Here is a 57,671-nt window from a genome sequence, read left to right on the forward strand (position 1 = left end):
GATCTTATCAATTAAATTATCTATAGATTGTGCTGTGGGTTCTTTTAAACTCTTAGAAGCAGCTTCTGCAGCATCACACATCATTAAAATTGCCGTTTCTTTTGAAAAAGGGATTGGTCCTTGATATTGAAACTTCTTTATATCAACCTCAGTATTTGGGTTGTTCTCTAATTCCTTTTTATAAAAATAGTAAGTTACATTCGTTCCATGATGTGTACGGATAAAATCTATTATTCTATCTGGTAAGTTATTTTTCTTCGCTATCTCTATTCCTTTAATCACATGATCTAAAATAATGCGAGCACTATCTTTTGCTGATAAATCATTGTGCGGGTTCACTCCTGTTGATTGGTTTTCAGTAAAATACATTGGATTTACCATTTTACCAATATCATGATACAAAGCCCCTGTTCTTACCAACATAGAGTTCGCTCCTATTTCATTCGCAGCAGCTTCTGCTAAATTAGCCACCTGCATCGAGTGCTGAAATGTTCCTGGTGCTTTTTCATTTAACTCTCTTAATAATTTAGAATTGGTATTTGATAACTCTAATAAAGTTACATCAGAAACTAACCCAAAAACCTTCTCGTAAAAATAAATAAAGAATACAGCTAAAAATGACAACAATCCGTTGGCAGCAAATAATCCGAAATACAATACACTTATTTTATCAGCATTCCCTTCTTTTATAATTGAAAAAGCAAAATACGTGAGCATGTAAATAAGTGTTATTTGCCCTATAGATATAAATAAGTTTGCCCTTTTATATAGTTCAGAAACCGTTAAAATTGTTACAATCCCTGCTATAATATGTAAGTAAATAAACTCAAAACTATTAGGAACGATAAAACCTAATAACAAAACGGTTAATACATGTGTAAATAAGCCCAATCTTGCATCAAAAAAAGCTTTTAATACAATGGGAAGGATACTCAATGGAACAACGTATAAATAATCTGAATTTGTTTTTACAACCATTGTTTGAACTAAAATCATAATAAAAACATTGAAAAAAATAAAGGTTACTTTATTATTATCATTGTAAATATCATTACGGTATCGCAACAAAAACAATAATAGCATTAACAAGGCTAATGACACTAAAACAGCATATCCAAAAACAATCCAATTGTAATTAGATTTTGACCAAATTGTAGATTGAGATGCTAACTGATATGATTTTAACACATTGTACCTCTTCCCTTCTACAATATCTCCTTTTAAAATTATCAATGCTCCTTTTGATACTTTTCCTTTTGTATACGATATATTTTTTAGTGCTTCTTCTTTTCCTTTATTTGTAAACTTCTCATCAAATGAAACATTAGGTCGCACTACGTTCGCAATTACACTTAGTATTAGTTGTTGCTTAAATTGGCTTAAATCTTGAATTTTACTATTAATTGTTGGCAATACTTCTTTCGATTCAATAAATTTAGAAAACAATACATCTTCAATAGAATTTCCTTTTCTTAATACAATAATTTCATCGCTATTACTGGCGTATTTCACAATGCTTCCACTGTCAATAAATCCGTATTGGTAAATTAAGTTTATAATTGATCTTCCTCTTTTTGCTATTACAACCACATCATCTATTACTAAAGAGTCAGAGGGTTTTATTTTTTTTAACTGTTCTTTAAACTCTAAAGCAACTTCTTGTTTTATAGCTTCATCATAAACAAAATACTTTTTTGCCTCATTTAATAACACTTCTTTTTCTACTTCAATTTCCTTTTCACTTTTATGAATAGCAAAATCAAACGGAGCATATAAATTATCATACTGCCAAGGTTTACCTGAAGAAAAATCGTATTTAAACTGCCCTCCTTTAGGAAATAAATATATGATGGCAGTAGCTGTAATTAAAAACAATAATACCTTATAAATAATAGCATTGTTTTTATATAATTTGTTAATGATTTTATTCATTTTTTTGATTTAAAATGTAAAGATAACCTTTCTGTATTATTTGAGTACTTGCTATAAAATGGTTATTTTCGCAAGACAAAATTTAACGTAAATATACATTCAAGATATGAAAGAAGTAGTAATCGCATCTGTTGCAAGAACTCCAATAGGAAGCTTTTTAGGAACTTTATCTAAAATACCTGCCACTAAACTAGGGGCTGTAGCTATAAAAGGGGCTTTAGATAAAATTAACTTGAAACCTGAATTGGTTGAAGAGGTTTTTATGGGAAATGTGGTTTCTGCTGGATTGGGTCAAGCTCCTGCTCGTCAAGCTGCAATTTTTGCTGGAATACCTGATACTGTACCTTGTACTACTGTAAACAAAGTATGTTCTTCTGGAATGAAATCTATTATGTTAGCTGCTCAATCAATTGCTTTAGGTGATGCTAGTATCATTGTTGCTGGAGGAATGGAAAACATGAGTATGATACCTCACTACCAACATGCTAGAAGTGGTTCAAAATTTGGACCAATCAAGATGGAAGATGGTATGCAAAAAGATGGTTTAGTTGATACACATGAACAAGTTCCTATGGGAAATCTTGCAGATGAATGTGCTACTAAATATAGTTTTTCAAGAGAGGATCAAGATGCTTTTGCTATAGAATCTTATACTAGATCTGCTAAAGCATGGAGCGAAGGAAAGTTTTCTGATGAAATTGTTCCTGTTGAAGTTCCACAAAGAAGAGGTGAACCTTTAATTTTTTCTGAAGATGAAGAGTATAAAAACGTAAAAATGGAAAAAATTCCTGCATTACGTGCTGCTTTTACAAAAGAAGGAACTGTTACTGCAGCTAATGCTTCAACAATTAATGACGGTGGTGCTGCTTTGGTATTAATGTCTGCTGAAAAAGCAAAAGAATTAGGAATAACTCCTTTAGCAAAAGTAACAGGATATGCAGATGCTGCTCATGAGCCTAAATGGTTTACTACTGCTCCTGCAAAAGCTTTACCAAAGGCCTTAGCAAAAGCTGGAATTTCTATTGATGATGTAGATTATTTTGAATTAAACGAAGCTTTCTCTGTTGTTGGATTAGCAAACATGAAAATCTTAGGATTATCATCTGATAAAGTAAACGTAAATGGTGGTGCTGTTTCTTTAGGACATCCATTAGGTGTTTCTGGAGCAAGAATCATTATAGCATTAACTTCTATTTTAAAACAAAACAATGCAAAAATTGGTGCTGCTGGTATTTGTAATGGTGGTGGTGGTGCTAGTGCAATGGTTATAGAAAGAATTTAATTTTTTAAAAGCACATTTATTAATGTTTGGAATTTGTAACCTTAGTATTGTTCCTTTACGTTTAACTGCTTCTGATACTTCTGAAATGGTAAACCAAGTTTTATTTGGTGAACATTTTACAATATTAGAAAAGCATAAAAAATGGAGTAAAATAAAACTGTTTTTTGACGGTTATGAAGGCTTCATAGACAACAAACAATACAAAGAAATACCTGAAGAGAGTTATCAGTTTCTTTCTGACAGTAAACAGCATTACGCTGGTGAGTTGATTGATTTTATTACAGATAATAAAAACAACTTAACAACAATACCTTTAGGTGCACATCTTCCATTATTCAAAGATAAAAAGTTACAAATAGGTGAGCGAATTTTCACTTATGAAGGCAACGTTTGTTACACAAAACTATCAAAACCTTCAATTATTGAGACTGCTTATTTATTTTTAAATACTCCTTATTTATGGGGTGGTAAATCTCCTTTTGGAATTGACTGTTCAGGTTTTACTCAAACAGTTTATAAACTTTGCGGACATCATCTTTTACGAGATGCTAGAGAACAAGCTACCCAAGGTGAAGTGTTAAGTTTTATAGAAGAAAGTGAACCTGGTGATTTAGCTTTTTTTGATAATAATGAAGGCCATATTACCCATGTTGGTATTATTATGAATGATTATAATATTATTCATGCCCATGGAAAAGTTCGAATTGATAAATTAGACCATAGCGGTATTTACAATGTAGATACGCAGCAACATACTCATAAACTAAGGGTTATTAAACGATTTATATAAAACAAAAAAAAGGGTTGAAAATTTCAACCCTTTTTTTATTCACTTATTTATTTTTATTCATCGTCAAACTCAGTCCTAGTTTCCACAGACTTTTCTCCTTTTTCAATTTTAATAACAAGCTTTTTATCTTTCTCATCTAAATCCATAAAAATAGCATCTCCTTCATCTAATTTAGCACTTACTATTTCTTCAGCTAAAGCATCTTCAATATATTTTTGAATAGCTCTTTTTAATGGTCTAGCTCCATATTGCTTATCAAATCCTTTGTCAGCAATATAATCTTTCGCTTTTTCACTTAATGTTAAATGATACCCTAAATCTGAAATACGGTGTAATAACTTGTCCAACTCGATATCAATAATCTTATGAATATCTTCACGCTCTAAACTATTAAAAATTATTACATCATCAATACGGTTTAAAAACTCAGGTGCAAATGACTTTTTCAAAGCTCCTTCAATAATACTTTTAGCATGAGCATCTTCTTGATCTTTCTTAGAAGAAGTACCAAAACCAACTCCACCACCAAAATCTTTCAACTTACGAGCTCCAATATTTGAAGTCATAATAATAATGGTATTTCTAAAATCAATTTTTCTTCCTAAACTATCAGTAATAAACCCGTCATCTAAAATTTGAAGCATCATATTAAAAACATCAGGATGTGCTTTTTCAATTTCATCTAAAAGTACTACCGAATAAGGTTTTCTTCTAACTTTTTCAGTTAACTGACCACCTTCTTCATATCCAACATATCCTGGAGGCGCACCTATTAAACGAGATATCGCAAACTTCTCCATGTATTCACTCATATCAATTCTAATAAGAGAATCTTCTGAATCAAATAATTCTTTAGAAAGCACTTTAGCTAACTGTGTTTTACCTACCCCAGTTGAACCTAAAAATATAAATGACCCAATTGGCTTGTTTGGATCTTTTAATCCAACTCTGTTACGCTGAATAGCTTTTACCACCTTGGTTACAGCCTCATCTTGACCTATTACCTTTCCTTTTATCAAGTTTGGTAATTCTGCCAATCGACTACTTTCTGCTTCGGCTACTCTATTAACAGGAATACCAGTCATCATAGAAACCACTTCTGCAACATTATCTTCAGTTACAGTTTCACGATGTAATTTAGAGTCTTCTTCCCATTGATTTTGAGCTGAATCTAAAGCTGTTTCCATATTCTTCTCATCATCACGCAACTTAGCAGCTTCTTCATATTTCTGACCACTTACAGCTTTTGTTTTACGATCTCTAATCTCCTCTAACTTAGCTTCTAATTCTAAAATTTGTTGTGGTACTACAATATTTGTTATATGAATACGAGATCCTGCTTCATCTAATGCATCAATAGCTTTGTCTGGCAAGTATCTATCCGTCATATAACGGCTTGTTAACTTAACACACGCCTCAATAGCTTCATCTGTAAAATTCACATGATGATGCGCTTCATATTTACCTTTTATGTTATGTAAAATTTGGATAGTTTCTTCTACAGTAGTTGGATCAACAATTACTTTTTGGAAACGACGTTCTAAAGCTCCATCTTTTTCTATATTAGTACGATATTCATCTAAAGTAGTAGCCCCAATACATTGAATTTCTCCTCTAGCTAATGCTGGCTTTAACATATTTGATGCATCTAAAGAACCCGTTGCTCCTCCTGCTCCAACAATTGTATGAATTTCGTCAATAAATAAAATGATATCATCATTTTTTTCCAACTCATTCATTAACGCTTTCATACGCTCTTCAAATTGTCCTCTGTATTTTGTACCAGCTACTAAACTTGCCAAATCAAGTGAAACAATTCGCTTATCAAATAGAATTCTAGATACTTTTCTATTAACAATTCGTAAAGCTAATCCTTCAGCAATTGCTGATTTACCTACACCTGGTTCACCAATTAGCATTGGATTGTTCTTTTTACGCCTACTTAAAATTTGTGAAACACGCTCAATTTCTTTTAATCGACCAACTACAGGATCTAACTTATCTGCTTCTGCCAAAGATGTTAAATCACGCCCAAAATTATCTAAAACTGGTGTTTTAGATTTTTTCGTCTGCTTTCCTCTAGGTGTTTGCTGCCCAAAAGGATTTGATTTCTCATCAGAAAACTCATCATCTGAAGGAGTTTCAGCTATTGGATCTGAAGAAAAATCTTCAACATGTAGCTCTTTATATAATGCTTTAGCTTGCTCGTAATCGATATCATACTTTTGCAACAACTTGGTTGTTGGATCATTTTCATTGCGTAAAATACACAACAACAAATGAGCCGTATCAATTGCATTACTTTGATATAATTTAGCTTCTAAAAATGTAGTTTTTATAGCTTTCTCTGCTTGTCTAGTAAGATGTAAGCTCTTTTTTTGATTATTTCCTATTGAAGGAGATGAGGGGTTTAGTTTTTCTAGCTTATTACGTACCAAATCTAAATCCACATCAAATGTAGTTAAGATTTCAATACCTTTACCGTCTCCTTTTCTTATTAATCCTAAAAGCAAATGTTCTGTTCCAATAAAGTCGTGCCCTAAACGTAGTGCTTCTTCTTTACTGAAAGTTATCACATCTCTAACTTGTGGTGAAAAATTATCGTCCATAAATTTAATTTGTGTCTGTGTAAAGTTAGTGAGATTTTTTTACAAAAAATTACAAAAAAGGTGCCAATAACATTTTAATGACATTCTGGCTTTACAAAAAGACGCAGATTTTAACAAAAACACATTAAATTATTGTTAAAATTGTTAATAACTATGGTTAAAACAACATTAACAAATTTTGTGTAAAACTTGGCTTTATTGTATCTTGCAATGATTTAGAAAACACATGTTTTTTATAACATGTTCCAAGTGAGTTTTATTTTATGTAAAATTCACTTTTTTATCAAATAACAAGTACTAATATTTTAAAGAAAAATATATGGCAGATGGCGAAAAGTTGATTCCTATCAACATTGAAGAACAAATGAAATCAGCATATATCGACTACTCAATGTCGGTAATTGTATCAAGAGCTTTACCTGATGTTCGAGATGGTCTAAAACCAGTTCATCGTAGAGTTTTATTTGGAATGCATGAATTAGGAATTAAAGCTACAGGAGCATATAAGAAATCAGCAAGAATTGTTGGAGAAGTATTAGGTAAGTATCACCCACATGGAGATACTTCCGTTTATGACTCTATGGTTCGTATGGCTCAAAACTGGAGTGTACGTTACATGATGGTTGATGGTCAAGGAAATTTTGGTTCTGTTGATGGTGATAGCCCAGCAGCAATGCGTTATACTGAGGTACGTATGCAAAAAATATCAGAAGATATGTTAGCTGATATTGAAAAAGATACTGTTGATCATAAATTAAATTTTGATGACACTTTAAAAGAACCTACAGTATTACCTACTCGTATACCTAACTTATTAGTAAACGGGGCTTCTGGTATTGCAGTTGGTATGGCTACAAACATGGCACCTCATAATTTAACCGAGGTTATTAATGGTACCATTGCATACATAGACAATAGAGATATTGAAATTGACGAGCTAATGCAACATGTAAAAGCTCCTGATTTTCCTAGTGGTGGAATTATTTATGGATATGATGGTGTACGTGATGCTTTTCATACTGGTAGAGGTCGTATTGTTATGCGAGCTAAAGCTACTATTGAAGAAGTAAAAGGACGTGAATGTATTATTGTTACAGAAATTCCTTACCAAGTTAACAAAGCAGAAATGATTAAAAAAACTGCTGAGTTAGTAAATGATAAAAAGTTAGAAGGAATCGCTAATATTCGCGATGAATCTGATAGAAAAGGAATGCGAATCGTTTATATTTTAAAGCGTGATGCGATTCCTAATATTGTATTAAATAAGTTATACAAATACACTCAATTGCAAACATCGTTTAGCGTTAATAATATCGCCTTAGTAAACGGTCGTCCTGAGCAATTAAACCTTAAACAATTAATTCATTACTTCGTAGAACATCGTCATGAAGTAATTGTTCGTAGAACAGAATTTGAGCTAAAAAAGGCAGAAGCCCGTGCTCATATTTTAGAAGGTTTAATCATTGCTTCAGATAATATTGATGAAGTTATAGCTATCATTAGAGGGTCTTCTAATGCTGATGAAGCTCGTGAAAAATTAATTGCTCGTTTTGAATTAACTGAAATTCAAGCAAAAGCAATAGTTGAAATGAGATTACGTCAGTTAACAGGACTGGAGCAAGATAAATTACGTGCTGAGTACGATGATATTATGGCTACTATTGTTGATTTAAAAGACATATTAGCAAACGAACCTAGACGTTATAGCATTATAAAAGATGAGTTAATCCATATTAGAGATAAATATGGTGATGATCGTCGTTCAATTATTGAGTATGCTGGAGGTGACATGCGTATTGAAGACATGATTCCTAACTCTAAAGTTGTTGTTACTATTTCAAACGCAGGATACTTAAAAAGGACTAATCTTGATGAATATAAAGTTCAAAATAGAGGTGGTCGTGGACAAAAAGGTGTTGCTACAAGAAATGAAGATTTCTTAGAACATTTATTCGTAGGTACCAATCATCAGTACATGATGTTCTTTACTCAAAAAGGTAAAGTTTTCTGGATGCGTGTTTACGAAATTCCTGAAGGTGGTAAAAACACCAAAGGAAGAGCTATGCAAAACCTTATAAATATTGAGCAAGATGATAAAGTAAAAGCTTTTTTAGTTACTCAAGATTTAAAAGATGAAGATTACATAAATAATCATTATGTAATTATGGCTACTAAAAAAGGACAAGTAAAAAAGACCTCTTTAGAACAATACTCAAGACCAAGAGCAAATGGTATAAACGCTATTACCATTAAGGATGGCGATGAGTTACTTGAAGCAAAATTAACTACTGGTGATAGCCAAGTAATGTTAGCTTTAAAGTCAGGTAAAACGATTCGTTTTGAAGAAGCTAAAACGAGACCTATGGGTAGAACTGCTTCTGGGGTTCGTGGTATTACTTTACAACATGAACAAGATGAAGTAATAGGAATGGTTGCTGTAAACGATATGGAAAGCAATATACTTGTTGTTTCTGAAAAAGGATATGGAAAAAGATCAAAGTTAGAGGATTACAGAATAACTAACCGTGGTGGTAAAGGTGTAAAAACTTTAAACATTTCTGAAAAAACAGGTGAATTAGTTGCTATAAAAAATGTTGATGATTCTAATGATTTAATGATTATTAATAAATCAGGACTTACTATTAGAATGGCTGTAGAAGACCTACGTGTAATGGGACGTGCAACCCAAGGTGTTCGTTTAATCAACATTAAAAATAATGACAGTATAGCAGCAGTTGCTAAAGTTATGCATGAAGAAGAAGAAATAGATGAAGATGAAAATGGCATGGAAATTGAAAATGAAAATGATAATAACGAGAATCAAGAACAACAATAAATAAGAATCTAAAAATGAAAAAACAAATTATAGCACTTTCTTTAGGATTAGTATCATTAGGTACTTTTGCTCAAAAGTCAGAACTTAAAGCTGCTGAGAAGGCCATAAAAAAACAAGAGTTTAATACCGCAATTGTATCTATTGATGCAGCTGAAAAGTTAATTGCAAACGCTGATGATAAATATAAAGCTAAATTTTACTTTTTAAAAGGTAAAGCGTATGCTGCTAAAAAAGATTACAAGGTAGCTGCTGATGCTTTCAAAAACTTATTTGATTTTGAAAAACAAATTGGTAAAGACAGATATTCTTCTGATGCTAAACCTATGTTAGATCAATTAATTCAAGAAGTATCTAATAAAGCTGTTAATTTATACAACAATTTAAAAGATTATAAGAAAGCTTCTGAGAACTTCTACCTAACATACCTATTAAGTCCTAAAGATACTTCTTTTGCTTACAATGCAGCAATATCTGCTACTCAGGCTAAAGAATATGATACTGCTCTTAAATATTATAATGAGTTAAGAAGAATTGGATATACTGGTATAGAAACTAAGTTTGTAGCTACTAGTAAGGAAACTGGTAAAGTGGAAGCTTTTGGTTCTAAATCTCAAAGAGATTTAATGGTAAAATCAAAGCAATACATTAAACCAGAAAACAAGCTTTCTAAGTCTAAATCAGCTACTTTGATAAAAAATATTGCCTTAATATTAAAAGAACAAGGTAAAACTGATGAAGCTATTGCTGCATTATCTGAAGCTCGTAAGCAAGACCCTAAAGATTTAAATTTATTACTTAATGAAGCTGATATGTATGTTAAGCTTAAACAAATGGATAAATTTGGTGAGTTAATGACAGAAGCTGTAGCATTAGATCCTACAAACCCTACATTATACTACAATTTAGGTGTTGTAAACTTTAATCAAGGTAGAGCTGATGACGCAAAAAAATACTATCAAAAAGCTGTTGAGTTAAAACCAGATTATGCTGATGCGTATATGAATTTAGCAGTTGTTGTATTAGATAAAGATAAATCTATTGTTGAAGAGATGAATAAAAACTTATCTAACTTCAAAAAATATGACGAATTAGCTCTAAAACAAAAAGAAGTTTACAAAGAAGCTTTACCTTTTTTAGAAAAAGCTGATAGCTTAAGCAGAAACATTGACACTATTAAAACTTTAATGAATATATATGAAGTTTTAGAAATGGAAGGAAAAGCTAAAGAATACAGAGGAATATACAAATCGATGAGATAAAGACTCTCCATCATATAAAAAAAAGAGATTACCGTTTTGGTAATCTCTTTTTTTTGTTTTTTAAAGTACAGAAATCGATTTATTCTAATTAAGCATTTAGACTTCCCTTAAAAGAACATTGACTTATACTTGGATACTGATTCCCTTTTACTTTTCTAATTATATTAAACAAGTATTGAATACCTTCTAAAGCTATACTTAATTGTTTAGCATTAGCTTACATATTATTCTTAATTTTTGGACATAAAAAAACCTATCAAAAATTTGATAGGTTTTCATTAAAAAATTAACTAGTAATAAAATATATATTATAATACTCTAACGTTTACTGCGTTTAATCCTTTTTTTCCTTCTTGTAATTCGAATTCAACTTCGTCATTCTCACGAATTTCGTCGATTAATCCTGAAACATGTACAAAATGTTCTTTGTTTGATCCTTCTTCTGTGATAAATCCAAATCCTTTTGATTCGTTGAAGAATTTTACGGTACCTTTATTCATTGTAAAAAATTATGTGTTACTTGCTTTAGTGCCAGTAACGTTTATTGAGTTGCAAATCTAATACCAATATTTTAATAATTAGACATTTATTTAACTTATTTTAATACAAGCAACAAAACTGTTATAAAATAAGATAGCCTATCAAAGTTTGATAGGCTATTCTCATTAAAAAATTAACTAGTAATAAAAATATATATTATAATACTCTAACGTTTACTGCGTTTAATCCTTTTTTTCCTTCTTTTAATTCGAATTCAACTTCGTCGTTTTCACGAATTTCATCGATTAATCCTGAAACATGTACAAAATGTTCTTTGTTTGATCCTTCTTCTGTGATAAATCCAAATCCTTTTGATTCGTTGAAGAATTTTACGGTACCTTTATTCATTGTAAAAAATTATATGTTGCTTGCTTTAGTGCTAACAACGTTTATTGTATTGCAAATCTAATGCCAATATTTTAAATGTTAAAAAAAAATATAAATTATTTTAAATTAAGAAGGAATTAAACATAAAAAAAAGCCGTTTAATTTACGGCTTTTATAATTTTAAAAATTTGACAACATCTCAAAAATTAGTCAAAACTTGTATCCATTTTTAAGTAATCTAAAAACTCTCTTTTAGTTTCTTTATCTTTAAACTTACCTCCAAATTCAGCAGTAACAGTACTACTTTCAATGTCTTTAATTCCTCTAGAATTAACACATAAATGCTTTGCATCTATAACACAAGCTACATCATCAGTTCCTAAAGCTTCTTGCATAGCTTGAACAACTTGCATTGTTAAACGTTCTTGTACTTGAGGTCTTTTAGAAAAATACTCAACAATTCTATTCATTTTGGATAAACCAATTACTTTTCCATCAGAAATATAAGCCACATGTGCTCTACCTATAATTGGTAATAAATGGTGTTCACAAGTAGAGTACACGATAATATTTTTTTCTACTAACATTTCACCATAATTATAATTATTGTCAAATGTAGAGGCCTTCGGTTTATTTTTTGGATTTAATCCCATGAATAATTCATTTACAAAAGCTTTTGCAACACGCTTAGGTGTACCTTGTAAACTATCATCTGTTAAATCCATTCCTAAAGTGATTAAAATATCTTTAACACTTTCTTGTATTTTTTCTATCTTTTCTTCATCAGAAATATCAAACGCATCTTTACGTATTGGCGATTCTGCCGACGTTCCTATGTGATTTTCTCCAATTTCTTCTATCCTTTCGTCATTCATTTTGTTGTTGTTCACTTCAAACATTTCTTTCATTTATTAGGGCGCAAATTTACAACTTTGTTATTAATTTACTGTACTTTAGTTATCAATTCATCTAAAGAGCAAGTAGTTTGCTCAGAATTTATCATATTTTTTAGAACAAATGTATCGTTCTCAACATCGGTTACTACAAACTCTATACCTCTATTAGTAACATATTTCCATTGCTTCTTTTGTTGTTTGTTACTAGTTGCGGTATCAGGATATAGCTCAGATTTTATGTTGTTTTCTCTTAAAACTCTAATTGCTTTTACTTTTTCCAAGCTCTCATTCTCATTAAAATTCAAGAACAATACCTTTGGCTTAGGTAACTCAACAGTTTCAAATAAATTGAGTTCTTCCATTACTAAGTAAATCCTATCTAATCCGAAAGATATTCCAACTCCAGATACATCTTTTAAACCAAAGATACCCGTTAAATCATCATACCTTCCACCTCCACCAATAGAGCCCATTTTTACTCCTTTCGGAGCCGAAACTTCATAAATAGCACCCGTATAATAATTTAGTCCACGAGCTAAAGTAACATCTATTTCTAAACTTGCAGAAGTTAACCCTAACTCAGTTATAGAATTATTTATAAAACGTAACTCTTCTACTCCTTTTAAACCTTCGTCAGAACCTTGTAACATTCCTTCTAAAGAGGCTAATTTATCAGTATTAGTGCCAGAGAAATCAAATAATGGATCAACTTTTTTAATTGCTTCTTCGGTGATTCCTTTAGAAAGCATTTCTTTTACAACTCCTTCCTTCCCAATTTTATCTAATTTATCTAAAGCAACTGTAAAATCAATTAACTTATCTTTAGCTCCAATTACCTCAGCAATTCCAGATAAAATTTTACGATTATTGATTTTGATAGTCGTACCACTCAATCCTAACTTACTAAAAACAGTATCGTATAATTGTACAAACTCTACTTCTTGCCATAAAGATTTACTTCCAACAACATCTGCATCGCATTGATAAAATTCGCGAAAACGTCCTTTCTGTGGACGGTCTGCTCTCCAAACTGGCTGAATTTGATAACGTTTAAATGGAAAGGTAATATCATTTTGATGTTGTACTACATACCGTGCAAAAGGCACTGTTAAATCGTATCTTAATGCTTTTTCTGAGATTTTTGATATTAATTTTTGACTATTTTTTTCAGTTAATATATTATCATCAACTTTACTTAAATAATCTCCAGAATTTAAAATCTTAAAAATTAAACGATCCCCTTCTTCTCCATACTTCCCCATTAAGGTAGATGAGTTTTCAAAGCTTGGCGTTTCAATAGGTTGAAATCCAAAATTTTCAAACGAATGTTTTATAGTACTAAATATGTAATTTCTTTTTGCTACTTCGGTTGATGAAAAATCTCTTGTTCCTTTTGGAATACTTGGTTTCATATTTTTTAATTATAAATCACGTCTTTAGTTTAAAAACGTAGTAATTAATTTTTATTTAATAATTGAATAAGCAAATATCTGAATTAATCACGAAAATAAGAAGTTTTATTTTTTCGTTTTAATCGATAAATACTTGCATTTAATTCAAAGCCTAGCAATAATATAATAGCATTCAACCAAACAAACAACATTAATATAAGCAATGTTCCTATTGACCCATATAATTGATTGTATTTAGCAAATTTCACTACATAAATACCAAAAAGATAGAAAGAAAACATTGATACAACTGTTGTTAAAATCGCACCAGGTGAAAAGAAACGAGTTTCTTTCCCTTGTTTGGTTCCGTATCTGAATAACAGTGAAACGATAGTAAAAATCATTAATAAAAATAAAGAGCCTCTTCCGTAATAAAACAAGTCTAAATCACTGGTATTGAACCATCCTTTTTCATCTATTTTAGCTAAAGCAACTTGATACAGAATAACAAAAACTACTGTAATAATTAAAAATAAAGACATTAACAATGATACTGCCAATGAAATCATATATGCTCTTATTATGTTCCTATACTCTTTAACATGATAAGAATATTCAAAGCCTCCAAAAATTGCATTTACTCCGTTAGTCATTAAAAATATAGACGCTAAAAAACCAAAAGAAAGCAACCCTCCATATTGGTTATTTAAGATATCTTTTAAAACACCATCAACAGCATCAAATGTTTTTGGTGGTAACACTTCTTGAATTAATGAAAACAATCCTTCCTGAAAACCTTCAATAGGCATATACGGTATTAAGGTTAGTATAAAAAGAAGAAATGGGAAAATTGCCATAAAAAAAACTAAAAGCAATTCCTCCTGCTCTAGTTGTTAATGCTCCTTTTACAATACCTAAAACATACATTTCCAAAACATCATAAAGTGACATACCTTCTAAGCCTGGAATTTTAATAGTTTTTCCAAACCGAACCAATAAATTTATAATTGGTATTTTTTCTAGTTTATTTTCAATTGGCTTAGTCATTTACTTTTTCTTTTTTACTTTATAATCACTTGATATTTTGTTAGCAATCCTATTATATTTTCTTTAGAAAAAATAGCTCCTTTTACATTATTATTCTCTACATCAATACTAAAGTTAATAGCAGTTTCAAAATTAACTTTTTCTAACTTGGTATTATCAAATATTGATTTGCTCAAATCGCTATTATCGAAATAACTATTTTGTAAATCTGCTTCCGTAAAATCAACTTCATTAATTTGACAATCTACAAATTGAAAATTTTGCATTTTTAATTGATAGAACGAAGAGAAGTTTAATTGACATTTTGAAAAATTGATTCTCAATAAAAATGGATTTAGCTCATAAAAGTCAATCCCAATTAATTTTGAATTACTAAAATGTACTTCTTTAAAACTACTATCTTTTAGTTTTGTATTGCTTAAGTTACAATCTATAAATTCACATTCTAAAAACTCAGAACCATTTATGTGTAACTCTGAAAAGTCGCAATTTTTAAATACACAAGAATCAAAGTCAGTTTTACTTAGTTGCTTACTAGTAAAACTGACTTTATTAAAAGTTTCATTGTTAAAATAATCGTTCATCAATTGAACTTTATTAATAATTATTTTAATCCTCTTGCAGTTAACATTGGTTTTGCCTCTGGGTCACGACCAGCAAATGTTTTATACATCTCAGCATAATCCATAGTATTTCCTTTTGACAAAATTTGTTCACGGAATTTTTGTCCATTTTCACGAGTTAATAAACCATTATTTTTAAACCAATCATATGCATCATGGCTTAACATTTCAGTCCATAAATATGAATAATACCCAGCGGCATAGCCTCCACTAAATATATGGGCAAAATATGTTGAACGATACCTTGGTGGTATTTCTGCTACCTTTAATTTCATTTTTTCTAATGCTGCTTCTTCAAACTTAACAACATCATCAATTTTAGTATCAGACGAAATTGTATGCCATTGCATATCTAAATTAGACGAACATAAATTTTCAATCATAGAATATCCTTGATTAAAAGTTCCTGCATTTTTAATTTTTTGCAGTAATTCAGCTGGTATTACTTCTCCTGTTTTATAGTGTAAAGCATAATTGTTTAATACATCTGGGTGCGTAGACCAATTTTCATTAAACTGTGATGGGAACTCTACGAAATCTCTAGCTACACTTGTACCTGAAATAGAAGCGTATTTTTGATTTCCAAACAACCCATGTAATGCATGTCCAAATTCATGAAACATTGTTTCAACCTCATCAAAACTAATTAATGCTGGTTCTCCATCAGCTGGTTTCTCAGAATTACACACATTATAAATTACAGGTTTTTGATTACGTAACTTAGATTGCTTTACAAATGAACTCATCCATGCTCCTCCTCTTTTACTATCTCTTGCAAAAAAATCTCCAAAATAAAGTCCTAATTTACTTCCATCTTCTTCAAAAAGCTCATAAACCACTACATCAGGATGATAGGTTGGAATATCTGTACGCTTTTTAAAAGTAATACCATACAATTTTGTAGCTGCAAAAAACACTCCTTTTTCTAAAACATTTGTTAATTCGAAATAAGGTTTCACCTCTTCTTCATTTAAATTGTATTTAGATTTACGAACTTTCTCAGCATAATAATTCCAATCATAGGGAGCTAATTTAAAACCTTCTTTACCCTTATTAATCTCAGTTTGAATTTCTTTTATTTCAGAAGATGCTTTTTCTAAAGACCCTGGAATTAATCCGTTAAACATTTCAAAAACTTTTTCTGGTTTAGATGCCATAGTGCCCTGTAAACTCCAACTTGCATAATTATCAAACCCTAAAACTTTTGCTTTTTTAGCACGTAATAACGCCATCTTTTTTACCAAATCACTAGTATCAAAATCTCCACCTTCAGCTCTTAAAATAGATTTTTTAAAAAGCTCTTCCCTTACGCCTCTATTTTCTAAAGTTTGTAACGATGGTTGTTGCGTAGTATTAATTAATTGAATTTCATATTTGCCATCTTTTTCAATAGCTTTTATTTTATCTTCTGAAAACCCTTTTAACTTCTTTTTATCGATAATTGTTACTCCTCCTTTTTTACTTGCATCTAATAGTTTTTTTCCAAAATCATTAGATAAACTAGCTAATTCAGAATTGATTTCTTTCAATTCTTTTTTCTTCTCTTCTGATAAATTAGCTCCAGATTTTACAAAGTTTTTATAATTTTCTTTTACTAAATGAATTGATTCAGCATCGTTTGATTTAATAGTTTCTAGGTTATCATAAACCTTTTTTATTCTTTTAAACAACTCCGTATTTAAAAAAATCTCATCTGAATGTTGTGAAAACTTTGGCGCTAATTCTTTTTGAATATCTTTAATAGTATCATTTGTATGAGCTCCTGCTAAGGCATAAAAAACTGAAGTAACCCTATCCATTACTCTATTACTTTCTTCTAAAGCAAGAATTGTATTTTCAAAAGTAGGCTCATCTTTATTAGCTACAATTTTTGCTATCTCTTCATTTTGAAGTTCCATTCCTTTTAAAATGGCTGGTTTAAAATGACTATTTTTTATTTTAGTAAAATCAGGTGTTCCATATTCTAAATTACTTTTAACAAGTAAAGGATTTTCAGGTGTATCCATTTTAGTTTCTTTTTTTGCTTCTTTTGTATTACATGAAATTGTAAAAACTAAAGTTGCAACTACTATTATATATTTTTTCATTTTTGTATAAATTATAGTTGTATTAGTTAGAAAATATATTTACTCGACAGCTTTAAGGCTTAGATCCAAATTATAAACTGAATGTGTTAATGCTCCAGAGGAAATAAAATCTACACCACACTCTGCATACTCTCGTATAGTTTTTTCATTAATTCCTCCTGAAGATTCTGTTAAACATGTATCACCTATAATTTTTACAGCCTTACGTGTATCTTCATAATTAAAATTATCTATTAAAATTCTATAAACTCCCTCATTAGCTAAAATTTCCTTAATTTCATCTATACTTCTAGCTTCCACAATTATTTTAATGTCAATTTCTTTATCAGCTAAGTATTTTTTTGTTTTTGTAATTGCTTGTGTTATTCCTCCAGCAAAATCAATATGATTGTCTTTAATCATCACCATATCGTACAATGCAAATCTATGGTTTTCTCCTCCTCCAATTTTTACGGCCCATTTTTCTAATGCACGTATTCCTGGAGTTGTTTTACGAGTATCTAAAACTTTGGTTCCAGTTCCATCTAATAAATTAGCAAAAAAACGAGTTTTAGTTGCAATAGCGCTCATACGTTGCATAGCATTTAAAACTAAACGCTCCGCTTGTAAAATAGATTGAGAACGTCCTGAAACATAGAAAACAATATCTCCATATTTTACACTCTCTCCATCTTGAATTAAAGTTTCAACTTCTAAATCTTTATCTACGTATTCAAAAACTTTTTTTGCAAATTCTACTCCTGCTATGGTACCTTCGTCTTTTACTAAAAGTTTAGCTTTTCCTTGGGCTTCAGGCGGAATACAAGATAATGAAGTATGATCTCCATCTCCTATATCTTCTCTAATAGCATTCGTTATAATTAAATCTAACTCTTTATTAAATTGTTCTTTTGAAATCATTGTTCTTTTATTCTTGTTGTAAAAATAGTGTTTTCATCAAGAATTAAAGAATACTATATAAAAAGTTAGCTATGAACCTATGTTTACAGAAAATCTTCTCCGAAATAGAAAATTGTTAAACCAACCAATTGCTTTGCTTTTGAAATTCGATTATTCATTGCATAATAATGCGCCACATTCATCAAAAATTTTACTACATAGCTATTTGGATGTTCTTTTCTCAACTTATATATATAGTAAGCAACACTTAAATCTTCTTTTTTGTATTTAGTTCCTGTATACATTTGTAACATTTCTAAATATTCAAATCCATGCTCTTTCGTTGGCTCTATTTGAGTTCCTTCTCCAAAATCATTCCAAGTAACTACTTGAATAAAATCTGTTGGATATTTTAATGATTCATCAAACGATTCTTTAAACACTTGCATTCCATTATCTGCTAACTCCCAATCGTTATCTGAAGGTAATTTCCAACCACCTTCAATATAAAAATCATTAAATCTTGGATAAGCGACTCCTCCAACAATATTGGTATTAAAATCTATGTTACTTATATAGTATTGAGACAATGTTTGCAAATGATTTTTATCAACCCAAGTATATTCTCCTGAAGAATTACCATCACCTATCATTACCTTTGAATTCCATAATGTTAATAAATTAACGTCTGTTTTTATTGAGTTTAATATAATATTCCAATCTTCGGAACTATCGATATAACTAGGTCCAAACACCATTAATAAAGGATCGTTCTTTATATGAACATAATTATTATTCTTAAAATATTTTCTTTTTATATACTTTAAATCACCTATAGCTTGATTAATTTGAACTTGACTCAAACTTCTTGCCTGTTCTTTAATTACTCGATCTTCATACATTACAGCAAATTCAAGATTTGTTTTTTCTAATTCTGAAACAAAACTTTCCATTCCTTGTTTTATAACTTCAAAATCTAAAACATCTCTTTTTCCATACCAATCAAAAATAACCCCATCAACTCCTGCCAATTTCATTAACAATAAATGATACTGCTGTAAATCTTTATCTTTTGTTGAATAAGGACCTATTAAAGGGTAATAATGAGACGCAATTTCTCTTTTTCCTTCAGAATTAATTAAATTAGGATTTTTATTAGTCATTGTCCAATGTTGCCCCCAAACTCCATCCACTTCAAGTGATTGAAACCAGGGCATGTAATGTACTAAAATTGGTCTTTTGGATTTCTTTTTTTTTCTTTGAATAGTGGTTTTACGATTTAATACATTCATCTCTTCTTCTTTGAGAATTTTGTTTAAATCATAACTTTCTGGCTCTTTTACCCACTCTTTATAATAATTTTTTATTTCCTGATTTACTACACTACTTTTTTTTTCTTCAATCAGGTTGTCATTACTACAAGCCACGACAAATAAAAACATCAAGGCTAGTAGTGTTTTTAATAAACCTACTTTCATTTTTTTCTTTAACTTTTTAATTAACAAACACTTATAGCCTTTATAAATATATTTAAAAAAGTTTTTAAAAACTATAAAAAGCTTATATTTTTTAATATACTTTTATACTTTTTTAAATTTTAGATGAAAATAAAACTACTTGCCATAGGAAAAACAGATAATAAACATCTGATTCAACTTATTGATGAATATCAAAATAGATTAAAGCATTATATTAAATTTACTTTAGAGATAATTCCTGATATAAAAAATGTAAAAAACTTAAGTGAACAACAACAAAAAGAAAAAGAAGGTGATTTAATTTTATCCAAACTTCAACCTACAGACCAACTAATTTTATTAGATGATAAGGGTAAGTATTATACTTCTATTGAGTTTTCTCAATATTTACAAAAGAAAATGAACTCTGGACTTAAACAATTAGTAATAGTTATTGGTGGGCCTTATGGGTTTTCAGATACTGTATATAAAAAAGCTAGCGGAAAAATTTCTTTATCAAAAATGACATTTTCTCATCAAATGATTCGCTTATTTATTGTTGAACAAATTTATCGTGGATTTACCATTCTTAAAAATGAACCATATCACCACGAATAATTTTTTTAATTTATAAAATCTTTCCAAGCATTAGCAAATTGAGAATCTACCAAACAGCTGGCTTTTTTCTTATCACTAGGAAAAGAAGAGTATTCAAAAAAACTATAATTTATATTATCTCCAAGAAAAGTATTTTCTTCTTTAATTTCTTGCAGCTGGTTATTCTTTAACCTTTGTTTCATTACTGATGAAAAAAACGATCTAGCTAAAACATCTGAATCTCCAACACTATGCCCTATATTGGGTTCTTCAGCAAAACAAACAATACTCTTTTTCTCTCTGTGTATTAAAAATGCTTTTTTTACTGTTTCATTTCTTTCTTTTACATCTTTCTCTCCAGTTATTAATAATCCCGGTGGTGAATTTGTACTATAATTACCAATGCTTCCTTTTATATTTACATAAGCTACCGTTCTAGTACTATATATTTGAGCAAAGGTGTAACTAAATCTACCTCCATGAGAAAACCCCCTCAACAAAACTGGTAAATTACTTATATAACTTATCTTGTTTTTTATACTAATTTTATCTAATGCTTTTATCATATTAGAGGAAGCTAATTCTAAATCAGACCTAACATAAACCCCTAAAAGAGCAAGTTTTTCAGCTTTCGCATACACTTGCCATTCTTTAGAATTAACTAAACCAGTTCCATTATTTCCTCCTCCTGGGGCTAGTACTAAAATTGCTTTAGGAGTAACGCCTTCAGGCACCCATAACTTAAAAGCATTCTCATCTGGTTTTCCCATAAAAAACTCATAGGTCCAATCATCAATAAATTGTCCTTGTTCACCTGACTTTGTTGGTTCATCAACAGAACTACACGATACACAAAAAATAACTATTAGCAATCCAATTCTTTTCATCTCAAATATTTATATGTCAACAATATACTACATAAATTCAAAAAAAGATGACTTATTAAAGCTTTAAGATAAAAACACATTTCATATTACTCCTTTATTCTTTAAAGTATAATTCCTTTATTTATAGTACATTCAACCACTATATCCTCACATAATAAATAACAGCATTTCCTCTTAAGAGGATAAAAAATACTACATTTGTTGACAACAAATTTGTATCAAATGAAATTAGTTTTTGCAACTCATAATTTAAATAAGTTAGCCGAAGTTCAAAAAATGTTACCAAACTCAATTGAACTTCTTTCTTTAAAAGATATAAACTGTTTTGAAGACATTGAAGAAACAGCAACTACTCTTGAAGGAAATGCTAAAATTAAAGCTAATTATATTACTGAAAAATTTGGTTATAATTGTTTTGCTGACGATACTGGACTAGAGGTTAAAACCTTAAACGGGGCTCCTGGCGTATATTCTGCAAGATATGCAGGTGAACCAAGTAACTCTGAAAATAATATGCTAAAATTACTTTCAGAATTAAATAAAAAAACTGACAGAGAAGCACAGTTTAGAACGTCTATTTGTTTAAATTTAAATGGAAAACAATTTTTATTTGATGGCATTTGTACTGGTGAAATTTTAACCATAAAACAAGGAGAAAAGGGATTTGGTTATGACCCTATCTTTCAACCAAAAGGTTATAATAATTCCTTTGCTGAAATGTCTTCAGAGGAGAAAAATAAAATCAGTCATAGAGGGTTAGCTATTCAAAAACTAATTGATTTTTTAAAACAACTAAATTAATTGAGTGCTTCTAAAACATACACACAATATTTTGTTATTTTATCAGTACTTCTGATACTTTTTCTCTTTATAAATATCAGCTTAGGCTCTGTAAAAATCCCTTTATCAAATATTTTTGACATTCTAACAGGAGGAAGTACCTCTAAAGATAGTTGGCAAACAATCATTATTAATTATCGATTACCCAAAGCTATTACTGCTATTTTAGTTGGATCCGGGCTATCAATTAGTGGCTTATTAATGCAAACATTGTTCAGAAATCCATTAGCTGGACCTTTTGTTTTAGGTATTTCTTCAGGAGCAAGTTTAGGTGTAGCTTTATTTATATTAGGTTCCGGAATATTTGGGGGTATATTTTCATCATTTATTTTTTCAAATTGGTCATTAGCTTTTGCAGCTAGTTTAGGTTCTTTTTTAGTACTTTCTGCTATTATTATTGCAGCAAATAAAGTACGAAATACAATGTCTATTTTAATTATTGGTTTAATGTTTGGCTCGTTAACTTCAGCAATTATAAGTGTATTAGCTTATTTTAGTGAAGCAGAACAAATTCAGCAATATCAATTTTGGAGTTTTGGTAGTTTAGGAAATTTAACTTGGAATGAAATAATCGTTTTTGCTATCATTTACTTTATAGCTTTAACAAGTACATTTACCGTAATAAAACCTTTAAATAGTTTTTTATTAGGAGAAAATTATGCAACGAGCTTAGGTATAAACATTAAAAGAAGTAGGAATGTTATTTTATTAATAACAAGTTTACTTACTGGTGTTATTACTGCTTTTTCAGGTCCTATTGCATTCGTAGGAATAGCAGTACCTCATGTTGCTAAAATGTTATTTTCAAGCTCAAACCATAAAATATTACTACCTGCATCTGCCCTAATTGGCGCAATAATTTTACTTATTTGTGACAGTATAGCACAATTGCCTACTAGTGCTTTTATACTTCCAATTAATGCTATTACCTCTTTATTTGGAGCTCCTGTAGTTATTTGGCTATTAGTACGAAAAAAGAAAATTTATGTTTAACATTTAAAAAGTTATATAATTACACAAATCACTAAAAATAGCGTCTTAGAAACTGAAAACCTTGCAATTGGTTATAATACCAAAAAGCAACAAAACAGCATTGCCTCGAATATTAATTTAACAATTGAAAGAGGTAAATTTGTAGCTTTATTAGGTAAAAATGGAATTGGAAAATCTACCTTACTTCGTACTTTATCTAAAGTACAAAAACCGCTTAGTGGAGTTATTAGGGTAAATAATAAAAACCTTGAAGAATATTCACATTTAGAGCTGGCTACTTCATTGAGTTTAGTATTAACAGAACGCTTACCTCTTAGTCAATTAACCGTATTTGAATTAGTTTCTTTGGGGCGTCAACCATACACAAATTGGATTGATAAACTTACTCCTAATCATTTAAAAAAAATTCTTTGGGCTATTGATGAAACAGAAATTAGTCATTTAAAAGATAAGCGTTTTCATGAATTGAGTGATGGTCAACTTCAACGTGTCCTTATTGCTCGTGCACTCGCTCAAGATACTGAAATTATTATCTTAGATGAACCTACTGCTCATTTAGATATTCATCATACTTTTAAAGTTTTTTCTCTTTTAAAAAAACTTGTAAAAAACACTCAAAAAACCATTATTATTTCAACGCATGAAGTAAACTTAGCCATTCAATTAGCAGATGAATTTATATTACTCTCTGAAGAAGAAATTTATACAGGTACCTCAAAAGAACTTATTTCTAAGAATGCTTTTGAAACACTTTTCCCTAAAGAACTTATAAGTTTTAACAAAACATTAGAACAATTCGTTATTAAGAAATCCTAAATTTGATGGTTGGTTTTATTTTAATACTTTTAGCATTCAATAAAACCAACCTTACTTAATTAAACTATTGATGAAAAAATTACTTTATATAGCAAGTTCAGCAATTCTTGTAGCGTGTAGCTCAAGTAAAGAAGCCATTGCTATTGATAATGATGATACGACAGATTATGCTGAAAAATTCGCTAAAACAATTACAGCTAAAGATTTAGGACAACACTTATTTGTATATGCTTCAGATGAATTTGAAGGAAGAGATACGGGTGAACCTGGACAAAAAAAAGCTGTAAAATACTTAAAAGATTTTTACATTAGTAAAGGGATTAAATCTCCAATTGGAGGTAATGACTACTTCCAAGAAGTTCCTTCTGCTTATTTAAGTAATAACCGTAGAGGTATGAAACTTAAAGATTCTGAAAACGTTGTTGCTTTCATTAAAGGTACAGAAAAGCCAGATGAAATTGTAATCATTTCTGCTCATTTAGACCACGAAGGTGTTAAAAATGGTGAAATATATAATGGAGCGGATGATGATGGTTCAGGTACTGTAGCTATATTAGAAATTGCAGAAGCTTTTAAAAAAGCTTCAGATGCTGGCAAAGGACCTAAGCGTTCTGTTTTATTTTTACATGTAACCGGTGAAGAAAAAGGTTTATTAGGATCAAAATACTATACTGAAAACCCTATTTTTCCTTTAGCTAATACAGTTACTGATTTAAACATTGACATGGTAGGTAGAGTTGATGAACGTCATAAAGGTACACCTAACTATGTTTACCTTATTGGTTCTGATAAATTAAGTACTGAGCTTCATAATATATCAGAAGCTATGAATAAAAAATACACTAATATTGACATAGATTATAAATATAACGATGAAAACGATCCTAATCGTTTTTACTATCGTTCTGATCATTATAATTTTGCCAAACACAATATTCCTATTATTTTCTACTTTAACGGCACACATGCTGACTATCATAAACCAACTGATACGCCAGATAAAATTAACTACGAACTGTTAGAGAATAGAACACGTTTAGTTTTTCATACTGCGTGGGAAGTAGCTAACCGTGAAAAACGTATTATCGTTGATAAAGCTGAAAAATAATAGTTATTGATTATTTAAGTTACTCGTTTATAAAACTCACCAAAAGGTGAGTTTTTTATTTTATTTCATAAAAACCAACCAATACTTAATATAATGATTTTTAGCATTATTATCATTTCTTTAATTGGATATTTAATCGTAACAGTAAACAATAAAAAACATATACAAATTAACATTTCCAAACTACCTTTTAAAAAGGCATGGGAAATTATTTTAATTAAAAACGTTGCTTTTTACAATGCTCTTTCTAACAATGAAAAAAAAATATTTCAATACAAAATTCAAGAGTTTTTATTAAACTGCAACGTTATAGGTGTTAATACTGTAGTTAATGATGTTGATAAAGTACTTATAGCCTCAAGTGCTATCATTCCTATATTTAACTTTCCTGAATGGAAATATCCTAATATTTCTGAAGTTATTTTATACCCTACAATTTTTAATGAAAATTTTCAAACTAAAGGGCCAAACCGAAACATTTTAGGAATGGTAGGCAATGGGTACTTAGAAGGTAAAATGATATTATCTAAACCTGCTTTGCATCTTGGTTTTCAGAATGAATCTGATAAAAAAAACACAGCCATTCACGAATTTATTCATTTAATTGACAAATTAGATGGAACAATTGATGGCATACCCAAAGTACTTCTAGAAAAACAATATATTATACCTTGGATTGATTTAATGAATAAAAAAATGGGTGAAATATATACTAAAACATCTGATATTAATCCTTATGGTGGCACTAACAGAGCTGAGTTTTTTTCAGTTGCTAGTGAATACTTTTTTGAACGCCCTAAATTATTGGCAAAAAAGCATCCTCAACTATATTACTTATTAGAAAAAATTTTTAAGCAAGATATGGATGACATGAACTTGCATATTAAACAGGACATTATTGTGAAAAGAAATAGTCCTTGTCCTTGTAATAGTGGATTAAAATATAAGAAGTGTTGCATTAGCGCATAATAACAAATAAAAGAGGTAGCACTAATAATATGCCACCTCTTTTCTCTTCTCCCTTACTACTTTTTATAAATCATTTTAGTAACACTCTTCTCTTTTCTTGTTGAGTATATTTTAACTAGATATATTCCTTTTGACAAATTTGAAACATCTAAAATTGAACTTTCTATTTTTTTAAAACGATTTAACTCAGTTCCAAAAACATCAGAAATTACAATCTCAATTTCATCATCAAGTTCATTACTTTTAATCTGTAAATAATCCTCTGCTGGACTTGGAAATAAAGTAACTTTAAACTCATTTGTTTTAACTTCACTCCCAGTGTTTATATTTGAACAAAACGATCCTTTTGAATAAACAGGAATTGAAGTTGTTTTAAAAACTGGAGGGTTCTCATAATATGTTTTTATTTTGTTTGCTAACCATTTATCATCATCGCCATTGGTACCTATAGAGCCAACACCAGTTGTTGAACCTCCACCCCATAAAATTGAAAAAACATTCATATTAGCCAAACGTTGTAAGTTTGATGTACCCCAATCATACCCATTATCATTCATCAAGTGCTCCTCAATAGAACTAGCTTGATAATGCGTTAATGTTAATGGTATATTCCTTAGCTCATCTTTAATTGTATTTATATTTGTTCCAATTCTATCATCTCCTAAAAAATAAGGTGCAGCAGCTGAAGAATGTTGTGCTACGTTATAATTAGTAGTAACCTCACTTTTAGTAGCCATATGACCTCCTGGAATTTGCCATAACATTATAGGCACATTACCTATTCTTTCTGAAATTTCTTTACAAAAAACCAAATACTTATCCCAATGTTTTGCAGTCCAAGCATAATTTTGAATAGCAGCTGGACCAAAACAATCCCTTTCATACCTATCAAAAGCTATAAAATCAGGTTTCCATTCACCTGTATATAATTCCAATTCATTCATAAAAGTAGCTATTTCAATAGCTTCATCAACAGGACTATTAAACTCACCAGCCCCTTCATACACCCACCTAGCAGATCCTCCAGCCCAAACATTTTGTTGGTAACCAAAAGGTATTTTACATTCACCTACATGATAAATTAAAAAGTTAATAGATTGAAAATACCCTTTTAAATTATTGGTGAAAACTGGTATTGATTGAGTACTTAATCCTTCATCTGTAAATGCTTTATTTATTTCTTCATTCACTTTTATTAACATCGTTCTAATATCGTGATCATTTCCAAAAGCTACATCTTGTTGAATTGCTCCTATTAAATCAGGACTTATAACAAATGCTCCAGGGTTTGGGTGTTTATCATCTTCATAAGTCAAAATAACTTTTATTTCTTGTATGAGATTTCTATAATGATAATATAAATTTTGATTTTCTTCCATATCTTTTATAGCTTCTAATGAACCTCCTCCACTAGCATTTGCTGTGTAATGAACCATAACTGGTAGAATAACTCTCCCGCCTTGGCTTGCTTCTAATCTTCTTGCCTGCTCAATTGTATTTTTTGTCGGTGTCATATCAGGTATTTTTCCTCTATCACCAGCACCGTCTAGTCCAGAGTACTTAAAAATGACACTTAAAGGTGAGTTTTTAAAATTATCATCAAATGCTTCTGAAGCATTGGTTATAGTACCATGAGATAAATATTTTGGGAACCCCTTTACTGTAAATTCATGAACAGAAGTTGATTCATAATTAATACTAATCACATTATTTCCTCCTAAAACTATAGCAACAGAAGCAGTATGTTTAGGGGTATATACTAAATTATTAACAGCATCAGAATAGGTTGCTACATTTACTGTATAACTTCCAACTAAAACATCAGGAATATTTACATTTCCATTAACTATTTGTTGGGTCTTATCTACACCTTCAAGTTCATTGTTTTTAAGGGATAACTCTGTTGATATACCACTTGGCAATCCATTAACTATTACTTTTAAACTCGAAGACGCTATCGCTTCTTTTGTAAAAGGAATTACAACAGTATTATTATTCTTTGATGGGATAAAGTTTAATGGAGACTCTTTAGTATATTGACTAACATATTTAGTGGTTCCTTTTGCAAAGTTTTTACTCCATATATTATATTTCTGATCAACTTTTAACGAGTTAGTACTTGATGTTGTTATGATTTCAGTACTTATTTTATTAGTTACCGTATTCTTAAAACTAACTATTACTTCATTAATCTCATTTCCTGAAATAGAAGTTATAACATCTGTAAATAATGAAGGCTCTTCATTTTCAAGAAAAAACTGAACAGTATTGGCAATATTTACATAAGAAGTTGTTACAGTTTTTAAATCTATTCTAAATTTAAAACTTTCATTAACTCCTAAAGTATTATCTACCCAAGATTCATTAGATAACCCAATTGTTAATGTATTAATATATTGGTTCCCATCTGGAATTTGATTTAAAACAGCAGTTGGGTATGAAATTTTTCCATTCGTGAAAAAATTAACCAAACTTGCTTTCATATCTGAAAGAAAAATAACTTTTGAATTTCTAATGTTAAGATTACTTGTTCCTTTGTTAGTGACCTCAACACCTAAATAAACATCACCCCAAGATTGCTCTTGGAATTCCATTTTTAATTGATACGTTGTTGATGCATTACTATAATTACGGACAAAAGTTTGTGAAAAAAGTACGTAACTAAAAAATAAGCATGCTAGTAGAAGCTTGTTTCTCATTTTGTAAAGTATTTTAAATTAAACGGAGTTTACGGGGTGTAGTAGGAAATAAAAAGGTAGATATACATTTTATTCTTTGCAAAGAAATTCCACTAACAACACAAAACAAAATACAGAGGTTATAATTCCATCGATTAAAAACACGTAGACATTTTTTTGAACTCTTTTTTCAACTTAAGAAACATTCATATTTTCTAGCTAAATGAAATCAACATCAATACTCAAAAATCAAACGCTTAAGGTATAAAAAAACATTCTCTATTATTCTTACTATACTTTTAATCTAAGTATTGACTTATAAATTGTCTTTACATTTTTACAAAAACCTAAAAACTACAAACATCATGACTTTTCAATTAAACTTTAATTTTACAGATCAAGATTTAAAACACATCTATGAAACTAATAGTAATGTTGCAATTGCAAAACCTGTTGGAGGTGGCAAGCCGTCTGTTGCATGGCTAATACTTAAACCGTTTCAAAACAACACTCTTGAATTTAAAGAAGAACTAGGTATTTATGTATCTAATACTGAAGTTAAAACTGGCGCTAAAATTACTATGCTATCCAGCACTCCTATTCCTTCTGCACAAAACAAAATGTATACTCTTGAAGACAATGGAACAATTAGTGGCCCAAGCAATGGAGGTTCTCCAAATAGTTATGCACTACAAAATAATTTCAGTAACAATCCTTATATGACTGTTGGTTTATATCAAAATGCCGTAGTAAATGGTCAAGTAATAAATAACAATCCTATTTCTGGAAACTCAGTTCTATTCAGAAGTACCATTACTATGGAACCAGCTAATTCATTATATTTATGGATAGAATCAAATTTACAAACTGCAACTATTGTAAACAACATAACCTCGCCAATGACTAAAATTGATTTTTCAGGAGGAGAGACTCAAATATCATTAAAATATGATGCTACATCTGGTACTTTTATTCCTATAAGCTAAATAGTATTTAATCTTTCAAGAATCTTAGTATTATAAATAATTCAACTCTTAAAACATTAAATATTTGTATTTTTATCAATACTCTACATCCTACAAACAAAATATTATTTGTAGGAACTAAAAAAACAAAATACATGTTTTCAAAAGCTTATGAAATAGCAAGTACTTATACTCAACCTCTTTTAGTTTCTTCTCGTTTATTTAATGGAGAAATTAAAAACAACTTGGGTAGTTTTGTAATCATAAATGACGAAGGTTGGATTATTACTGTTGCTCATATGCTTGACTCTCTAATTGCTTTTAATCAAAACAATAAAGAAATTCAAGACTTTAACACCAAGTTAACTCAAATTGAAAATGACTCTAACCTTAATAAGAAAGAGAAATTAAAAAAAATTAAAAAATTAAGTTCAAAACCTAATTGGGTAATAAATTCATCACATTGGTGGGGTCATGACAGTCATAGAATTAAAAATTTTCATATTCTAAAAGAAAATGATATTGCTATTGGCAAAATAGAAAATTACAACCCAGCATTTTGTAATAATTACCCCATTTTTAAAAACCCTAAAGATTTAAAATATGGTACTAGCCTCTGTAAATTAGGATATCCTTTTTATGATGTTAAATCCACATTTAATGAACAAAACAATTCTTTTACATTTGATTCATCAATATTCCCAATTCCAAGATTCCCAATAGATGGTATTTTCACTCGAAATATTGTTGCAGGAAAATCTTTAGATAATAAATTTGACATCAAATATATAGAGACTTCTACCCCAGGCTTAAGAGGTCAAAGTGGTGGGCCAATTTTTGATACTGATGGAAACATATGGGCAATACAATCACAAACAAGACATTTACCTCTTGGATTTTCTCCTAAAATAAAAAAAGGGAATAAAGATATTGAGGAAAACCAATTTCTTAATGTTGGTTGGGGAGCACATGTAGAAACAATACTTAATTTTCTTGATTTCCATAGTATTAAATATACCAAAACCTAAAAATTACACACCTACAAAACTCAGCTTCTTTAACTACTAAACCTAACAACTTAAAATGAGCAACAAAGAAATAATTAATAGCCTAAAAAAATCAACGCTAACTTTATTAGAATCAACTCTTAATCAAGAGGAAGTTGAAAAAGAACTAAATGACATCCATCTTCATTTTCAAAAACTTACAGAAATAACAGGTTTTGACAATAAAATTGAACATTTAGCTGCAGTTCCTTCTGCAAAAGGAAAAGCTTTAGGTTTAAACCATGCTGCTCAGTGTTTATTGGACTATAAAAGAACTGTAAAATTTTTAAAAGCTGTAGTATTAGCAATTAAAGAAAAGCAAAAAAAACATCCAAAAGAAACTATCCATTTTTTTTATGCAGGTTGTGGCCCATACGCTCCATTTATTAGCCTAATAGCACCTCTTTTTACTCCAGAAGAAATACAATTTACCTTATTAGAAATAAATAAAGCTTCAATTGATTCTGCTAAAAAGCTTATTAAATCATTAGATTTAACTGACTATGTTCAAGAATTCTATTTGGCTGATGCAGTAACATTTAAAGTTCCAGAAGCTAACAAATTTCATATTCTTTTTAGTGAAACCTTAGATGCTTTATTATACAGAGAATCGTACGTACCCATTCTTTACAATTTGCTTCCTCAATTCAATAAAGATGTTACATTAATTCCTGAAAATGTACTCATAAATATGAGCTTATCAAATAACACTAAAGCAAATTCAGATTTATCTGAACATAAAATGGGAAATATTTTAGATGTAAGACAAGTTATAGCTTCACATGAAGGAAAACAGCATACACCTATACAATTACCCGATAAAAAAATAGATTTTACTTCTTTAAACATGAGTGCATATAAAAGTATGTTATTAGATACTCAAGTACATGTTTATAATAATATTTGGCTAAACAGAAATGAATCTTCTTTAACATTGCCATTAGAAATGACCTTAGAACAACCTTTTCTAAATAATGCTATTATTTTCACTTATCAAATTGAACCTGACATAGAATTAAAATGTAAATTAGAATAAGAAATTTTTCATAAAAAATAAATTAATATGAAACTCCCTTTAGATTGTTTAGTTGAATACACCCCAGATTTTTTAACACAAAATGAAGCTGATACTCTTTATGAAATTTTAATAAATGAATATAATTTACACAAAAACCAATTAGTTGTTACAGTAGGAGATAAAGAATTAGTGACCGATAGTTTTAAAATATTATTTGCTACTGAAAGATTAATACAGCTTAATAATCATCCGGAAAGTATTCACGGAAAAGCATTTTTGTGGTCTGGTTTAATGGCTACACTTAAAGAACGTGTAGAAAAATTCACAGGAAATCAATTTGAACTTGCCATGTGTTTATTTTACCCTAATGGAAACTATTTTGCTCCTTATCATTTTGACCAACAAACCTCAGGTTATAAAACTATTTTACCTTCCATTAGTTTAGGTGAAACTCGTCAATTTAGTTTTAAGAAAAACGATACAGAAGAAGTTTATTCTTTAGATTTAGCTAATGGAAGTTTGTTGGTAATGAAAGATTACTCGCAAGAAAGGTACACCCATAGTTTACCTAAAAACCCAGCCTATAAAAACGGTAGAATAAATATTACTTTTAGAGAATCTGGTTTTAAATAATTTAAAAAACACATTCTTGCATCTTTTTGTTCCCTCTTAACGTCTACAAAATAAAACAAAAACGATGCACAAAACACTATCACTTTTAGCAGTACCTTTACTTTTAACATCAACAAGTATTTTTGGTTTTTTAACCTTAAAAAATAATTGGAATTTTGAACTTTCATCCTATAGTATTTTCCTTTTCACTTTAATTTATATTCTATTTTTGGAAAGTTTAATCCCTTTAAAAAAAGAATGGAATCCTACAAAAAAATCTATCTGGATAGACCTTAAACATTTTATTTTTTCAGCAGCTTTATTTGATGCTTTAGGAAAAATGATGACATTGTATATTGTACTAATCTTACAAGAAATATTTTTTTATTCTCTAAATTTATGGGACACAACCCCCCTTATAATTACATATATTATAGCTAATCTAATAGGAGAACTCCTTCCTTATTTATATCATAGAATTAGTCATAAAGGAACTAAAAATTCATATTTAAGTATCTTTTTATGGAAAATTCACTCTATACATCATATACCAACAAAACTAAATTGGTTTAAAACTAACTGGGTACACCCCATCAATATGTTTTTAAACGTTATATTTAAAATGCTCCCTCTTTTGTTATTAGGATTTAACAAAGAAGTAATTTATTTAGTAGGTATTACTCATATAATAGTAGCCTATATTTCTCATGCTAATATTTATACTCAAAAAAGTTTTTGGGATTATGTAATAGTTACCCCACACATTCATCATTTTCATCATAGTAAAAAAATAAAAGAGGCTAAAAACTTTGGTAATACTTTCCCTTTTTGGGATCTATTATTAGGTACATACTACAATAGAATTGGAACAGTTAAAGAGGTAGGTGTTATTGAAGAAATAAATAATAACTACCCTAAAAAGAATAACTATTTAAAACATATAATGTATCCATTTCTGAGCTTTAAAACTTGTTGCAAATAATTATTAAATTAAGAAAACACAAAAGAATATTCAATTGATTATTATACTTCCAGTAATCTTAGATCACTTTTTTGTGTTTTCTTATTTATTTACTAACTTCACAAAAAACTATAATTCAACTAAATAAGTTCATTTTTTATCAATCTCAATTTCATACAAAAATTATGAAAAAAATAACAATACCAAAATGGTTCTGGGGACTTGCTCTTTTTTTACTTTTATGGAATATCATGGGAGTTTTTTCTTTTTTTGCACATACTTTTATCTCTGAAGAAGCTTTAGCACTGTTACCAATAGAACAACAAGAACTTTATAGTAGCTATCCTACTTGGACAATTTTTGTTTTTGCAATAGCTGTATTCTTTGGTTTTATTGGATCAATTGCTTTACTATTAAAAAAGAAGTTAGCAAAATCTGCCTTTCTTATTTCATTATGTGCAATAATACCACAAATGATACACAATGTACTATTTACAAAATCTATAGAAGTATATGGAATAATACAAACTATTACAATGCCAATACTAGTAATTCTACTTGGAGTATTTGCATTATGGTTTTCAAGCTCTTCAATACATAAAGAATGGTTAAAGTAAGCTAGACAATATGTGAAAAATATTATTTCTTCGTTTTTTTAACACGTTTCAGATTTAATAAATCAATGGGGTTAATACCTAATCCTCGTATGTTTTTTTGACTAAATCTAATTACTTCATCATAATACAAAGGAACAATGGGAGCTTCATTAATAATAATACTATCCATTTTTTGATATAAGGTATATCGCTTTTTATTATTTACTTCTTTAATAGATAGTTCATATAAAAAGTCAAAGTATTCATTTTTAAAATGAGTGTAATTAGGTCCGTTTGGCGTAAAGTTTTTACTATAAAACAATGACACGTAATTTTCAGCATCTGGATAATCTGCAATCCAACTAGCTCTAAAAACAGGTAACTTACCACTTGCTTTACCTTGACGTAATGTAGATGGAGGAATTACATCAACCTTAGTTTGTAACCCTATTTTTTGCAGTTCTCTTTGAATAAATTCACACAAATCTAAATAATTACTATTAGTAGTTATCGTTATCTCAGGTGTTTTGCTTCCTGTTTCTTCGATATATTGCTCTACTAATTTTTTAGCTTTTGCAGAATTGTAAGAATATCCCGTTTGGTTATTAAACGATGGTAATCCTTTTGGAATAAATCCATTTAAAGCTGGAATACCAATACCATTACGTAAAAATTTAATCATCTTTTCACGATCAAACCCATAATTAATTGCTTGTCGAATATATTTAGATTGAGTTGGCAAGCTTTTTTCACCTTCTAAATAAATACCCAAATATTCTGTATTTAAATAAGGCCCAGTTTGCATCTGAATTTCATCAACATACTTCTCTTTCAAAGTACCATTTGTAGTTAAAATATCATCTTTGTAAGAAGCATCTAAACTTTTCATAAAATCTAAATTACCTTGAATAAATTGTAAAAACTCACTTTGCTTGTCAGGAAGAAAAGTAACAGCCACAGCTTCTAAATAAGGTAATTGATTTCCTTGAAAATCCTTTTCAAAATATAACGGATTTTTACGTAATACTAATTTCGTATTCTCAACCCATAATTTAAACTGAAACGGACCCGTACCAATTGGATTTGCTCTAAATGTATCTCCAAAATATTCTATAGCTTCTTTAGAAACCACTGAACAGTACTTCATTGCTAATAAACCTAAAAATGGCGGAAATGGTTGTTTTAAATTGATATAGAAAGTTGAATCGTTTACTGCTTTAAAACTATCTACATTTTGTAATACCCAACCTCCAGGTGAACTTACATTTTTATCTAACAATCTGTTAAATGAATATTCAAAATCAACAGCATTTACACTTCTTGTTTTTTCTTCTCCAAACAGTGTATGCGGGTGAAAAAAAACATCCTTTCTTAAAGTAAATTTATATTTTTTTCCATCATTAGAAATAGTCCAACTTTTAGCTATATCTGGTTGTATATGTAAGCTATCATCTAACTGTACTAATCCATTAAACAACTGATTAACAGCCCAAATATTTCGCTGATCTTTTGCAAAAGCAGGATCTAATGATGTGATATTAGAATGCTCATTATAACGAAACACTTGTGTTTCAGTAAAATTACTTTTCTCATTTTTACATGAAACTAGTATTAATACAATTGTGAAAATTAATAAAAGACTATTTATTTTTTCTTTTATTTTTATAATACTTTTTGTTTGCAATGTATATGGTTTTAGATACTTCTACAAAAACAGTAGAACCTTCTTTATTTAAAACTTGTATCTTTTTTACTAAATCTATTTCATTTTCTTTTGTAACACGTTCTTTTATATTCTCTATCTCTTCTTTGGTGAAAATAAAGTCAACATATCCATTTTCCTTTACTGGTCTTTTAAAATTAATCGTCGCATTTTTATCCCAAACAACATAGTCATTTCCTAAAATATGCATCAACTGAATCATAAAAACAGGATCGGTAGCAGAAAACAAGCTACCTCCAAATATTGAACCTACATAATTTTTATTTTTATAACTAATAGGAATTTTTACCTTAACCATAAATAAGTCATCAGAAACACTTGTTATTCTACCAGTAGACCTCCTATACATTGGCGACAAGTTAAAGCCATACTTAAATATAGTACTTTCCTTTAAAAACTTTTTTAAAATAGATGAAATTGTTGCGTACATTTATTTATTTTTTTTCAAATCCATACTCACGTTCTACTTTACAAATACGCAATTGATATTTTTTATACCATTTATCTCTTCCTATATCTCTTGCTTCGGTATGTTCAATATTATTTTTCCAATTAGTAATTGCTTCTAAATTTTTCCAGTAAGAAACAGTAATTCCAACATCACTTCTTGCCGACTCAACTCCTAAATATCCATCTTGCTTTTTAGCTAACTCATCCATTTTTTCTGCCATTTCATAATACCCTTCAATGGTTTCAGATAATTGAGTGGTAAAAATCACTGCATAATAAGGCGGTTTAAGTGTATCTTCAATCATAAATAAAGTTCATATTTAGTTTCTGGTAAGCCAATATCTTCACTAACAAATTTCTTAACAATTTTAAAATTATGGCGTTCTATAATTTTAGCAGATGCAATATTATCATCAACTACATAGCCCACTAATTTTTTCATTCCAAATGCCCTACAGTAGGTAATTAAACTTGCACAAATTTCACTAGCAAATCCTTTTCCCCAATACTTTTCTAAAAAACGATACCCAATTTCATCATCTTCTCCATCTTTAACCAAAGCAACAGTACCTATAAACTCATTGTCTGCTTTTCTTTCAATAGCATAAATCCAAAAATCATTATTAGGTTGATCATATTTAACAATCAACTCTTTTAGTTCTTTTTCACATTCAGTTAGTGTTTTTACTTCCCCTGTTGCGTATTGCAAAACCAATGGATTACTTTCTAACTCATAAAAAGGATTTAAATCTCTTAAAACAAGTTTTCTAACGAGTAATCTTTCCGTTTCAAAAATTATCATAAATTAAGTACTTTTGCAGTTTAAAATCTGTCTCAGACAGAATAAGTAATACAATCATACGAACTTCCAAAAAATTAAAGACTTATACAAGTTTTTTGTTTTTTATTAAGGATAGAAAGAAGAATGAACGCAGATAAAAAAGTAGCTTTTTACACATTAGGATGTAAATTAAATTTCTCAGAAACTTCTACAATTGCTAGAAACTTTGTAAACGAAGGCTTTAACCGTGTTGAGTTTGAAGAAAAAGCAGATGTATATGTTATCAATACATGTTCAGTAACTGATAATGCTGATAAACGATTTAAATCAGTAGTGAAATCTGCCTTAAAACAAAATGAAGAAGCTTTTGTTATAGGTGTTGGTTGCTATGCGCAATTAAAACCTGAAGAGTTAGCTAATGTTGATGGAGTAGATTTAGTATTAGGTGCTACCGAAAAATTTAATGTTACCAGCTATATTAATGATTTAACAAAAAATGATATAGGTGAAGTTCATTCGTGTGAAATTGAAGAAGCTGATTTTTATGTAGGTTCTTATTCTATTGGAGATAGAACCCGTGCTTTTTTAAAAGTTCAAGACGGTTGTGATTATAAATGTACTTATTGTACTATTCCGTTAGCCCGTGGAATATCTAGAAGTGATACTTTAGAAAATGTTTTGAAAAACGCCAAAGAAATTTCTGAAAAAGGAATTAAAGAAATTGTACTTACTGGTGTAAATATTGGTGATTATGGTAAAGGGGAATTTGGGAATAAAAAACACGAACATACCTTTTTAGAGCTAGTACAAGCTTTAGATAAAGTAGAAGGTATCCATCGTTTACGTATTTCTTCTATTGAGCCAAACTTATTAAAAGATGAAACTATCGATTTTGTTTCAAAATCAAATACGTTTGTTCCTCATTTTCATATCCCATTACAATCTGGTAGCGATACTTTATTAAAAAAAATGAAGCGTCGTTATATGAGAAAAATATACACCAACAGAGTTACAAAAATTAAAGAAGTAATGCCAAACGCTTGTATTGGTGTTGATGTTATTGTTGGTTTCCCTGGTGAAACAGATGAATTATTCTTGGAAACTTACAACTATTTAAGTGAAATGAATATTTCTTATTTACATGTTTTTACATATTCTGAAAGACCAAATACAGAAGCAGTTGAAATGGATGGTGTGGTACCTAAAAACATTCGTGCAAAACGTAGTAAAATGTTACGTGGTTTATCTGTTAAAAAACGAAGAGCTTTTTACGAAAGTCAAATCAATAATACGTTAACTGTTTTATTTGAAAGTGAAAATAAAGAAGGGTATATACATGGTTTTACTGAAAACTATGTAAAAGTAAAAACACCTTGGAATCCAGAGTTAGTTAACACCCTTCATAAAGTTACCTTAACTAAAATTGATGAAGATGGTATTGTTCGTTTTGAATTTTGTTAGTTTAAAACAATAATTCAAAGCTCTTTTCTATTTTATAGTTCCATTAACTGATAAAAAATTCAATTTACACTTTTTGTTAGATTGAAATAATGTACTTTTAGTGTACAATTATTTCAATCTAACAAAATCATATTATGAAGTACCTTTTATCCTCAATTTTTTTATTAATCTTAAATTGTAGTTCTCCCAAAAAAACAGTTCCTGCTAAAGAAGAAATTAAAGAAGCTACAGAAAATGTAGAAACTAAAAAAACTAAAAAAATAACAGTTACGGAAACTAATAATAACGAGCTAATTGTTGTTCTTAAAAATAGTAAAAGCAGCAATGATGTTAAAAGCTTAGTAAAAAACAGTGGTTTAACTTGGAGTAAAACTGCTTATGATACTAAAACTACCGCAATAGGAATTATTACTGTTCCTAATGACCAACAAGATATTTGGATTAAACGTTTGCAAGAAACTGGTGAGTTTAGATTTATAGCTAAGAACTCTACTAAAACCTTGAATAACTTAATAGAAAAAGAAAAAAACACCTTAATAAGCCTTCGAAAAACAGCCTGTTTTGGAGATTGCCCTGAATTTGATTTTTCTATAGATAAAGATGGTAATGCTTTGTACAACGGAATTAAATCGGTTACTGTAAAAGGAATACATAAGTTTAAGCTTACAGAAAAAGAATTTAAAACATTGAAAGAAAAACTATCAAAAAAGAGTTTTGAAAGTTTTAATGATGTTTATGACAACCCAAGAGTAATGGATTTGGCAAGTACTTTTATTACTTATGAAAATAAACAAATTAAAATCCGTTTATGGAATGATATTCCTGATGAATTAATCGACATCCATGAATACATTGAAGGTTTATTATTAGAGAAAAAATTCTATGAATAATGCAAAAACAGCATATTTATTTTGTTCCTGGTTTAGCAGCTAACACCAAAATATTTGAACACATTTCTTTACCTGAAGATAAATTTCAACTTCATTTTTTAGAATGGATACTACCAACATCTGTTGATGAAAGCATACAAGATTACTCTAAACGTATGTGTGCTACTATTAAACATGAAACCCCTATTTTGATAGGGGTTTCATTTGGTGGAATTATGGTACAAGAGATGAGTAAACATATTCAACATAAAAAAGTTATTATTATTTCAAGTATTAAAAGTAATGAAGAGCTACCTAAACGTTTAAAACTTGCTCAAGTAACTAAAGCTTATAAATTATTTCCTACCAAGATAATTTCCAATATTGAAAAATATGAACAATACTTCTTTAATGACTACTTAAAAAAGAGAGCTGAGTTATATAAAGTTTATTTATCAATAAGGCATGAAGATTATTTACACTGGGCTATATATAATGTACTACACTGGGAACAACAAAATCAACTAACTGACATTGTGCACATTCATGGCGATAAAGATGAGATTTTCCCTATCAAAAACATTAAAAACTCAATTATTGTAAAGAATGGTACGCACATTATGATATTAAATAAAGCAAAAACTATATCAAAAATTTTAGAAAGGGAATGTTTTTTGCTAACTTAGTAAAAGGAACAGTTAAAAGAAAAGAAAATGAATAAGCTAGTACGATTTTTACCTACAATAACCATCATTACTTTAGCTCTTTTACTAATGAATACTATTAGTAAAGATAAAGAGCCAGTTATAAAAAACGTTGCTGAAAGCTATGAGATAAAAGCTATTAAAGTTCCTGAAAGAATGGAGTTAGCTGGAGAACAAGTTCCTTTAGATAGAAACGATATTAAAGAACGAATGGATCGTGAGTTATTGGTGAATACCTATTGGCAATCAAATGGTTTATTACTTATAAAACGTGCTCATAAGTTTTTTCCTATCATTGAACCTTTATTAAAGAAATATGACTTACCTGATGATTTTAAATACTTATGCGTAGCAGAAAGTGCTTTAATAAACATACCATCATCAAAAGGGGCTGCTGGTTATTGGCATTTTTTACCATCAACTGGTCGTGAATTTGGATTAGAAGTTAATAGAAATGTTGATGAACGTTATAATTTAGAAAAATCAACTAGAGTTGCTGCTGCTTACTTAAAAAAAGCTAAAAGAAAGTTTGGTTCTTGGACGCTTGCCGCTGCTGCTTATAATGCTGGGAATGGAAGAATTTCTCAACGTTTAAAGCAACAACAAGTAACTGATTATTACGATTTATTATTAAATACCGAAACAGGAAGGTATATTTTCAGAATATTGGCTTTAAAAGAAGTTTTATCAAACCCTAAAAAATATGGATTTGTTTTTGATCAAGAAGATCTATATACATTTCCTTCAACCTATGAAGTTAAAGTTGACACTGCCATTACTAACATTGCAAGCTTTGCTAAAAATTATGGAATTACCTATAAAGATTTAAAAATAGTAAATCCTTGGCTTAGAGAAACAAAATTAAATAATAAAAGTAGAAAAGAATATATTATAAAAATACCTACCTCTAAATAAATGAAAAAAATTCTTCCTTACCTATATATCGTAATTGGTGTATTTATAATTGTTGGTACAATTAACAGTGTTTTACAAGAAAAAAGCTCCTATAGAGTATTGCTTAACTTCCATACCGAGAATAAATTAATTTTTCTCGTTGTAAGAGCCCTTTTTGCAAGTTGGTTTCTGTTTGACGGTATTAAAAAATTAAGAAATAAAGAATAGCTTTATAAGTCAATAGTCATTACATAATGTACACCTACTTTTTCTACAATAAAGGACTCTCCTACTATAGTAAAACCCAGTCCTTTATAAAAAGAAGAAGCTTCTTCTCGTGCATTACACCATAAAGTAGTAACTCCATCATTCCTTAATAAGGATAGTGCTTCATTTACAATTTGTTTACCAATTCCTTTTCCTCTTACTTCTATTAAAGTTGCCATTCCTCTTAATTGATATTGATTATCTACAAAGATATTATTTTCACTTTTCATCAATGTTACAATACCTACTTGCTTATCATTAAAAAAAGCTCCTAAATGGTATGTTTCATCATCAAAATCACCCACAAACTTATACGGTAAGTCAATTCCTTTTCTTAAAACTTCTTTTCTTATCAAATAAGTGTCTTCCGTCTTAATTTTTTTAATTACAGTATCCATTTTTATAATTTTATCCCTTAATTTTACACAAATTTAGTATAAAAAAATTCTTATCTAATCTAAAAAATAAGAAGCATTTAATATTTAACTATTTATTGATGAATTTAATATTTAAACCTATTGATAAAGAAAGAATTTCTAAAATCATACCTTTATTAACAGTTGTAAACACTACTACCCCTAGTGATATTTTAAAATTACGTGTTGAAGAAATGACTACCTATTCAAACTACGAATGTGTAGGTGCTTTTGACAATGATAAATTAATAGGCATTTGCGGACTTTGGTATAGCACAAGACATTATATTGGTAAAAGTGTTGAACCTGATCATGTTGTTATAGATGAAACATATCGTGGGAAAAACATTGGTAAGCAATTTTTTAATTGGATTTATGAATACACTAAATCAAAAGGATGTGAAGCAATGGAATTAAATACCTATACAGGAAATAGAAAGTCTCATAAATTCTATTATAATGAAGGCTTCGAAATCTATGGTTTTCATTTTCTAAAAGTTTTAAGAGAAGATAACTCTTTTTATTAATTAACATTGAGTTTTTTTTAAGCGAAATAATAAATTCTATCTGCATTCTTCAACAATATATATAGTATAATTGAGTGATGATTTCTCTAGATAAGGTTTGATTTTCTAGTTTCCTATGAGCGAGCTATAACACAAATATAATTGTAAATAGTAATAATATTTCTTATGTTTGGTATTGTTAAGAATTGTTAGAGCACTCAATTGCTATATCTATTTTTTTAGGTTATATATTTATCAAAAATAAAGGTTTACAGGTTACCTAAGTAATTTCTGTAATTCTTTATATATTTACCTAAAGTTCCTTTTATCCGGAACTATAATCCAATAAACGAGAACTTTGTTCTCTATATAACGAGTTGTGCATAATTGAAGAAAAATGTTGTTTCAAAAGAAAATTAAGCCTAAAAAAATAAAAGATAAGAATACTAGAGAATTACGTTCTTCTGGAATTGAAGTAATTGAACACCTACCCTATTTGGATAGTCCTGAATTTAGAGAACCAAAAGAAATTGCTCGTAGAACAATGGTTCTCACAGCATTATTTCAGTTGCATCTTCAAGCACCAAGAGAAATAATAAAAAAATGGCTTAAAGAAAACGGACTTTTAACGAAACTAAACGCTGAGGAATTAGAGTATTTGGAAACAGAATATTCTGACTTGCCCGAACAAACTCAAACCGATATTTATTGGTTTGTAGAAGCTATTTGGGCTTTCGCTTGGGTAGGTGGATTTCATAATAATCTGACTTTGAATACTGGTGTGGAAGATTCACTTGCTTCTTTAATTCCAAACATTGCGAAAAACGAACCAGCTGAAAAATTTATATCTGAATTCAAATTGAGAAATCAAGTGGATATCTTTAAAATGTTAGACAAGTTTTATCGTGCTCATTGGTTCGCTCGAAATAACAACTTAACTGGAAAACAATCGGACAAAGTTGATTTGGACATAATATTGGAAAGAAGAAAAGCATTAGAATATACAGTTTACAAAGAATTTGATTGGGATGAAATTTCACTTAACACGTAAAACAACTATGCACAACACAGTGTATAAAACATAGCTAATAAGTGCTAAACCGAAAGGTTTGTGTATATTTATAAAGACCGCCAAATTTTTAATTTGGCTTTTAAAAAGAGAAAAATTAAAAACAAAATATAAAAATTTGGCTCTGTGTTAACCCGAAAAGTTAGCGTCTTTTTACACGCTACGTTTCATACACAAGACCGTTGTAAGTAATTTGAGAAAAACCGTAACAAAAAGAAGAAATAAGATACTAATAGAAAAAATAAACAATGAAAAAAATAATTTTAATCCTAGTCGGAATTTTAATAATAAGCTGTTCAAAGGAATCTGAAACAAAATATTCAACCGACTCTGAAAAAGTATTCTTAATAATTACGGAAAATACTACCGAAACCGAATTAACGAAAATCGCATCTGAATTTAAAACTGAAAAGAACATAACTGTTGACTTCTCAAAAACCGAATTTAGCGAAAATGGAAAAATCAAAAACTTGAATCTAGAAGTAGATTGTAACGATGGTTTTAAAGGAATCGCAAAAAGTTCGGGAGTGATTTTAAAAGCTAAAAATTCTGGTTTTTCAAGAGATTATTCTGAAAACTCCAAAGTTCCGTTTGTGATTGGAGCAATGTAATCTGAATAAAAAACTACTTACAACACCGTATATAATTTATTGCTAGTTCTAGCCTACTTACGAAAATCCTCGCGGATTTTCTATTCGGTTTTTATTTGCTAAATTAGGTGTTTAAACCACGCAACAAACCATATACAACAACGTTGGCAGTAATTGTGACCCGTCCTAAAATAAGGCTACATAATTTTAAACATTATGTACAAAAATGACAAAGTAATTAGACGTTACAGCGAACCTTTTAAATTAAAAATTTTAGCCGAACTTACCATCGGAAAACACACAAAGAGCGAACTTTGTAAACTCTATTCCATTGCTCCTACAACAGTAAATGAGTGGATTAAAAAATACAACCGTAAAGACTTAATGAACACCAGAGTAAAAGTGGAAACTAAAGACGAAATATCTAGAATTAAAGCGCTTCAAAAAGAAATAGAACAGCTTAAAAAATTACTACTTAAAAAAGATCTGGATGCTATGATCGAAGAATCCTATCTTGAAGTAGCGGCGGAAGATCTCGGTTACAAATCTATTGCTGATCTAAAAAAAAAGTTAAGTATAAAGCCTTAATTAAAGCTAAAGAAAAAGCTAAGGGATTTGCTTCTTTAAAGACTATAACCCATTGTTTTGGACATAAACGTGACGCGTATTATAAATACAAATCTAGAGCTGATAAACGTTTAAAAATAGAACAACAGATTATTAACATCGTTAAAAAAAGACGCAAATCCCTTCCTAGAGAAGGTGTAAGAAAACTTGTGAAATCGTTAAATGTAGATTTTAATAAAGCTAATATTAAAGTTGGTAGAGATACTTTATTTAATGTGCTTAGAAAACATCAAATGTTAACCCTTAGAAGGAGAACAAGTGCTAGAACCACAAACTCTTATCATCGTTTTTATAAATATAACAACATCATAAAAGGCCTGGAAGTTACTAGAAATAACCAAGTTTGGGTATCTGATATCACATACATTAGAACCGTAAAAGGGTTTTGCTATTTGGCTTTAATAACTGATATGCATTCTAGAAAAATAGTAGGTTACGACCTAAGTGATAGTTTAGAATTAAAAGGATGTGTAAGAGCTCTTAATAAGGCTATTTATCAAGCTAAAGACATTAAACAACTCATTCATCACTCGGATAGAGGAATACAGTATTGTAGTAATCTGTACACACAAATACTTAAAAGAAAAAAGATAGAGATTAGTATGACCCAAGAAAATCATTGTTACGAAAACGCAATGGCAGAGCGCGTAAATGGAATTTTAAAAGATGAATTTTATCTCGACCAAACCTTTGATAACGTGAGTCACGCAAAGAGAGCGGCAAAAAATGCAATTAATTTATACAACGAAATAAGATTACACTTATCTTTAGACTATAAAACACCTAATATGGTATATAAATTATCAGCTTAAAAATCAATTTTAACCTGTAGCCATATTTCAGAACTAGACATACTGAAGCTGAGCATCAAAGATTTTCTTCATTTGGTAGATTTATTTTAACCTTAAAAGAATATGTATAAAAAAATGGAAGCATATATAGTTTTAACGATAGTTGTTCTTGGAACTTTAGGAGCAGGATTTCTAACTATTAATTATAGAAATCAGTCGTTAACAAACCAAAAAAAGCTAGAAAATAAATCAAATGAGGTTAGTGAATTAGGAAAAACCATAGAATCACAGTCTGCAAAAAACATTGAACTCAGTGTTGAACTCGCAGGGAAAACTGATGACAACAAAGAATTGATTAAGGAAAATAAGGAGTTAGGACAAAAGAATCAATATTTAAACGAGGAATTAAAAAAACTATCATTACGATTGTCAGATCAATCTAAAGTAATAAGAGGAACAAATAACAGGAGGAAAAGCTTATGCAAAATTGGAGTTTAAATCACCCTCAACGAAGATCGGGCAAAGGTCATTCGGTTTGCTTCTGAAAAACGGGTTTAACACTTCAATATTAAATCCCCAATTAATTTTTTTTAGAATACAGAGAATCTACGAAAAGTGTTCAAAAGATGAATTTGAGGGAAGAAATGTAATGAATAGTAAGTGTTACGAGTTTTATCGTTCTAATTTAGATACTCGACCAATAGATGCAGGTGCCGAATTGCAATTCGGAGAATCTGTTATACATGATGATAAAGACCAAGAAAATTATTATCAATTGACAGTTTTCCAAAAAAATGGGACTATTTTTTACAAAATCTACGTAGATAGAGATGATACAAAAATCATGGGTTATGTTGTTCAAATAGAAAAAAACAGGAAAATACTAGAAAGATATTCAAAGACTTTTTTTAAAGATCACAAAATTGATGAGTCGTCAATTGATTTTGAAACCTATTATAAACATCTATATAACTCGTTTCTTTTACTTGATGATTAAGCATAACTATTTAAAGTTGCAAAAAAAATGAAAATCCTAACTCTTTAAAGATTGCGCAAAAGGTATACGGTTAACAATACTTCTCCCTAGGGTAATTTCATCTGCAAACTCTAATTCATCACCCACTGAAATACCTCTTGCAATTGTTGATGTTTTAATAGCATACTTTTCAATTTGTTTATAAATATAAAAGTTTGTAGTATCTCCTTCCATAGTAGAACTTAATGCAAAAATAAGCTCTTTAATCTCTCCTTCTTTTACTTTTTCAACTAACGATTCTATCTGTAAATTTTGAGGTCCTACTCCTTCAATAGGTGATATTTTACCTCCTAATACATGATACAAACCTCTATACTGAGCTGTATTTTCAATAGCCATAACATCTCTTATATCTTCAACAACACAAACAATTTCAGCATTTCTATTAGAACTTGCACAAATATCACACAAAACTGTATCTGAAATATTATGACATTTTCTACATGATTTTACATCATTTCTTAATGAGGCTAATGCTTCAGTTAAATATTTAGTATTCTCAGTAGGTTGCTTTAATAAATGCAATACTAATCGTAAAGCAGTTCTTTTACCAATACCTGGTAATCTGCTTACTTCATTTACCGCATTTTCTAATAATTTTGAAGAAAAATCCATGTGGCAAATTTACAATTTTTCAACGATGCTTCACCATCTTATTTCACATTAAAAACCTATCTTCGTGCTTTAAAACTAAACAAATAATTCACAATGAATTCAGAGATAAGAAACTTAGAACCTAAAACTGTTTGGAATCATTTTTCTGATCTAAACGCTGTACCACGTCCTTCTAAAAAAGAAGAAAGAGTAATTCAATTTATGGTTGATTTTGGGAAGAAATTAAACCTTGAAACCATGGTTGATAATGTAGGTAATGTAATTATTCGTAAACCTGCTTCTGCTGGAATGGAAAATAGAAAAACAATCGTTATGCAAAGCCATTTAGATATGGTTCATCAAAAAAATGCAGATACTGTTTTCGATTTCGATACTCAAGGTATAAAAATGATTGTTGAAGGTGACTGGGTAAAAGCTGACGGAACTACATTAGGTGCTGATAATGGATTAGGTGTTGCTTCAATTATGGCTGTTTTATCTTCTTCAGATATTGCTCACCCTGCAATTGAAGCTTTATTTACCATTGATGAAGAAACTGGAATGACAGGTGCAATGGGGCTTGAAGGTGGTATTTTAAAAGGTGAAATATTATTAAACTTAGATACCGAGGAAGACGATGAAATTGGTATGGGATGTGCTGGTGGTGTAGACATCACTGCTACAAGAAACTATACTGAAGAAGCTACTCCTGAAAACACAACATCTTTTGAAATTTCTGTTACTGGTTTAAATGGTGGTCATTCAGGAATGGATATTCATAAAGGTTTAGGAAATGCTAATAAAATAATGAATAGATTATTATTTGATGGCTTTACAAACTTTGGCTTACGTGTATCTGAAATTAACGGTGGTAGTTTACGCAATGCTATTCCTCGTGAAAGTTTTGCTACTGTTGTAATTGACAGTGTTTCAAAAGAACCATTTTTATATGAATTAAACGAACTTATTAATAATATTAAAGCTGAATTTTCTAGTTTAGAGAAAAACCTTTCTATTGAATTAAAAGAAGTGACTTCTCCTAAAAACGTTATGGATTTAGGAGTACAAGAAGGACTTATTAAATCAGTATATGCTTCTTTAAATGGTGTATACAGAATGAGTCCAGATATAGAAAACTTAGTAGAAACATCAAATAATGTAGCTCGTGTTATTGTAAAAGATGGGGCTATTAAAATTGGATGTTTAACACGTTCTTCTTCAGAAACTAATAAATGGGATTTAGCAAACTCTTTACGTGCTACTTTTGAACTTGCAGGTTTTGATGTTGAACTTTCTGGTTCTTACCCTGGATGGTTGCCAAATGTTAATTCTGAAATATTAAAAATAGTTACTGATTTATACATAAAACTACATAATGAGAAACCTCATGTGGCTGCTTGTCACGCTGGTTTAGAATGTGGTATTTTAGGTCAGAACTATCCTGAAATGGACATGGTTTCTTTTGGTCCTAATATAAGAGGTGCACACTCTCCAGATGAGCGCGCTCAAATTTCATCTACTCAAAAGTATTGGGCTTTTTTACTAGAAATATTAAAAAATATTCCTGCTAGAAATTAAATGTAAGAACATTTTTTATAAAGCCACAACTTTTATAGTTGTGGTTTTTTTGTTTACATTTATAAAATGAATTTTTTAGCTCATTTATACCTTTCAAATAATAAAAAAAACATCATGATTGGCAACTTTATAGCCGATCATATTCGAGGAAATAAATTTTCTCACTACACTGAAGAAATACAAAAAGGCATATTTTTACATCGTGAAATAGATACTTTTACTGATACTCATAAAATTGTTAGACAAAGTAAACGCAGACTTCATGAACGTTACGGACATTATGATGGTGTTATTATAGATATTTTTTACGATCACTTTTTAGCTATTAACTGGAAAAAATATTCACAAATACCTCTAAATATTTATGTGAAATCTGTCTATAATTTACTAGAAGAAAACATAGAAATTCTGCCTGAAAAAACACAAGAATTACTTCCTTATATGATTAAATATAATTGGTTATATAACTATCAATTCGCTAAGGGTATTCAAGAGGTTTTAAATGGAATGAATAAACGAACAAAAGGAAAATCTCAAATGAATTTAGCTTCAGAAGACTTGTTAATTAACTATCATTTATTTGAGGATGACTTCACCTTATTTTTTGAAGACTTACGAATTTTTTGCACAGAAAAATTAAAGACTATCTAAATGAAAAATTTATATATTTTAATTCTATTTATATTTATTACCAACTGTAAAACTACTATTAAAAAGGAAAATAAAATTGGCTTAATAACAGATAAAGCAATGGTAGTTTCTGCTAGGAAAGAAGCTTCTAAAATTGGTGTAGATATTTTAAAAAAAGGAGGTAATGCTTTCGATGCAATGGTTGCCACTGAGCTAGCCTTAGCTGTTTCTTATCCGTATGCAGGAAACATTGGAGGCGGTGGTTTTATGGTTTACAGGAAAAACACCGGTGAAATTGGCGCTCTAGATTATAGAGAAAAAGCCCCATTAGCTTCTGAAAGAGACATGTATTTAGATTCTTTAGGTGCAATTATTGAAAACAAAAGTACTTTAGGTGCTACTGCTGTAGGTGTACCAGGAACCGTTGCTGGTGTTTTTGAAGTTCATCGAAAATTTGGCTCTTTATCAATTAAAGAAATTATTCAACCCGTAATTGAATTAGCTAAAAATGGAGTTATTGTTACCGAAAAACAAGAAAAAAGACTTCAAAAGCATCGTTCTAACTTTTTTAAAGCTAATAAAGATAGTATTCATTTAACAAGAGAATGGAAAAAAGGAGATACTATAAAATATAAAGCTTTGGCAGAAACTTTAACTAGAATTCAAAAAAATGGTAGAGATGAATTTTATAAAGGAGAAACTGCAAAAAAACTTGCTGCTTTTTTGCAAGAAAATGGTGGTTATATTACAGAAGAAGATTTAGCTAAATATGAAGCTAAATGGCGAACTCCAATTACTTTTCAGTATGATGATTTACGAATTATTTCAATGTCTCCACCTTCAAGTGGTGGAATTTGTTTAGCGCAAATCATGAATAGTATTGAACCTTATGATTTACATAACTTTGGACATAACTCAACTAAATCAATTCAATTAATTACAGAAGCTGAACGAAGAGCTTATGCCGACAGAAGTTATTTTTTAGGTGATCCTGATTTTGTTTCTATTCCACAAAAAGAGTTAATAAGTAAAAAATATGCAACTAAACGAATGAGTAACTTTTCATTTGAAAAACCTACTTCTTCCAAAGATATTTCACATGGTAACATTGAAATAATTGAAAGTAATGAAACCACTCATTACTCTATTGTTGATCAGTTTGGGAACGCTGTTTCTGTTACTACTACAATTAATGCTGGCTATGGATCTAAATTATATTGTTCAGAGCTAGGTTTTTTCTTGAACAATGAAATGGATGATTTTAGCAGCAAACCAGGTGTACCTAATATGTTTGGTTTGTTAGGAGCTGAAGCCAATAAAATTGTTCCTGAAAAGCGCATGTTAAGCTCTATGACACCTACTATCGTAGAAAAAAACGGAAATCTATTTATGGTCGTTGGAACTCCAGGAGGATCTACCATTATCACCTCAGTTTTACAAACTATTTTAAATGTTCATGAATATAAAATGGGAATGCAAGAAGCAGTAAATCAACCAAGATTTCATCATCAATGGTTTCCTGATGATATTAAAATGGAACCAAATGGATTTTCAACTGAAGTTAAAAATAAATTACACCAAATTGGCTACAATTTAAATGAAAAAAACTCTCTTGTTATTGGAAAAGTAGATGCTATTTTAGTACTGCCTAACGGTAAATTAGAAGGAGGTGCTGATCAAAGAGGAGATGATAAAGCTGAAGGGTTTTAAAAAATGTATAATGAGAAAACAAAAGATTATTATACTTATTAATTTAATATTTGTTTTTGCTGCCTGCGGTGATTCAGAGAATTCATCTACTCCTCAACATACCATAAAAGAGAACTGGTATACTACTACTAAAGTTACCAAAAACACATATAGTATTGCTGAACCCAAAAGTTCTCAGAGAAATGTAAGTTATTTAATAGTTGGAGATGAAAAAGCGATTATGTTTGACACTGGATCCGGAGAAAATTCAGGTCAAGATGGTACAAAAATGATTTACAAACTTAAAGAATTAACTTCCCTTCCTATTACTTTGCTACTTTCTCATTTTCATTTTGATCATAATCAAAATATAGGTGAGTTTAAAAAGGTAGCTTTTCCTGATGTACCCTTTTTAAAACAAAAGGTTGTAAATAGTACATATTCTTTTACTAGTGAAGATTTATTCATTGGTAATTACCCTAAAAACGTTACAGTTAATGAATGGTTACCAATTAAAACTGATATTGATTTAGGAAACAAAAAAATTCAAATTATAAATATTCCAGGACATACTTCTGAATCAGTAGCTATTATTGATACCACAGATAAAGTTGCTTTTCTAGGTGATTACTTATACAATGGGGAACTATTTTTATTTAATGTTGATGATATAAAGAAATATAAAGAAAGTGTTGATTATTTACTTTCGATTTTAGATATCAATTACAGATTATTTGGTGCCCACGGTACTCCTGAAGTAAGTTTTAATAAACTAAAAGACCTTCAAGAATTTTTAAAATGTATTCAAGAAAGTATATGTACTGGGGTAAAAGAAAAGTATTCAGGATATAATACGCTCCTATATAAAAACAATGACTTATCTATTAGAATTTTTATATAACTAAAAATTAATCAGTTACTATCTTTCTAACATTCTACACTTATTAAAAAACTTCAATTCTAAAACAAGGATAGGAAGTACATAAAAAGGTGTAGCCTGTTTTATATTTAACTTTTAAGAGCCCCCTCAAAAGAATCAAAAACATTTTACAGTCCCCCGTACATTCCTATCCAAATTCAATAATACTTTTTTAACTTGTTTTAATAATTGTTTATGAAACTAGAAACATTAAAAAAACGGTTAATACTTATAAAATTGTTTTTCTTGATTTAAAAAGGCACTTTTTATCTTCACTATAATCTAATTTTATAGTCATTAACTTTTCATAATTATCTACAAAATAATTTTTAGTTGGAACTGAAGCGTCTTTAAAACTAATAAAAGAACCATCAGTTTCGTTTATTTTATAATCACGACATTCTTCCATCCAATCTAAAGCTCTGTTTGAATAGAATCGTGTTGGGATTACTTTGTCTAAAGTATAGGAGTCCATTTTACATTTACAATCGGTTTTACTTTGTGTAGGCATGTCCCACCATGTTTGATACTGAATCGTAAAAGCTCTATCTTGATATGGAAAAGCACACTTTAAAGCAGATCGACTTTTTGCTATACTAGTTTTATAAAAATTTCCCTGAATAGCACCCAAAGTAATATATGATGAAATATTTGTTTTCTCTATTCCCTGTAATAATGTTGACTGCAAAGAGCAAACTAACTGTTCTCTACTCTTTTTATTCCAGTCAGTAGTAGGCATTCTTGAAGTTATTTTATGTGGAGCAGGGCAATCGGTTTCTAAACTCAAACCATTTTCTTTTGCACTAACAGAATATCTATCCCATGATTCAAAAGTATAAGGATATCCATTAGTAACTCCTTTAATAAAAGTTGAAATATGTGCTTCATTAGTTAATTCATCAAATTTAACCTTTAACCCATCAATAACAGACATAGTCATTTCTAATTTTTCTTCTTTAGTAAAATCAGGGTCCTTTTCTATTAATTCAACTAAATACCCTCCCCATTCAATCATCATAATTTTCAGCTCTTTACGAGTACCTCCAAAATGTCCATTTAGCGTCCAATCCAAAACTGCATCTTTAGATACCTCATTTTTATATGAAACCTGTTTTGCAACAACTTTTAAGTTCGTTCCTATAAGTTGGTTATTTTTTCCTGGTGAAGTAATACTTTCCCATGCTTCAATAACTGCTGTTGCTTTTATTTTTTTGAATACAGCTAACATATCATAAGAAATATGAAAACTAGAAGCTATTTCAGGTAGTTCAAAAGGCTCAAAGAAAAACTCTGTTACAATTCCATAGCTTAATCCGCCTCCTCCACGAATTGCCCACAACAATCTACTACACATTCCTTCTGTATTAAAGTCGTTAACTTTTTCTTTATTATAAAAAGCGCTCGTTCCTAAATATTTCACAGTACCATTACCCAAAACAATGGTTGCTCCCATTAATCGTTCACATCCCATTCCATATTTACGAGTCCAAGGCCCCCAACCACCACCCATCGTATACCCTGCGATGGCTACACTTTGACATGTTCCGTGTGGAATTCCTAAATGTTCTTTATCTAAAACTTCCTTTATATTTTTAAATTTTGCTCCTGGTTGAATACTTATTTGCCTCACCTCAACTTTATCTTGAGGGTAATTTTTTAAAGACACATCTGTTTTATTCATTAAAGCAAAATCAATTAATACTTTTCCTGTAGCTACACATTCACCTTCATGATCATGCCCTCCAGATTTTACTGTAATTTGTATATTATTATCCGTAGCATACTTTGTAGCAATAGCTACATGCTCTGTATTATAAGGTTGAATAATTAAGGTAGGCATAAAATCAAACCTTCGATTAAAAACTTTTCTTAATTGATTATAAGAGTCCTCTTCTGAAGGGCTCCAAAAATTAGGTTTTAAAGGACAATCATCAAAAGCATTTTTAAATTTTTCTATGACTTCTTGATTCTTATCTATTGCATATATATCGTTTTCCATAAAGTTGGGGGATAATTTGAGTTCTTTTTTAGTTAATTATATTCTTATATTTTTTTTTAAACTATTCAAAATTTTGTCTTTTTCCTCTCCTTCTATATTTTCTAAAAAGTTAAACAACTTATTATGTTCTTCTTTTTTAATTGTTTCCTCAGTTACTTTAATGATTTCATTTTCTAAATCTTTTTTTAGAGTATTTAACCCAACTTTAAAAGGTGTTCCATCATAATATCTTGCAATTGTACCTGGACCTTCAGGAGAACCATGATCGGCATCAATAGACTCTCTCCATTTCCTTGCGTGACTTGCCCATTCATCTTGATCAACTAATTCAGGTGGAGTAAACCATACATTCCATGTAAGTATATTATCTTTCTGCAACATATTTCCTGAGCCTAAATTGAAAATATCCATAATAAATTTATTAAACTCATCTACTACTGGATATCCTGTTTTTTTAATCGCTCCAATTTGTACATTTAAATTACCAACAGTCCATGCTTCTTCTTCATGTTTAGCAAAATCAGGGATAGGAAAACCAGTACTTTGCCCTTTACTTAAAGGGAATATTGGTTGTTCAGGATTCCCTACTATACTTGTAAAAACAACTATTGCCTGTGATTTTTTTGAAGGAAAAGGTAAATAACTTTTTTCAAAATGATCCCACAATTGTTTTACTATAAAGTTTTGTTTTGCACCTGGGCTGAACCAAATTTTACCAACTACTCCCATATCGGCAGCTAACTCTTTATTATCTTCATTTACCCAACCTCTAGTTCCAGTAACCGTAACCTCAACATTTAAAGTTCCTAAAGAAGGTGAACTAATACCTTGTTGAGGACAAATAATAGAATAAACTTTACCTGTATCTGTATATCCAATTCTTGAAATATCAGGAGCAAACATTTGGTAACATCGTTTCGGGTCTGGTTGTCCCTTTTCTGTTTCCCAACTAAACTCTGGCCATTTTACAGCTTGCTGGCGTTGAAGTTTATCAATATTCAACATATTATCGGGCATTGGTAATGATGTTAGATCTGGATTTGGATATGCAAAAGCTGGATTTGACGCTGAAAATCCTCCAATCCAACCTGCTGGTATATTTTCTGATGTTGACTTTTCTACTTTAGATGTAGTTTCCATTGTGTTATATTTTTAAGTTTTTTAAATGACTGGTATATTAATTTCTCACTTTCTAATTTAAATACTAAAAACGTTACTTTTCTTCCAACTTCTCTAAGCGTATATTAAACAGGTGCGAGTGCTTTATTTTTTGATGTAAAAACAAAACGTTCTTGTTCATTATTATTTTTATCTCTGATTATTAATCTTTTAAAAAAACTTTATTAATTTCTACGTTGCCAAAAAACAGCCCTTGGCCATCGTTTTTCTTCTTGGTAGTATCTTTTTTTTATATCATGATACTGTTTATAATTCTTTAAAATATCTTCTTGATATATGTCAATTGATGAAGAACCTTCTTCTATTTTATGAGCAATGTATTTCGCAGCAAAACAAGCTGAACTAATAGAAAAACCTATTCCCATTGAAGAAATTGGGTCAAATGAAACAGCTGCATCTCCAATCGCTATAAAATTTTCTAAATTTCTTACATCGCTTATTTGCGTATGAGCATTTCTGACCCATAATTTATTTGAAAGAGCCTCAGTATTATTGAGAAGATGCTTTATGTGATTCGTTTCTTGTAACAAACTTTCCCAAACGTCAAGCTGATGTAATTTTTTTTCAGAAATAATATCAGCATCAGAAAAAAAAGTAATTACCATTTTATTATCTGGCAAACAAGCAGCATACCACCAACCTAAGTCTACTGATTCTAATGTTTGTTCAAACTTTTTAGAGACATTATTCAATTCCAAAAACAATCCTACTCCCATAAGTGAATCGTCTTTTTTCGAACTTCCTCCTACTTTTCTACACACATTAGCTGACCTACCTGAAGCATCTACCAAATAATTAGCTTTGATTGTAAATTTCCCTTCCGTAGGATGACTAAGAAATACCCGCCAGCTTTTATCTTCTAACTGTTCATAATCTAAACACTTAGTTCTGGGGTAAATAGTAGCTCCTCTTTCCGCAGCTGTTTCTATTAATTTAAAATCAAACTTTTCTCTATCTAATTGAAAAGTAGCCTCATCAGTAGTAAAAATAGCATTCGTAGTGCTTACCTTGTCGCTTCCCCAATAAGATTTACTAGCATATGCTGGTATAAAACTATTTTCCTCGAAATCACTTTTATTTAATTTTAAATAGTTTATTAAATCAAAAATACTTGCAGAAACATGTTCACCTACTCTTGTTTTATTAAAATCGGATTGCTCAATAAGGGTAACATCGCATTTAGAATAGTTTAATAAACTTAATGCGGCAGAGGCTCCACTTGGACCTCCACCAACAATAAGCACATCGGTATGTTTTATAGCATTTGACATTAGCGTCTCATTCTTGTTCCTGAACGAGGCGTGCCTAGTCCATTTTTACTTACACTTATTTTCTTAAAAGCACGTTTTTCAAGGAAAGAGACTAATTTTTTTGCTCTTTCATTTTTTTCTCCAATACGCTTTAAATCATCTTCTATATAAAATACTGGAATTGTAGTTTCATTATCGTCTCCATTACCACTTACTTGTCCTACTCCATATTCTACAAATGAAAATAATTCATTTGTGCGTTCTGTTTCTGTGAAATAAGGAAATCCTTTATCTTGAGAGTTTGTGTTTCTAATAAAAGCCATGGAAGACCAATGCTCAACCATTTGAACAAAACTATTAATTCCACGAGCATAATTCATTTGCTGTCCAGCTGGTAAATGAGAGTGCATTTGACCTTCTAATGTTGTTTCACCAGTTAATACATCCCATGGACTCTGTGGTGGCCACCAATATGAATAATAAGTAGGTGGCAATGGTTCTTTAACTGGATCTTTTTCTATAGTTTGATCGTCTTTAAAAACAGTATTAGAACCTACCCAAACATTTTCAGTCTTTTCTTCTGTAGTTGTTACTCTTGTATCTTTATTAAAATTTGGGTTTGTAAAATTAACAGGCTGCACAGTACATTGGAAAAAATCTGCTTGCCAAGGACATGCCATTCTTTTTGTTAAATCGCCTGGCTCACAACCGCCTCCTTCACATTCATCTCTTGATGGTGTTAAACCTATAGTATTATATCCTCCAATACCTTTTTGATTTGAAATTACAAAAGGAGCTGCATATATTTTTGAATTTTGCACACTCCAAGTTACCTCAATACCTGGACACATTGGTAAACCAACACAGTTTCCTACACTTGCTTGATCTTCTTTACTAATAGGAAAAGGTTCATAATTTGGATTGTTCTCAAAATTACCATTTGCCCATTGTTTAAGCATAAAATATTGTGTATCATTTAATGATAAAAACTTCACAATAGTTTCATTACTCACCGAGTTACTTCCCGAATTTAAAGGCATCATTGGAAAAGAATCATCTCCATTAGTTTTAAATAACTGAGATTGTGGTTCATTAGGAACTGAATTCAATTTATCATTTGGACGTCTGAAATAAGAAAAATAATTCTCTCTATTAGCCTTATTCTCTTCGCTAGGATCAGAAAAATCAAATACATTTGAAGAAAAAGCAATCATTGATTGTACATTAGCTACCCATTGATAGCTAGCAAATCGTTTGATAATTGGTAAAATATCTCTCTGATAATTCACTTTATACGAGGCATTAAATATACCATGTTGACACATACCTGGCACAAGATTAAAACTACGTACTCCAACATCAAACATACTATCACTCAAATTAGAAATATTTACAATTTCTGGAGCAAAATCTGGAGAACCAACAATTACCCATGCTTCTAGAGTAGCAGGTGGTGTACCGTCATTAAAAATAATGCTACAATAAACCGGACCATCAGCAATATCATCATGCCAAGTATTTGACCCTCCATAACTAGTAAGAGGCTCATTTCCTCCTGCATTTCCATACCCTCCTAAAACAATTAATCTTCCGTCATCATCAGTTTTA

Annotated in this window: 54 protein-coding genes and 1 pseudogene (2 of these 55 running past the window's edge); 32 read left to right on the plus strand and 23 right to left on the minus strand. The window is 29.8% G+C overall.

What is annotated here, in order from left to right:
* Window positions 1-1,932 carry the 5' portion of an HD family phosphohydrolase gene (locus tag BLV71_RS17325; protein ID WP_093871759.1) on the minus strand. 132 nt of this gene lie to the left of the window's left edge, so the window shows 1,932 of its 2,064 coding nt (coding positions 1-1,932); its start codon is at window positions 1,930-1,932; the stop codon falls past the left edge of the window.
* Window positions 1,933-2,038: 106 nt separating this feature from the next.
* Here BLV71_RS17325 and BLV71_RS17330 point away from each other — a divergent pair, with 106 nt between their 5' ends.
* Together BLV71_RS17330 and BLV71_RS17335 are read left to right on the plus strand one after the other, a co-directional pair.
* Window positions 2,039-3,214, plus strand: a complete 1,176-nt coding sequence (locus BLV71_RS17330; protein WP_093871760.1) for an acetyl-CoA C-acyltransferase — start codon at window positions 2,039-2,041, stop codon at window positions 3,212-3,214.
* Window positions 3,215-3,236: 22 nt separating this feature from the next.
* Entirely contained in the window at window positions 3,237-4,004 is a 768-nt protein-coding gene (locus BLV71_RS17335) for a C40 family peptidase (protein ID WP_093871761.1), read from the plus strand.
* Between the two features lie 53 nt (window positions 4,005-4,057).
* On the opposite strand, the gene BLV71_RS17340 is transcribed toward BLV71_RS17335, so the two are convergent.
* A complete protein-coding gene (locus BLV71_RS17340; RefSeq protein WP_093871762.1) occupies window positions 4,058-6,613 on the minus strand; it encodes an ATP-dependent Clp protease ATP-binding subunit in 2,556 nt (851 codons plus the stop codon).
* Window positions 6,614-6,932: 319 nt separating this feature from the next.
* Between BLV71_RS17340 and gyrA the strand changes: the two genes are divergently transcribed.
* Complete coding sequence (gyrA, locus tag BLV71_RS17345) at window positions 6,933-9,449, plus strand: DNA gyrase subunit A (protein ID WP_093871763.1); 2,517 nt, start codon at window positions 6,933-6,935, stop codon at window positions 9,447-9,449.
* Between the two features lie 14 nt (window positions 9,450-9,463).
* On the plus strand, window positions 9,464-10,708 hold the full coding sequence (locus BLV71_RS17350; protein ID WP_093871764.1) for a tetratricopeptide repeat protein: 1,245 nt from the start codon (window positions 9,464-9,466) through the stop codon (window positions 10,706-10,708).
* A 308-nt stretch (window positions 10,709-11,016) separates the two neighbouring features.
* Here the strand turns inward: BLV71_RS17350 and BLV71_RS17355 are convergent, their stop codons facing one another.
* The 9 genes and pseudogenes from BLV71_RS17355 to BLV71_RS17395 all read right to left on the minus strand — a co-directional run bounded on the left by BLV71_RS17355 (window position 11,017) and on the right by BLV71_RS17395 (window position 19,976).
* Window positions 11,017-11,208: a cold-shock protein gene (locus tag BLV71_RS17355; RefSeq protein ID WP_093871765.1), complete on the minus strand. Its 192-nt coding sequence runs from the start codon at window positions 11,206-11,208 to the stop codon at window positions 11,017-11,019.
* Window positions 11,209-11,404: 196 nt separating this feature from the next.
* Window positions 11,405-11,596 carry a cold-shock protein gene (locus BLV71_RS17360; RefSeq protein WP_093871766.1) on the minus strand — a complete coding sequence of 64 codons (192 nt, stop codon included), beginning with the start codon at window positions 11,594-11,596 and terminating at the stop codon, window positions 11,405-11,407.
* Between the two features lie 185 nt (window positions 11,597-11,781).
* On the minus strand, window positions 11,782-12,474 hold the full coding sequence (gene folE, locus BLV71_RS17365; RefSeq protein ID WP_093872081.1) for a GTP cyclohydrolase I FolE: 693 nt from the start codon (window positions 12,472-12,474) through the stop codon (window positions 11,782-11,784).
* Window positions 12,475-12,518: 44 nt separating this feature from the next.
* On the minus strand, window positions 12,519-13,883 hold the full coding sequence (gene hisS / locus BLV71_RS17370) for a histidine--tRNA ligase (protein WP_093871767.1): 1,365 nt from the start codon (window positions 13,881-13,883) through the stop codon (window positions 12,519-12,521).
* An 83-nt stretch (window positions 13,884-13,966) separates the two neighbouring features.
* A pseudogene (locus BLV71_RS17375) lies at window positions 13,967-14,909 on the minus strand (YihY/virulence factor BrkB family protein).
* A 14-nt stretch (window positions 14,910-14,923) separates the two neighbouring features.
* On the minus strand, window positions 14,924-15,493 hold the full coding sequence (locus tag BLV71_RS17380; protein WP_093871768.1) for a pentapeptide repeat-containing protein: 570 nt from the start codon (window positions 15,491-15,493) through the stop codon (window positions 14,924-14,926).
* 20 nt (window positions 15,494-15,513) lie between these two features.
* Window positions 15,514-17,619, minus strand: a complete 2,106-nt coding sequence (locus tag BLV71_RS17385; RefSeq protein ID WP_093871769.1) for a M3 family metallopeptidase — start codon at window positions 17,617-17,619, stop codon at window positions 15,514-15,516.
* 39 nt (window positions 17,620-17,658) lie between these two features.
* Window positions 17,659-18,519, minus strand: a complete 861-nt coding sequence (gene nadC / locus BLV71_RS17390; RefSeq protein WP_093871770.1) for a carboxylating nicotinate-nucleotide diphosphorylase — start codon at window positions 18,517-18,519, stop codon at window positions 17,659-17,661.
* Window positions 18,520-18,602: 83 nt separating this feature from the next.
* Window positions 18,603-19,976: a glycoside hydrolase family 99 protein gene (locus BLV71_RS17395; RefSeq protein ID WP_093871771.1), complete on the minus strand. Its 1,374-nt coding sequence runs from the start codon at window positions 19,974-19,976 to the stop codon at window positions 18,603-18,605.
* Window positions 19,977-20,099: 123 nt separating this feature from the next.
* On the opposite strand from BLV71_RS17395, the gene rlmH reads away from it, so the two are divergent.
* Complete coding sequence (gene rlmH, locus BLV71_RS17400; RefSeq protein WP_093871772.1) at window positions 20,100-20,573, plus strand: 23S rRNA (pseudouridine(1915)-N(3))-methyltransferase RlmH; 474 nt, start codon at window positions 20,100-20,102, stop codon at window positions 20,571-20,573.
* 5 nt (window positions 20,574-20,578) lie between these two features.
* On the opposite strand, the gene BLV71_RS17405 is transcribed toward rlmH, so the two are convergent.
* Window positions 20,579-21,439 carry a hypothetical protein gene (locus tag BLV71_RS17405; RefSeq protein ID WP_093871773.1) on the minus strand — a complete coding sequence of 287 codons (861 nt, stop codon included), beginning with the start codon at window positions 21,437-21,439 and terminating at the stop codon, window positions 20,579-20,581.
* Window positions 21,440-21,661: 222 nt separating this feature from the next.
* Here BLV71_RS17405 and BLV71_RS17410 point away from each other — a divergent pair, with 222 nt between their 5' ends.
* The 5 genes from BLV71_RS17410 (at window position 21,662) to BLV71_RS17430 (ending at window position 26,165) form a co-directional block, all read left to right on the plus strand.
* On the plus strand, window positions 21,662-22,240 hold the full coding sequence (locus BLV71_RS17410) for a non-canonical purine NTP diphosphatase (protein ID WP_093871774.1): 579 nt from the start codon (window positions 21,662-21,664) through the stop codon (window positions 22,238-22,240).
* Window positions 22,241-23,272 (plus strand): FecCD family ABC transporter permease, encoded by a 1,032-nt coding sequence (locus BLV71_RS17415; RefSeq protein WP_093871775.1) that lies wholly within the window; start codon window positions 22,241-22,243, stop codon window positions 23,270-23,272.
* Window positions 23,273-23,383: 111 nt separating this feature from the next.
* The gene (locus tag BLV71_RS17420) at window positions 23,384-24,088 is read left to right on the plus strand and encodes an ABC transporter ATP-binding protein (RefSeq protein ID WP_363322644.1); all 705 of its coding nucleotides are present in this window, start codon (window positions 23,384-23,386) and stop codon (window positions 24,086-24,088) included.
* A gap of 70 nt (window positions 24,089-24,158) precedes the next feature.
* The gene (locus BLV71_RS17425; RefSeq protein ID WP_176974434.1) at window positions 24,159-25,196 is read left to right on the plus strand and encodes a M28 family metallopeptidase; all 1,038 of its coding nucleotides are present in this window, start codon (window positions 24,159-24,161) and stop codon (window positions 25,194-25,196) included.
* A 93-nt stretch (window positions 25,197-25,289) separates the two neighbouring features.
* Window positions 25,290-26,165 carry a M90 family metallopeptidase gene (locus BLV71_RS17430; protein ID WP_093871778.1) on the plus strand — a complete coding sequence of 292 codons (876 nt, stop codon included), beginning with the start codon at window positions 25,290-25,292 and terminating at the stop codon, window positions 26,163-26,165.
* A 56-nt stretch (window positions 26,166-26,221) separates the two neighbouring features.
* Here the strand turns inward: BLV71_RS17430 and BLV71_RS17435 are convergent, their stop codons facing one another.
* Window positions 26,222-28,864 carry a T9SS type A sorting domain-containing protein gene (locus BLV71_RS17435; protein ID WP_093871779.1) on the minus strand — a complete coding sequence of 881 codons (2,643 nt, stop codon included), beginning with the start codon at window positions 28,862-28,864 and terminating at the stop codon, window positions 26,222-26,224.
* Window positions 28,865-29,208: 344 nt separating this feature from the next.
* Between BLV71_RS17435 and BLV71_RS17440 the strand changes: the two genes are divergently transcribed.
* From BLV71_RS17440 to BLV71_RS17465, 6 genes are all read left to right on the plus strand, one after another.
* The gene (locus BLV71_RS17440; protein WP_093871780.1) at window positions 29,209-29,829 is read left to right on the plus strand and encodes a hypothetical protein; all 621 of its coding nucleotides are present in this window, start codon (window positions 29,209-29,211) and stop codon (window positions 29,827-29,829) included.
* A 134-nt stretch (window positions 29,830-29,963) separates the two neighbouring features.
* Entirely contained in the window at window positions 29,964-30,836 is an 873-nt protein-coding gene (locus BLV71_RS17445) for a trypsin-like peptidase domain-containing protein (protein WP_093871781.1), read from the plus strand.
* Window positions 30,837-30,891: 55 nt separating this feature from the next.
* The gene (locus BLV71_RS17450; RefSeq protein WP_093871782.1) at window positions 30,892-31,890 is read left to right on the plus strand and encodes an SAM-dependent methyltransferase; all 999 of its coding nucleotides are present in this window, start codon (window positions 30,892-30,894) and stop codon (window positions 31,888-31,890) included.
* A gap of 27 nt (window positions 31,891-31,917) precedes the next feature.
* Window positions 31,918-32,505 (plus strand): alpha-ketoglutarate-dependent dioxygenase AlkB, encoded by a 588-nt coding sequence (locus BLV71_RS17455; protein ID WP_093871783.1) that lies wholly within the window; start codon window positions 31,918-31,920, stop codon window positions 32,503-32,505.
* A 64-nt stretch (window positions 32,506-32,569) separates the two neighbouring features.
* A complete protein-coding gene (locus BLV71_RS17460) occupies window positions 32,570-33,466 on the plus strand; it encodes a sterol desaturase family protein (RefSeq protein WP_093871784.1) in 897 nt (298 codons plus the stop codon).
* Between the two features lie 164 nt (window positions 33,467-33,630).
* On the plus strand, window positions 33,631-34,062 hold the full coding sequence (locus BLV71_RS17465) for a hypothetical protein (protein ID WP_093871785.1): 432 nt from the start codon (window positions 33,631-33,633) through the stop codon (window positions 34,060-34,062).
* Between the two features lie 22 nt (window positions 34,063-34,084).
* Here BLV71_RS17465 and BLV71_RS17470 read toward each other — a convergent pair whose 3' ends face one another.
* Genes BLV71_RS17470 through BLV71_RS17485 form a run of 4 tightly spaced genes read right to left on the minus strand, consistent with a single transcriptional unit; the run spans window position 34,085 to window position 37,016 of the window.
* Window positions 34,085-35,725: an ABC transporter substrate-binding protein gene (locus BLV71_RS17470; protein ID WP_255405264.1), complete on the minus strand. Its 1,641-nt coding sequence runs from the start codon at window positions 35,723-35,725 to the stop codon at window positions 34,085-34,087.
* On the minus strand, window positions 35,682-36,194 hold the full coding sequence (locus BLV71_RS17475) for a DUF4442 domain-containing protein (RefSeq protein WP_093871786.1): 513 nt from the start codon (window positions 36,192-36,194) through the stop codon (window positions 35,682-35,684). The genes BLV71_RS17470 and BLV71_RS17475 overlap by 44 nt, the downstream gene beginning before the upstream one ends.
* Before the next feature lie 4 nt (window positions 36,195-36,198).
* Entirely contained in the window at window positions 36,199-36,519 is a 321-nt protein-coding gene (locus BLV71_RS17480) for an antibiotic biosynthesis monooxygenase family protein (RefSeq protein WP_093871787.1), read from the minus strand.
* Complete coding sequence (locus BLV71_RS17485; RefSeq protein WP_093871788.1) at window positions 36,516-37,016, minus strand: GNAT family N-acetyltransferase; 501 nt, start codon at window positions 37,014-37,016, stop codon at window positions 36,516-36,518. Before BLV71_RS17485 ends, BLV71_RS17480 begins: the two co-directional genes overlap by 4 nt.
* A gap of 123 nt (window positions 37,017-37,139) precedes the next feature.
* Between BLV71_RS17485 and mtaB the strand changes: the two genes are divergently transcribed.
* The 5 genes from mtaB (at window position 37,140) to BLV71_RS17510 (ending at window position 41,151) form a co-directional block, all read left to right on the plus strand.
* Window positions 37,140-38,456, plus strand: coding sequence for a tRNA (N(6)-L-threonylcarbamoyladenosine(37)-C(2))-methylthiotransferase MtaB (mtaB, locus tag BLV71_RS17490; protein ID WP_093871789.1), 1,317 nt, complete (start codon window positions 37,140-37,142; stop codon window positions 38,454-38,456).
* A gap of 134 nt (window positions 38,457-38,590) precedes the next feature.
* Window positions 38,591-39,346 (plus strand): DUF6438 domain-containing protein, encoded by a 756-nt coding sequence (locus BLV71_RS17495; RefSeq protein ID WP_093871790.1) that lies wholly within the window; start codon window positions 38,591-38,593, stop codon window positions 39,344-39,346.
* Window positions 39,346-40,011, plus strand: a complete 666-nt coding sequence (locus BLV71_RS17500) for an alpha/beta hydrolase family protein (RefSeq protein ID WP_093871791.1) — start codon at window positions 39,346-39,348, stop codon at window positions 40,009-40,011. The genes BLV71_RS17495 and BLV71_RS17500 overlap by 1 nt, the downstream gene beginning before the upstream one ends.
* 27 nt (window positions 40,012-40,038) lie before the next feature.
* Entirely contained in the window at window positions 40,039-40,944 is a 906-nt protein-coding gene (locus tag BLV71_RS17505) for a lytic transglycosylase domain-containing protein (protein ID WP_093871792.1), read from the plus strand.
* Complete coding sequence (locus BLV71_RS17510; RefSeq protein WP_093871793.1) at window positions 40,945-41,151, plus strand: hypothetical protein; 207 nt, start codon at window positions 40,945-40,947, stop codon at window positions 41,149-41,151. It abuts the gene before it with no gap.
* 2 nt (window positions 41,152-41,153) lie between these two features.
* Here the strand turns inward: BLV71_RS17510 and BLV71_RS17515 are convergent, their stop codons facing one another.
* Window positions 41,154-41,588, minus strand: coding sequence for a GNAT family N-acetyltransferase (locus tag BLV71_RS17515; RefSeq protein ID WP_093871794.1), 435 nt, complete (start codon window positions 41,586-41,588; stop codon window positions 41,154-41,156).
* 98 nt (window positions 41,589-41,686) lie between these two features.
* Between BLV71_RS17515 and BLV71_RS17520 the strand changes: the two genes are divergently transcribed.
* The 7 genes from BLV71_RS17520 (at window position 41,687) to BLV71_RS17550 (ending at window position 46,186) form a co-directional block, all read left to right on the plus strand.
* Window positions 41,687-42,133 (plus strand): GNAT family N-acetyltransferase, encoded by a 447-nt coding sequence (locus BLV71_RS17520; protein ID WP_093871795.1) that lies wholly within the window; start codon window positions 41,687-41,689, stop codon window positions 42,131-42,133.
* 376 nt (window positions 42,134-42,509) lie between these two features.
* Entirely contained in the window at window positions 42,510-43,163 is a 654-nt protein-coding gene (locus BLV71_RS17525; RefSeq protein WP_062053303.1) for a DUF4272 domain-containing protein, read from the plus strand.
* A 266-nt stretch (window positions 43,164-43,429) separates the two neighbouring features.
* Complete coding sequence (locus tag BLV71_RS17530; RefSeq protein ID WP_093871751.1) at window positions 43,430-43,792, plus strand: hypothetical protein; 363 nt, start codon at window positions 43,430-43,432, stop codon at window positions 43,790-43,792.
* A gap of 195 nt (window positions 43,793-43,987) precedes the next feature.
* Window positions 43,988-44,359 (plus strand): transposase, encoded by a 372-nt coding sequence (locus BLV71_RS17535; protein WP_093871498.1) that lies wholly within the window; start codon window positions 43,988-43,990, stop codon window positions 44,357-44,359.
* Window positions 44,359-45,210 (plus strand): IS3 family transposase, encoded by an 852-nt coding sequence (locus tag BLV71_RS17540; RefSeq protein WP_143032775.1) that lies wholly within the window; start codon window positions 44,359-44,361, stop codon window positions 45,208-45,210. Before BLV71_RS17535 ends, BLV71_RS17540 begins: the two co-directional genes overlap by 1 nt.
* Window positions 45,211-45,324: 114 nt before the next feature.
* Window positions 45,325-45,687, plus strand: a complete 363-nt coding sequence (locus tag BLV71_RS17545; protein ID WP_143032812.1) for a hypothetical protein — start codon at window positions 45,325-45,327, stop codon at window positions 45,685-45,687.
* Window positions 45,688-45,838: 151 nt separating this feature from the next.
* Entirely contained in the window at window positions 45,839-46,186 is a 348-nt protein-coding gene (locus tag BLV71_RS17550; protein WP_093871797.1) for a hypothetical protein, read from the plus strand.
* A gap of 36 nt (window positions 46,187-46,222) precedes the next feature.
* Here BLV71_RS17550 and recR read toward each other — a convergent pair whose 3' ends face one another.
* On the minus strand, window positions 46,223-46,840 hold the full coding sequence (gene recR, locus BLV71_RS17555) for a recombination mediator RecR (RefSeq protein ID WP_093871798.1): 618 nt from the start codon (window positions 46,838-46,840) through the stop codon (window positions 46,223-46,225).
* 93 nt (window positions 46,841-46,933) lie between these two features.
* Between recR and BLV71_RS17560 the strand changes: the two genes are divergently transcribed.
* From BLV71_RS17560 to BLV71_RS17575, 4 genes are all read left to right on the plus strand, one after another.
* Entirely contained in the window at window positions 46,934-48,397 is a 1,464-nt protein-coding gene (locus tag BLV71_RS17560) for an aminoacyl-histidine dipeptidase (protein ID WP_093871799.1), read from the plus strand.
* Between the two features lie 66 nt (window positions 48,398-48,463).
* Window positions 48,464-49,048, plus strand: coding sequence for an acyl carrier protein phosphodiesterase (locus BLV71_RS17565; RefSeq protein ID WP_093871800.1), 585 nt, complete (start codon window positions 48,464-48,466; stop codon window positions 49,046-49,048).
* Window positions 49,049-50,737, plus strand: a complete 1,689-nt coding sequence (gene ggt, locus BLV71_RS17570; protein ID WP_093871801.1) for a gamma-glutamyltransferase — start codon at window positions 49,049-49,051, stop codon at window positions 50,735-50,737.
* A 10-nt stretch (window positions 50,738-50,747) separates the two neighbouring features.
* Entirely contained in the window at window positions 50,748-51,617 is an 870-nt protein-coding gene (locus tag BLV71_RS17575; protein WP_176974435.1) for an MBL fold metallo-hydrolase, read from the plus strand.
* Between the two features lie 247 nt (window positions 51,618-51,864).
* Here the strand turns inward: BLV71_RS17575 and BLV71_RS17580 are convergent, their stop codons facing one another.
* The 4 genes from BLV71_RS17580 to lodA form a co-directional block, all read right to left on the minus strand.
* The gene (locus BLV71_RS17580; RefSeq protein WP_093871803.1) at window positions 51,865-53,634 is read right to left on the minus strand and encodes an FAD-binding oxidoreductase; all 1,770 of its coding nucleotides are present in this window, start codon (window positions 53,632-53,634) and stop codon (window positions 51,865-51,867) included.
* 36 nt (window positions 53,635-53,670) lie between these two features.
* Window positions 53,671-54,774 carry a hypothetical protein gene (locus tag BLV71_RS17585; RefSeq protein ID WP_093871804.1) on the minus strand — a complete coding sequence of 368 codons (1,104 nt, stop codon included), beginning with the start codon at window positions 54,772-54,774 and terminating at the stop codon, window positions 53,671-53,673.
* A gap of 203 nt (window positions 54,775-54,977) precedes the next feature.
* Complete coding sequence (gene lodB / locus BLV71_RS17590; RefSeq protein WP_093871805.1) at window positions 54,978-56,084, minus strand: lysine-epsilon-oxidase maturase LodB; 1,107 nt, start codon at window positions 56,082-56,084, stop codon at window positions 54,978-54,980.
* Window positions 56,084-57,671, minus strand: partial view of a CTQ-dependent lysine 6-oxidase LodA gene (gene lodA, locus BLV71_RS17595; protein WP_093871806.1) — the 3' portion only. It continues 545 nt past the right edge of the window; 1,588 of the gene's 2,133 nt are visible here — the last part of the coding sequence; its start codon lies off the right edge, out of view; its stop codon occupies window positions 56,084-56,086. Before lodA ends, lodB begins: the two co-directional genes overlap by 1 nt.

The organism is Tenacibaculum sp. MAR_2010_89, from assembly GCF_900105985.1.
GTDB classification, from domain to species: Bacteria; Bacteroidota; Bacteroidia; order Flavobacteriales; family Flavobacteriaceae; genus Polaribacter; species Polaribacter halocynthiae.

What these genes read in the sequence shown, in the direction of transcription:
- BLV71_RS17330 (WP_093871760.1), top strand. Translation starts at nt 2,039, where the DNA reads ATGAAAGAAGTAGTAATCGCATCTGTTGCAAGAACTCCAATAGGAAGC.
- BLV71_RS17335 (WP_093871761.1), top strand. Translation starts at nt 3,237, where the DNA reads ATGTTTGGAATTTGTAACCTTAGTATTGTTCCTTTACGTTTAACTGCT.
- BLV71_RS17340 (WP_093871762.1), bottom strand. Translation starts at nt 6,613, where the DNA reads ATGGACGATAATTTTTCACCACAAGTTAGAGATGTGATAACTTTCAGT.
- gyrA (WP_093871763.1), top strand. Translation starts at nt 6,933, where the DNA reads ATGGCAGATGGCGAAAAGTTGATTCCTATCAACATTGAAGAACAAATG.
- BLV71_RS17350 (WP_093871764.1), top strand. Translation starts at nt 9,464, where the DNA reads ATGAAAAAACAAATTATAGCACTTTCTTTAGGATTAGTATCATTAGGT.
- BLV71_RS17355 (WP_093871765.1), bottom strand. Translation starts at nt 11,208, where the DNA reads ATGAATAAAGGTACCGTAAAATTCTTCAACGAATCAAAAGGATTTGGA.
- BLV71_RS17360 (WP_093871766.1), bottom strand. Translation starts at nt 11,596, where the DNA reads ATGAATAAAGGTACCGTAAAATTCTTCAACGAATCAAAAGGATTTGGA.
- folE (WP_093872081.1), bottom strand. Translation starts at nt 12,474, where the DNA reads ATGTTTGAAGTGAACAACAACAAAATGAATGACGAAAGGATAGAAGAA.
- hisS (WP_093871767.1), bottom strand. Translation starts at nt 13,883, where the DNA reads ATGAAACCAAGTATTCCAAAAGGAACAAGAGATTTTTCATCAACCGAA.
- BLV71_RS17380 (WP_093871768.1), bottom strand. Translation starts at nt 15,493, where the DNA reads ATGAACGATTATTTTAACAATGAAACTTTTAATAAAGTCAGTTTTACT.
- BLV71_RS17385 (WP_093871769.1), bottom strand. Translation starts at nt 17,619, where the DNA reads ATGAAAAAATATATAATAGTAGTTGCAACTTTAGTTTTTACAATTTCA.
- nadC (WP_093871770.1), bottom strand. Translation starts at nt 18,519, where the DNA reads ATGATTTCAAAAGAACAATTTAATAAAGAGTTAGATTTAATTATAACG.
- BLV71_RS17395 (WP_093871771.1), bottom strand. Translation starts at nt 19,976, where the DNA reads ATGAAAGTAGGTTTATTAAAAACACTACTAGCCTTGATGTTTTTATTT.
- rlmH (WP_093871772.1), top strand. Translation starts at nt 20,100, where the DNA reads ATGAAAATAAAACTACTTGCCATAGGAAAAACAGATAATAAACATCTG.
- BLV71_RS17405 (WP_093871773.1), bottom strand. Translation starts at nt 21,439, where the DNA reads ATGAAAAGAATTGGATTGCTAATAGTTATTTTTTGTGTATCGTGTAGT.
- BLV71_RS17410 (WP_093871774.1), top strand. Translation starts at nt 21,662, where the DNA reads ATGAAATTAGTTTTTGCAACTCATAATTTAAATAAGTTAGCCGAAGTT.
- BLV71_RS17425 (WP_176974434.1), top strand. Translation starts at nt 24,159, where the DNA reads ATGAAAAAATTACTTTATATAGCAAGTTCAGCAATTCTTGTAGCGTGT.
- BLV71_RS17430 (WP_093871778.1), top strand. Translation starts at nt 25,290, where the DNA reads ATGATTTTTAGCATTATTATCATTTCTTTAATTGGATATTTAATCGTA.
- BLV71_RS17435 (WP_093871779.1), bottom strand. Translation starts at nt 28,864, where the DNA reads ATGAGAAACAAGCTTCTACTAGCATGCTTATTTTTTAGTTACGTACTT.
- BLV71_RS17440 (WP_093871780.1), top strand. Translation starts at nt 29,209, where the DNA reads ATGACTTTTCAATTAAACTTTAATTTTACAGATCAAGATTTAAAACAC.
- BLV71_RS17445 (WP_093871781.1), top strand. Translation starts at nt 29,964, where the DNA reads ATGTTTTCAAAAGCTTATGAAATAGCAAGTACTTATACTCAACCTCTT.
- BLV71_RS17450 (WP_093871782.1), top strand. Translation starts at nt 30,892, where the DNA reads ATGAGCAACAAAGAAATAATTAATAGCCTAAAAAAATCAACGCTAACT.
- BLV71_RS17455 (WP_093871783.1), top strand. Translation starts at nt 31,918, where the DNA reads ATGAAACTCCCTTTAGATTGTTTAGTTGAATACACCCCAGATTTTTTA.
- BLV71_RS17460 (WP_093871784.1), top strand. Translation starts at nt 32,570, where the DNA reads ATGCACAAAACACTATCACTTTTAGCAGTACCTTTACTTTTAACATCA.
- BLV71_RS17465 (WP_093871785.1), top strand. Translation starts at nt 33,631, where the DNA reads ATGAAAAAAATAACAATACCAAAATGGTTCTGGGGACTTGCTCTTTTT.
- BLV71_RS17475 (WP_093871786.1), bottom strand. Translation starts at nt 36,194, where the DNA reads ATGTACGCAACAATTTCATCTATTTTAAAAAAGTTTTTAAAGGAAAGT.
- BLV71_RS17480 (WP_093871787.1), bottom strand. Translation starts at nt 36,519, where the DNA reads ATGATTGAAGATACACTTAAACCGCCTTATTATGCAGTGATTTTTACC.
- BLV71_RS17485 (WP_093871788.1), bottom strand. Translation starts at nt 37,016, where the DNA reads ATGATAATTTTTGAAACGGAAAGATTACTCGTTAGAAAACTTGTTTTA.
- mtaB (WP_093871789.1), top strand. Translation starts at nt 37,140, where the DNA reads ATGAACGCAGATAAAAAAGTAGCTTTTTACACATTAGGATGTAAATTA.
- BLV71_RS17495 (WP_093871790.1), top strand. Translation starts at nt 38,591, where the DNA reads ATGAAGTACCTTTTATCCTCAATTTTTTTATTAATCTTAAATTGTAGT.
- BLV71_RS17500 (WP_093871791.1), top strand. Translation starts at nt 39,346, where the DNA reads ATGCAAAAACAGCATATTTATTTTGTTCCTGGTTTAGCAGCTAACACC.
- BLV71_RS17505 (WP_093871792.1), top strand. Translation starts at nt 40,039, where the DNA reads ATGAATAAGCTAGTACGATTTTTACCTACAATAACCATCATTACTTTA.
- BLV71_RS17510 (WP_093871793.1), top strand. Translation starts at nt 40,945, where the DNA reads ATGAAAAAAATTCTTCCTTACCTATATATCGTAATTGGTGTATTTATA.
- BLV71_RS17515 (WP_093871794.1), bottom strand. Translation starts at nt 41,588, where the DNA reads ATGGATACTGTAATTAAAAAAATTAAGACGGAAGACACTTATTTGATA.
- BLV71_RS17520 (WP_093871795.1), top strand. Translation starts at nt 41,687, where the DNA reads ATGAATTTAATATTTAAACCTATTGATAAAGAAAGAATTTCTAAAATC.
- BLV71_RS17525 (WP_062053303.1), top strand. Translation starts at nt 42,510, where the DNA reads ATGTTGTTTCAAAAGAAAATTAAGCCTAAAAAAATAAAAGATAAGAAT.
- BLV71_RS17530 (WP_093871751.1), top strand. Translation starts at nt 43,430, where the DNA reads ATGAAAAAAATAATTTTAATCCTAGTCGGAATTTTAATAATAAGCTGT.
- BLV71_RS17535 (WP_093871498.1), top strand. Translation starts at nt 43,988, where the DNA reads ATGTACAAAAATGACAAAGTAATTAGACGTTACAGCGAACCTTTTAAA.
- BLV71_RS17545 (WP_143032812.1), top strand. Translation starts at nt 45,325, where the DNA reads ATGGAAGCATATATAGTTTTAACGATAGTTGTTCTTGGAACTTTAGGA.
- BLV71_RS17550 (WP_093871797.1), top strand. Translation starts at nt 45,839, where the DNA reads ATGAATAGTAAGTGTTACGAGTTTTATCGTTCTAATTTAGATACTCGA.
- recR (WP_093871798.1), bottom strand. Translation starts at nt 46,840, where the DNA reads ATGGATTTTTCTTCAAAATTATTAGAAAATGCGGTAAATGAAGTAAGC.
- BLV71_RS17560 (WP_093871799.1), top strand. Translation starts at nt 46,934, where the DNA reads ATGAATTCAGAGATAAGAAACTTAGAACCTAAAACTGTTTGGAATCAT.
- BLV71_RS17565 (WP_093871800.1), top strand. Translation starts at nt 48,464, where the DNA reads ATGAATTTTTTAGCTCATTTATACCTTTCAAATAATAAAAAAAACATC.
- ggt (WP_093871801.1), top strand. Translation starts at nt 49,049, where the DNA reads ATGAAAAATTTATATATTTTAATTCTATTTATATTTATTACCAACTGT.
- BLV71_RS17575 (WP_176974435.1), top strand. Translation starts at nt 50,748, where the DNA reads ATGAGAAAACAAAAGATTATTATACTTATTAATTTAATATTTGTTTTT.
- BLV71_RS17580 (WP_093871803.1), bottom strand. Translation starts at nt 53,634, where the DNA reads ATGGAAAACGATATATATGCAATAGATAAGAATCAAGAAGTCATAGAA.
- BLV71_RS17585 (WP_093871804.1), bottom strand. Translation starts at nt 54,774, where the DNA reads ATGGAAACTACATCTAAAGTAGAAAAGTCAACATCAGAAAATATACCA.
- lodB (WP_093871805.1), bottom strand. Translation starts at nt 56,084, where the DNA reads ATGTCAAATGCTATAAAACATACCGATGTGCTTATTGTTGGTGGAGGT.